Origin of the sequence: Ectopseudomonas oleovorans, assembly GCF_003052605.1 — a bacterium.
Taxonomy (GTDB): Bacteria; Pseudomonadota; Gammaproteobacteria; order Pseudomonadales; family Pseudomonadaceae; genus Aquipseudomonas; species Aquipseudomonas oleovorans_A.
In genome coordinates this window covers 1-57,671 of the sequence record NZ_QASO01000112.1, presented here as the reverse complement: position 1 = coordinate 57,671, position 57,671 = coordinate 1, and the positions used below count along the sequence as shown (strand labels likewise).

General features: G+C 61.9%; 47 protein-coding genes, 1 tRNA gene and 4 pseudogenes (1 of these 52 running past the window's edge). 21 read left to right on the top strand and 31 right to left on the bottom strand.

The annotated features are described in order from the left end of the window. From fliT to DBO86_RS18605, 19 genes are all read right to left on the bottom strand, one after another. Positions 1–2, bottom strand: a 2-nt sliver of a protein-coding gene (fliT, locus tag DBO86_RS18690; protein ID WP_108234498.1) for a flagellar protein FliT. 295 nt of this gene lie to the left of the window's left edge; a 2-nt sliver of its 297-nt coding sequence is all that appears in the window; its start codon straddles the left edge of the window (only 2 of its three bases are visible, at positions 1–2); its stop codon lies beyond the left edge, outside the window. A gap of 19 nt (positions 3–21) precedes the next feature. Continuing rightward, positions 22–399: a flagellar export chaperone FliS gene (gene fliS / locus DBO86_RS18685; RefSeq protein WP_108234497.1), complete on the bottom strand. Its 378-nt coding sequence runs from the start codon at positions 397–399 to the stop codon at positions 22–24. Between the two features lie 253 nt (positions 400–652). Then, the gene (gene fliD, locus DBO86_RS18680) at positions 653–2,035 is read right to left on the bottom strand and encodes a flagellar filament capping protein FliD (protein ID WP_108234496.1); all 1,383 of its coding nucleotides are present in this window, start codon (positions 2,033–2,035) and stop codon (positions 653–655) included. 70 nt (positions 2,036–2,105) lie between these two features. Then, positions 2,106–2,453 carry a flagellar protein FlaG gene (locus DBO86_RS18675; protein WP_108234495.1) on the bottom strand — a complete coding sequence of 116 codons (348 nt, stop codon included), beginning with the start codon at positions 2,451–2,453 and terminating at the stop codon, positions 2,106–2,108. A 71-nt stretch (positions 2,454–2,524) separates the two neighbouring features. Then, positions 2,525–5,158, bottom strand: coding sequence for a flagellin N-terminal helical domain-containing protein (locus tag DBO86_RS18670; RefSeq protein ID WP_108234494.1), 2,634 nt, complete (start codon positions 5,156–5,158; stop codon positions 2,525–2,527). Positions 5,159–5,430: 272 nt separating this feature from the next. Continuing rightward, entirely contained in the window at positions 5,431–5,559 is a 129-nt protein-coding gene (locus DBO86_RS27075; RefSeq protein WP_279630301.1) for a hypothetical protein, read from the bottom strand. Positions 5,560–5,616: 57 nt separating this feature from the next. Beyond that, positions 5,617–7,524, bottom strand: a complete 1,908-nt coding sequence (flgL, locus tag DBO86_RS18665; RefSeq protein WP_108234493.1) for a flagellar hook-associated protein FlgL — start codon at positions 7,522–7,524, stop codon at positions 5,617–5,619. Positions 7,525–7,545: 21 nt separating this feature from the next. Then, the gene (gene flgK / locus DBO86_RS18660; protein WP_108234492.1) at positions 7,546–9,498 is read right to left on the bottom strand and encodes a flagellar hook-associated protein FlgK; all 1,953 of its coding nucleotides are present in this window, start codon (positions 9,496–9,498) and stop codon (positions 7,546–7,548) included. Continuing rightward, positions 9,491–10,675: a flagellar assembly peptidoglycan hydrolase FlgJ gene (gene flgJ, locus DBO86_RS18655; RefSeq protein ID WP_108234491.1), complete on the bottom strand. Its 1,185-nt coding sequence runs from the start codon at positions 10,673–10,675 to the stop codon at positions 9,491–9,493. Before flgJ ends, flgK begins: the two co-directional genes overlap by 8 nt. Before the next feature lie 14 nt (positions 10,676–10,689). Continuing rightward, positions 10,690–11,769: a flagellar basal body P-ring protein FlgI gene (locus tag DBO86_RS18650; protein ID WP_108234525.1), complete on the bottom strand. Its 1,080-nt coding sequence runs from the start codon at positions 11,767–11,769 to the stop codon at positions 10,690–10,692. Between the two features lie 212 nt (positions 11,770–11,981). Continuing rightward, positions 11,982–12,704 (bottom strand): flagellar basal body L-ring protein FlgH, encoded by a 723-nt coding sequence (gene flgH / locus DBO86_RS18645; protein WP_108234490.1) that lies wholly within the window; start codon positions 12,702–12,704, stop codon positions 11,982–11,984. Positions 12,705–12,741: 37 nt separating this feature from the next. After that, on the bottom strand, positions 12,742–13,527 hold the full coding sequence (gene flgG, locus DBO86_RS18640) for a flagellar basal-body rod protein FlgG (protein WP_099523159.1): 786 nt from the start codon (positions 13,525–13,527) through the stop codon (positions 12,742–12,744). A gap of 46 nt (positions 13,528–13,573) precedes the next feature. Beyond that, positions 13,574–14,314 (bottom strand): flagellar basal body rod protein FlgF, encoded by a 741-nt coding sequence (locus DBO86_RS18635; RefSeq protein WP_108234489.1) that lies wholly within the window; start codon positions 14,312–14,314, stop codon positions 13,574–13,576. Positions 14,315–14,584: 270 nt separating this feature from the next. Beyond that, the gene (gene flgE / locus DBO86_RS18630; RefSeq protein WP_108234488.1) at positions 14,585–15,883 is read right to left on the bottom strand and encodes a flagellar hook protein FlgE; all 1,299 of its coding nucleotides are present in this window, start codon (positions 15,881–15,883) and stop codon (positions 14,585–14,587) included. A gap of 29 nt (positions 15,884–15,912) precedes the next feature. Further along, a complete protein-coding gene (locus DBO86_RS18625) occupies positions 15,913–16,596 on the bottom strand; it encodes a flagellar hook assembly protein FlgD (protein WP_108234487.1) in 684 nt (227 codons plus the stop codon). 11 nt (positions 16,597–16,607) lie between these two features. Further along, on the bottom strand, positions 16,608–17,051 hold the full coding sequence (flgC, locus tag DBO86_RS18620) for a flagellar basal body rod protein FlgC (RefSeq protein WP_013714948.1): 444 nt from the start codon (positions 17,049–17,051) through the stop codon (positions 16,608–16,610). 11 nt (positions 17,052–17,062) lie between these two features. Beyond that, positions 17,063–17,470, bottom strand: coding sequence for a flagellar basal body rod protein FlgB (gene flgB, locus DBO86_RS18615; protein ID WP_108234486.1), 408 nt, complete (start codon positions 17,468–17,470; stop codon positions 17,063–17,065). A 521-nt stretch (positions 17,471–17,991) separates the two neighbouring features. Next, positions 17,992–18,819, bottom strand: a complete 828-nt coding sequence (gene cheR / locus DBO86_RS18610) for a protein-glutamate O-methyltransferase CheR (protein WP_039964674.1) — start codon at positions 18,817–18,819, stop codon at positions 17,992–17,994. Positions 18,820–18,862: 43 nt separating this feature from the next. Continuing rightward, on the bottom strand, positions 18,863–19,795 hold the full coding sequence (locus DBO86_RS18605) for a chemotaxis protein CheV (RefSeq protein ID WP_108234485.1): 933 nt from the start codon (positions 19,793–19,795) through the stop codon (positions 18,863–18,865). 77 nt (positions 19,796–19,872) lie between these two features. Here DBO86_RS18605 and flgA point away from each other — a divergent pair, with 77 nt between their 5' ends. The 4 genes from flgA (at position 19,873) to DBO86_RS18585 (ending at position 22,460) form a co-directional block, all read left to right on the top strand. Beyond that, on the top strand, positions 19,873–20,631 hold the full coding sequence (gene flgA / locus DBO86_RS18600) for a flagellar basal body P-ring formation chaperone FlgA (protein WP_108234484.1): 759 nt from the start codon (positions 19,873–19,875) through the stop codon (positions 20,629–20,631). Between the two features lie 135 nt (positions 20,632–20,766). Beyond that, positions 20,767–21,102, top strand: coding sequence for a flagellar biosynthesis anti-sigma factor FlgM (flgM, locus tag DBO86_RS18595; protein WP_017679132.1), 336 nt, complete (start codon positions 20,767–20,769; stop codon positions 21,100–21,102). 50 nt (positions 21,103–21,152) lie between these two features. Continuing rightward, entirely contained in the window at positions 21,153–21,620 is a 468-nt protein-coding gene (locus DBO86_RS18590; RefSeq protein ID WP_108234483.1) for a flagella synthesis protein FlgN, read from the top strand. Positions 21,621–21,710: 90 nt separating this feature from the next. Next, positions 21,711–22,460, top strand: coding sequence for a flagellar brake protein (locus DBO86_RS18585; RefSeq protein WP_108234482.1), 750 nt, complete (start codon positions 21,711–21,713; stop codon positions 22,458–22,460). Positions 22,461–22,560: 100 nt separating this feature from the next. On the opposite strand, the gene DBO86_RS18580 is transcribed toward DBO86_RS18585, so the two are convergent. Next, positions 22,561–23,868 carry an MFS transporter gene (locus DBO86_RS18580; protein ID WP_108234481.1) on the bottom strand — a complete coding sequence of 436 codons (1,308 nt, stop codon included), beginning with the start codon at positions 23,866–23,868 and terminating at the stop codon, positions 22,561–22,563. Positions 23,869–24,332: 464 nt separating this feature from the next. Between DBO86_RS18580 and sstT the strand changes: the two genes are divergently transcribed. Further along, positions 24,333–25,556 carry a serine/threonine transporter SstT gene (gene sstT, locus DBO86_RS18575; protein WP_003460683.1) on the top strand — a complete coding sequence of 408 codons (1,224 nt, stop codon included), beginning with the start codon at positions 24,333–24,335 and terminating at the stop codon, positions 25,554–25,556. Positions 25,557–25,643: 87 nt separating this feature from the next. On the opposite strand, the pseudogene DBO86_RS18570 reads toward sstT, so the two are convergent. From DBO86_RS18570 to DBO86_RS18550, 5 genes and pseudogenes are all read right to left on the bottom strand, one after another. Further along, positions 25,644–25,920, bottom strand: a pseudogene (locus DBO86_RS18570) (IS4 family transposase); the annotation flags it as partial. Between the two features lie 200 nt (positions 25,921–26,120). Further along, positions 26,121–26,888 (bottom strand): annotated as a pseudogene (locus DBO86_RS18565) (tyrosine-type recombinase/integrase); the annotation flags it as partial. A gap of 225 nt (positions 26,889–27,113) precedes the next feature. After that, a tRNA-Arg gene (locus DBO86_RS18560) sits at positions 27,114–27,188 on the bottom strand. A gap of 93 nt (positions 27,189–27,281) precedes the next feature. Further along, a pseudogene (locus DBO86_RS18555) lies at positions 27,282–27,374 on the bottom strand (IS5/IS1182 family transposase); the annotation flags it as partial. A gap of 114 nt (positions 27,375–27,488) precedes the next feature. Further along, positions 27,489–30,956 (bottom strand): indolepyruvate ferredoxin oxidoreductase family protein, encoded by a 3,468-nt coding sequence (locus DBO86_RS18550; RefSeq protein WP_108234480.1) that lies wholly within the window; start codon positions 30,954–30,956, stop codon positions 27,489–27,491. A 199-nt stretch (positions 30,957–31,155) separates the two neighbouring features. On the opposite strand from DBO86_RS18550, the gene DBO86_RS18545 reads away from it, so the two are divergent. Continuing rightward, on the top strand, positions 31,156–31,623 hold the full coding sequence (locus tag DBO86_RS18545; RefSeq protein WP_099523185.1) for an Lrp/AsnC family transcriptional regulator: 468 nt from the start codon (positions 31,156–31,158) through the stop codon (positions 31,621–31,623). Here DBO86_RS18545 and DBO86_RS18540 read toward each other — a convergent pair. Beyond that, positions 31,620–32,570: a DMT family transporter gene (locus DBO86_RS18540; protein ID WP_108234479.1), complete on the bottom strand. Its 951-nt coding sequence runs from the start codon at positions 32,568–32,570 to the stop codon at positions 31,620–31,622. The genes DBO86_RS18545 and DBO86_RS18540 overlap by 4 nt on opposite strands. A 278-nt stretch (positions 32,571–32,848) precedes the next feature. On the opposite strand from DBO86_RS18540, the gene DBO86_RS18535 reads away from it, so the two are divergent. Further along, positions 32,849–33,109 carry a DUF6316 family protein gene (locus DBO86_RS18535; protein ID WP_108234478.1) on the top strand — a complete coding sequence of 87 codons (261 nt, stop codon included), beginning with the start codon at positions 32,849–32,851 and terminating at the stop codon, positions 33,107–33,109. Positions 33,110–33,119: 10 nt separating this feature from the next. Here the strand turns inward: DBO86_RS18535 and DBO86_RS18530 are convergent, their stop codons facing one another. Further along, positions 33,120–34,109: an alpha/beta fold hydrolase gene (locus tag DBO86_RS18530; RefSeq protein WP_108234477.1), complete on the bottom strand. Its 990-nt coding sequence runs from the start codon at positions 34,107–34,109 to the stop codon at positions 33,120–33,122. Between the two features lie 198 nt (positions 34,110–34,307). After that, positions 34,308–36,611 (bottom strand): 5-methyltetrahydropteroyltriglutamate--homocysteine S-methyltransferase, encoded by a 2,304-nt coding sequence (metE, locus tag DBO86_RS18525; protein ID WP_108234476.1) that lies wholly within the window; start codon positions 36,609–36,611, stop codon positions 34,308–34,310. Positions 36,612–36,779: 168 nt separating this feature from the next. Here metE and metR (DBO86_RS18520) point away from each other — a divergent pair, with 168 nt between their 5' ends. The 8 genes from metR (DBO86_RS18520) to DBO86_RS18485 all read left to right on the top strand — a co-directional run bounded on the left by metR (DBO86_RS18520) (position 36,780) and on the right by DBO86_RS18485 (position 43,730). Then, positions 36,780–37,697 (top strand): transcriptional regulator MetR, encoded by a 918-nt coding sequence (metR, locus tag DBO86_RS18520; protein WP_055986523.1) that lies wholly within the window; start codon positions 36,780–36,782, stop codon positions 37,695–37,697. Positions 37,698–37,838: 141 nt separating this feature from the next. Further along, on the top strand, positions 37,839–38,225 hold the full coding sequence (locus DBO86_RS18515) for a hypothetical protein (protein WP_055986526.1): 387 nt from the start codon (positions 37,839–37,841) through the stop codon (positions 38,223–38,225). Positions 38,226–38,317: 92 nt separating this feature from the next. After that, the gene (locus DBO86_RS18510; protein ID WP_055986529.1) at positions 38,318–38,542 is read left to right on the top strand and encodes a DUF2933 domain-containing protein; all 225 of its coding nucleotides are present in this window, start codon (positions 38,318–38,320) and stop codon (positions 38,540–38,542) included. A 17-nt stretch (positions 38,543–38,559) separates the two neighbouring features. Then, entirely contained in the window at positions 38,560–39,222 is a 663-nt protein-coding gene (locus tag DBO86_RS18505) for a methyltransferase family protein (protein ID WP_055986532.1), read from the top strand. Beyond that, on the top strand, positions 39,219–41,501 hold the full coding sequence (locus DBO86_RS18500) for a heavy metal translocating P-type ATPase (RefSeq protein WP_074856793.1): 2,283 nt from the start codon (positions 39,219–39,221) through the stop codon (positions 41,499–41,501). Before DBO86_RS18505 ends, DBO86_RS18500 begins: the two co-directional genes overlap by 4 nt. 20 nt (positions 41,502–41,521) lie before the next feature. Next, on the top strand, positions 41,522–41,941 hold the full coding sequence (locus tag DBO86_RS18495) for a hypothetical protein (protein WP_108234475.1): 420 nt from the start codon (positions 41,522–41,524) through the stop codon (positions 41,939–41,941). Positions 41,942–42,155: 214 nt separating this feature from the next. Beyond that, positions 42,156–43,283 (top strand): YVTN family beta-propeller repeat protein, encoded by a 1,128-nt coding sequence (locus DBO86_RS18490; RefSeq protein ID WP_082469403.1) that lies wholly within the window; start codon positions 42,156–42,158, stop codon positions 43,281–43,283. 81 nt (positions 43,284–43,364) lie between these two features. Continuing rightward, the gene (locus tag DBO86_RS18485) at positions 43,365–43,730 is read left to right on the top strand and encodes a hypothetical protein (protein ID WP_055986542.1); all 366 of its coding nucleotides are present in this window, start codon (positions 43,365–43,367) and stop codon (positions 43,728–43,730) included. 419 nt (positions 43,731–44,149) lie between these two features. Here the strand turns inward: DBO86_RS18485 and DBO86_RS18480 are convergent, their stop codons facing one another. Genes DBO86_RS18480 through DBO86_RS18470 form a run of 3 tightly spaced genes read right to left on the bottom strand, consistent with a single transcriptional unit; the run spans position 44,150 to position 50,018 of the window. Next, positions 44,150–47,314: an efflux RND transporter permease subunit gene (locus tag DBO86_RS18480; RefSeq protein WP_108234474.1), complete on the bottom strand. Its 3,165-nt coding sequence runs from the start codon at positions 47,312–47,314 to the stop codon at positions 44,150–44,152. Further along, entirely contained in the window at positions 47,311–48,828 is a 1,518-nt protein-coding gene (locus DBO86_RS18475) for an efflux RND transporter periplasmic adaptor subunit (RefSeq protein WP_055986548.1), read from the bottom strand. Before DBO86_RS18475 ends, DBO86_RS18480 begins: the two co-directional genes overlap by 4 nt. Next, positions 48,825–50,018 (bottom strand): TolC family protein, encoded by a 1,194-nt coding sequence (locus DBO86_RS18470; RefSeq protein ID WP_055986551.1) that lies wholly within the window; start codon positions 50,016–50,018, stop codon positions 48,825–48,827. Before DBO86_RS18470 ends, DBO86_RS18475 begins: the two co-directional genes overlap by 4 nt. Positions 50,019–50,047: 29 nt before the next feature. On the opposite strand from DBO86_RS18470, the pseudogene metR (DBO86_RS18465) reads away from it, so the two are divergent. The 6 genes and pseudogenes from metR (DBO86_RS18465) to DBO86_RS18445 form a co-directional block, all read left to right on the top strand. Further along, positions 50,048–50,737, top strand: a pseudogene (gene metR / locus DBO86_RS18465) (transcriptional regulator MetR); the annotation flags it as partial. 420 nt (positions 50,738–51,157) lie between these two features. Then, on the top strand, positions 51,158–51,814 hold the full coding sequence (locus DBO86_RS18460) for a TetR/AcrR family transcriptional regulator (protein WP_017679104.1): 657 nt from the start codon (positions 51,158–51,160) through the stop codon (positions 51,812–51,814). 6 nt (positions 51,815–51,820) lie between these two features. Further along, complete coding sequence (locus tag DBO86_RS26840) at positions 51,821–52,414, top strand: efflux RND transporter periplasmic adaptor subunit (RefSeq protein WP_244185577.1); 594 nt, start codon at positions 51,821–51,823, stop codon at positions 52,412–52,414. Further along, positions 52,312–52,902, top strand: coding sequence for an efflux RND transporter periplasmic adaptor subunit (locus DBO86_RS26835; RefSeq protein WP_340139823.1), 591 nt, complete (start codon positions 52,312–52,314; stop codon positions 52,900–52,902). The genes DBO86_RS26840 and DBO86_RS26835 overlap by 103 nt, the downstream gene beginning before the upstream one ends. 1 nt (position 52,903) lies before the next feature. Then, the gene (locus DBO86_RS18450; protein ID WP_108234473.1) at positions 52,904–56,059 is read left to right on the top strand and encodes an efflux RND transporter permease subunit; all 3,156 of its coding nucleotides are present in this window, start codon (positions 52,904–52,906) and stop codon (positions 56,057–56,059) included. A gap of 87 nt (positions 56,060–56,146) precedes the next feature. Then, on the top strand, positions 56,147–57,502 hold the full coding sequence (locus DBO86_RS18445) for an IS1182 family transposase (protein ID WP_042858280.1): 1,356 nt from the start codon (positions 56,147–56,149) through the stop codon (positions 57,500–57,502). The last annotated feature ends 169 nt before the right edge of the window (positions 57,503–57,671 follow it).

Here is a 57,671-nt window from a genome sequence, read left to right as displayed (position 1 = left end):
ATGGGTAATCCCCCACCGGTTTCAGGCAATGCCATCCCAACCGGATTTGACTTGACGCAGCAGGCCGGCAACTTCATCCAAGCGCTGTGGGTCGTTGTGAATGTTGGCCTCAGTCAAGCGACGCATCATGTAGTCGTACAAGGCGTCCAGGTTAGCGGCTAGCTCACCACCGGCCTTCAGATCCAGCGCTTCGCGCAGGCCGCCGATGATAGCAACGGCCTTGCCGATCAACTCACCCTTCAGGGCAATCTGCTTACGCTCCAGCGCGCCACGCGCCTGGGCGATGCGATCCAACCCGCCCTCAAGGAGCATCTGAATCAGACGATGAGGACTGGCTTCTACAACCTGAGCGTTACGATTGACGTTCTGGTACTGACGAAGGGCGGCCATGGCGTTCATCTGGTTTTCCTTGCACAACGATAGCTGGGAGATGTCCTTTATATCGACGTGGTCCGGCATAACTTTAGGTGCCTCCAGCACACTTTTTTGCAGTGCGGGCGGTATCAGCAAAACCTGAAAACCTGGCAGCCCCCTGATCTACCAACAGCCCCGGCTAAGGCGTCAGAGCCCGGAGCAACTGGCAAATAAAGCAAAAAGGGCGCTGCGATACCTCTCGCCCGCGCGCCCTCACCTTAATAGCCGTAGATACGGCTTAATTGTCTTTCTGCGCAGCCATGGCATCGAATATCGAGGTCAGGCTGTTGCGCGTATTTTCCAGTTCGCCCAGCAAGGCATCCATCTTGTTGTAGCGGGAGTAGAGCGTCGTCTCCAGCGCTTCCATACGCCGGTTGAGATCGGTTTGCTGGTTATCCAGATCGCGCAGTGTCGAGTTCAGATTCGACTCCCGCGCCTCCAGAATACCGCCTCTCTTGGTGTAGCCCTCAACCAGCGAGCCCATACGCTCCAGCAAACCATCACTGCCAGTGAAAAACGAACGTATCACCTCAGGATCGGAGCTGGCTGCAGCTTCCAGGCGAGTGTCATCAATGGCCAGAGTACCGTCGGTCTGCGTCAGCACACCGAACTGCGACAAGGTACTGCCAGCACTCGACGGCTGCGACAAGGCATTGCGCACCGAGTTAAGCAGCGTGCGTACCGAGGCATCGCCAACCAGTGCCCCCGCATCGGTGACAGCACCATCCTGAGTGCTGACCTTGGTCAGCGCATTGGTCATGGTCAGCAGCGTGTTGTAGGCCGTTACGAAGGTCTGTATCGAGGACTGCAATTTATCGCTGTTGGAGCCGACCGTAATGGTGGTGGACGCATCATCCTCGCTCAGCAGCTTGAAGCTCAGACCACTGATCGCGCTACTCACCGTATTGGTCGCGCTGGTCATGGACAGACCATCCAGCGTGAACTTGGCATCCTGCGCCTTGGTGATATAACCGGCTCCGGTACCGGCCTGCTGCACGGTGCCGTCGACATCCAGACGCGCCAGACTGTCATTGCTGCCTGAAACACTGAGATCCGTGCCCTCGCCCATGGTTTCCGAGCTGAGCACCAGGCGCGAACCACTGGAGTCCGTGACGATGTTGGCGCTGATGCCTGCCGAGTTGGACAGCTGGGAATTGATACTGCTACGGATGTCACTGAGGCTGGCGCCCTCAGCAACACTTACGGTGTAGCTGGCTGACCCGAGGGAAATAGTCAGGCTACCTGAGGAAAAAGTGGTCGAAGCACCGTCTTCCATCACCTGAGAGGCGACCTTGGAGCCCTTCGCCAATTGCTCGACCTGCAGCTCATAGCTACCAGCCACTGCACCACTGCCGACAGTAACCGTTGCTACTTCACTCTTGGAAGAACTGCCAGACAGAGCGGCGAAACTGGAGGAAACACTGGTCAGGCTGGTGACCGAAGCCTGAAAAGTCTCCAGAGCGCTCTTGAGCGTACCCACTGCGGAAAGGGTGGTATTGGTCGTCGCAGCCAGACGCTCGATCTGACTCTGCTTGGGCGCTTTCTCGGCATCCACCAGCGAGGTAACCAGGCTGGAAATATCGAGACCGGAGCCCAGTCCGGTAATAGTGGAGCCCGCCATGGGACCTCCTTCGCTTGAATTCTGACGCGTTAGCTTGCTGCGCAATGCTTACGCAGGAATCAGGCCAGGATCAGGCTCGCGCTTCAAACAACAGGGTGCGAGCATCGTCGAGCTGTTCGGCGAGTCGCAAAGCTTCTTCGCTAGGAATTTGCCGGATCAGCTCTCCGGAATCCCTGGCGTAAACCTGTACGACCACCATGCCGCTACTGTCGTCAATCTCAAACTGCAGACTGCGATTGACGTTCTGCACATAGTCCTGAAGGTGGGCAACTGCCTCCTCCAGTTCAGCCGGATCCACCGGTGCGCCGGACTCACTGGGAGCGGCGACGACGGCAGACTGTTTTGGCGACTCTTCGGCAGTAGCCGGATTAGCGGCGGCCTGCTTCAGGTTACTACTGCCAAGCGCGTTAATGTCCATGGCTATTCACCCATACAAAGACGAGAGAGGCACTTGCGTACCCCTCCCGTGGTTTACCACCTCGCCCTTTGTTACTGCAGGAGGCTCAGTACCGAAGACGGCAACTGGTTGGCCTGGGCCAGGATCGCCGTAGAGGCCTGCTGCAGGGTCTGCTGCTTGGCCAGTTCGGCGGTTTCCGAAGCGAAGTCCACATCCCGTACACGGCTACGGGCAGAGGAAGCATTCTCGGCGATATTCTGCAGGTTGGAAACCGTGCTGTCGAAACGGTTCTGCACCGCACCCAGCTTGGCCCGCTCGCTGTCGATCTGCTGCATGGCACCGTCCAGTACCTGCACCGCAATCTGCGAACCTTCAACGCTGGAGATATCCAGGTTGCTGACGGTAGCGTCCTGGGTCACCGCAGTGTTGCTGCCAGCAGTCAGACCGAGCGACTCAAGGCCAGTACCGGATGCGCCATCTGCAACGGTGAAGTCCTTGTCAGAAGACAGGGTCAGGGTCCCCTCGTCATTAACACTTGCAGTCACACCCGTACTGGCAGTGTTGATCGAAGTGACGATGCTTTCCAGAGTAGCACCAGCAGAGAAGCGAACCTCAGTGCCATTGAAGCTTACCGAAGTCCCCTCAGTAAGAGTTGCATCAGTGGTTCCAGCAGTCAGACCCAAGCGCGACAGCGAACCGGCAGAGTTGTCGGACAGCTCAATTGCCTTGCCATCTGCAGAGGTCAGCTGCAGACGACCATTGGTAACAGAGGCGGTAACACCAGTGCTGTCAGTGCTTTGATTCAAAGTATTGGCAATAGCTTCCGCGTCGGAACCACTCCGCAAATCGATGGTTTCACCATTGAGGTTGATCGATGCGCTACTGGACAGTTTGCCATCTGCATCACTAACTGGCGCACCAACTACACGAACAAGGCCGCCATTATTTGCGCTAGTCAGCGGGGTACCATCAGCAACAGTATCAAGCCCCAGAGCAGCAAAGCCACCATTATCACCTTCACCGATAGTAAAACTATCACTCGAAGTCAGCTTGATACCCAGATCAGTAGTCCCGCCGTTGGTAGAAACCTTCTCAGCAGTAACACCCGCACCTGCAGCATTAATTTTATCAATTACACTATCAATTCCCTCACCAAGACTCAGATCAATGGTCTTACCATTGATAACCAACTGATCATTACCATCCGTTGGCGCAGTGTATGCATACACCGCCTCGGCATCTTTTGCAGTCGCAACCTCTGTAGTGCCCTTGGCATTGTTCAGACCGAGGCTAGTCAGGAGAGTAGTATCACCGTCGATGGTGATATCTTGAGTGGAGTCCAAGGTAAGAACAGTTGCGGCGGCAGCACCTGACGTAGCAGCATTGACGTCGATCCCAGCATCTTGAATACGCTGAGCAATGCTTGCCATTGTGTCGCTAGTCAGAACACTGATTTCTACATCATTAATTTTAAAGCTAGTATTAGACGCAACAGGCCAACCAGCAGCAGTGGTATCAACGGCACTACCAGTGACTTTAGCCTGCCCAACGGTCGAAGGCTGGAAAGTAATTGCAGTTGTGTTAGCGCCAAGCCCCAATGCCAGAGTACCGGTACTAGCATCACCAATAGTAATAGCACCCTTAGCGTCCAGCTTAAGCTCACCATCATCAATACTGGCTGTTACGCCTGTATCAGCAGTCTTGTCATTGATACGCTGAACGACTGCCTCCAGATCATCTCCAGCCTGGAAGGTGATGGCTGCTGTATTATTATAACCACTGGAGTTAAGAACCAACGTCTTGCCAGCAACACCGCTCTCATTAAAGTTCTTACCGGTCACTTCAGTGCGACCGCTAGCAGCCACTGCATAACTATCAGTATCAGCAGTAAAGCCAAGAGTCTTAGCACCAGAAATCTCAATGCTATTATTCGAAGTCAATACCAGCTTGCCATTATCCTGACTTGCCGTAACGCCGGTGTAATCCGTCTGCTTATTGATGTCATCAATGGTATTAGCGATAGCACCACCAGTCATGGTGATATTTACGCCATTCAAATTAATTACAGAACTTGCAACCACAGTACCGTAAGCTCCGCCTTCCAGAGTAACTGGTTCAGTGCTGGACGTATTGGCAGCGCCAATTGATGTTCCGGTAACCGAAGCACTCATACCCAGCTGTGCAGTGCCCACGCTGCTGGCGTTGCTATAGCTACCTTTAAGGTCTTTTGCAGCAACGCTGCTGAGGCTGAAGGAAACGGTTTGGTTGGCGTTAGCGCCAATCTGGAAGCTGGTGCTGCTGAACGAGCCATCCAGTACGTTACGACCACCGAAGGAGGTGGTGCTGGCGATACGGGTCAGTTCGCCGGACAGCGCAGTGAATTCCTGCTGCAGGGAGGCGCGGTCTTCATCGCTGTTCGAGCCGTTGGCCGATTGCAGGGCCAGTTCACGCATACGTTGCAGCAGGTTGGTGGATTCCTGCATGGCGCCTTCAGCGGTCTGGGCGATGGAGATGCCGTCGTTGGCGTTCTTCACGGCAACGTTGAGGCCGCTGACCTGGTTGGTCAGGCGGTTGGCGATCTGCAGGCCGGCGGCATCGTCCTTGGCGCTGTTGATCTTCAGGCCGCTGGACAGGCGCTGCATGCTTTCGCTCTGCTTGGCCGAGGCGGCGTTCAGATTTTTCTGTACGTTCAGGGAAGTGATGTTGCTGTTTACAGTCAGTGCCATGATGGCGTCCTCCGAGGACTAGCGTGTTTGCCTGAGCTTGCGACCTTGGGTGGGCTTGGCCCAGGCACCCAGTAAGTTCGCATTCGAGATTTTTATCGGCGCTTGAGCAGGAAGCTTTAGGCTTTTTTTCACCTCCGAATCGATATTTTTTTCTTATTTCGCATCAAGTACTTAGGGTTAAAAACCGGCCTCACGACGTAAATCTGGCGCCATTTGCAAACCTCTGCAGGGCATTGCCCGGCATCCGCCACGCGCAGCGGGAACGCTGCTGGTCAGCGCCAGGGGCGGCGATCGTGCGCGCCGTGCAGCAGGAACAGGCCGACTCGGCCCATGTGGCGACGGGCCTGGAATTTACTGCGCTGAACGAGTAGGAGCGCCTGGCCTTGATTGGTGTGGTGCATCAGAACCTTCCCTAATCTGCCCGATGATCGGCGGCGCACCGCCCTGCCCACGCGCAATCAGAGCTTGTTGAACAAGCTCAGCTTGCTGATCTTGCTGAAGGCCAGTTGCGCCGCCTCAAGGATGGTGGCCTGCTGGTTCAGTTCGATGATTGCCTCGGTCGGATCGGCATCGCGAATGGCCGACTGCAGGGTCTCGTTGCTCAGGCGCATGGTTTCGTTCTCGGTGGTCAACGAGGTGGCCACATTGAGCCGGGAACCTACCGACGACTGCGTGCTGAAGACCCGGCTCATGCCGTTGTCCAGATTGCTGATTGCCGCCGCCAGCGACTCGCGCAGATTGATCGCCGCTTCTTCGTCACCATCCACAGGCCGCAGCAGGGTCTGGCGCAACTGCGAGATGGTGTCGAGGATGCTCTGCGACTCCCGGCTCTTGGGCTGCACGCTGAACTGATCATAGGTCTGCGGCGCACTGGCCAGCGAGACATCGACCCCCAGCACATTGAAGGTGGCCGGATAGCTCGCCACCGTGCCAGTAGCAAGCGGCGTACTGTTGGCCGTCAGCGGCGCGGCATGAATCTCGTAGTCGGTGCCGCTGGTGAATTGCACCAGTACGCCATTACCGGGGAAACGCGCGTCATAGGTCGCGCTATCGGTGACCGAGCCGCCGGTCATCTGCACGGTGGAGGCATTGCCCGCCAGCCGCCCGAGAGAGAAGCCCTGCTCGACCGTACCAAAGCTGAAGGTATAGCCGCCGAACAGTTCATCGAGATTCTCACCATCGAGACTGCCCAGCGAATCGAGGTGCATCTCCACGCCACGCAGGGTAAACGCGAAGCCGCCTTCCTGAGCAGCATCGTAGTTGCCCAGCCCCGAAACCTCCGCGGTGATATCGTCACCGCTGCTGTCATAGACGGCGAACTGACTACCGTCAATAACCTTCAGGCTGTAGGGAGAACCGTCACGAAAATCCTCGCCGTAGGCGAGGCTATCGGTGATAAGCCCCTGTGACAGGGTCAGACGCGGCGAATCCTGCTCGCCGAAAGTAAAGCTCTGTCCATTGAGCAAAGCCCCCAGTTCGGTTGAAGTCAGTGCCGAGTCGCCCTGCTGAAAGGCCAGGTCCAGCTCCATCTCCACCCCGTTGACGGTCACCGTGGTGCTGCCCTCGGCCAGAGCGAAGCTGCCCGTGGCCACGGCAGTGCCACCGCCATCGTTGACGCTGTAGTTGCCCGCATCATCGACCGTCAGTGTGTAAGGCACGCCGGCCTCGAAACTGGCGTCGTAGGTAGCCTGATCGACAATCTGCGGGCGACTCAAGGTCAGACGGGAAACCTGCCCCGCCGGCGGCGTGCCGACTGGCTCGGCCAGTGCTGCAGCAGTCAGGCTCGATTCGGTGCGCGTGGAACTGGGGATGTCATAGAACGCACTCCAGCCGTTGTCGCCCGTGGCCAGGGTCAGCGATGTGGAGACCTGCAGGCTGAGCTGGTTCTGATCGCCCTGGTAGGTGTAGCTGCCATCGGCATTGCGCAGAAAAGGCTGCGTGGAGCTGTCCGAGCCGGCAAACAGATAGCGGCCGGCGGCGTCCTTGCTGTTCATCAGCCCGTAGAGTTGCAGCTCGACCTGCTCCAGTTCATCGGCAACGGCCTGGCGATCCTCGTCGCTGTAGGCCCCGTTACCGGCACTGAGCGCCAGCTCACGGGCGCGCTGCAGCACATTGGTGACGGTGCTGAGGATCGCGTCTTCCTGCATCAGGCTGTCGCTGGCACTGCCCAGGTTGGTGTTGTACTGCTCAAGCAAGGTGTCTTGCTGCTGCAACTGCAGCAGGCGCGCCGCGCCGACCGGGTCATCACCGGCCGTCTGGATGCGCTGGCCACTGGAAACCTGCTCGTAAGCCTTGTTGACGTTGGAGTACAGGCGCTGCTGGCTGGTGATGCCGCCGTTGAAGACCTGGGATGTGGAAATTCGCATGGCGACCTCGACTGCGCTCCGTTAGAAGGAGTTGATCAGGGTATTGAAGATGGTCTGCGCGGTCTTAATGATCTGCGCAGAGGCGTTGTAATACTGCTCGAACTTGATCAGGTTGGCTGCCTCTTCATCCAGGTTGACCCCCGACAACGACTCGCGCGCGGTGTTGGCCTGGGTCAGCACCGCATCGGTAGCCGTTGCATCCAGCCGAGCCTGCGAGGTCTTCGCGCCAACACCGCTGACCAGCTGGCTGTAGCTGTCGTTGAAGCTGACCGTGCCGCCGATGGTCTTGGCCGTTTGCAGGTCGAGCATTTCCAGAGCATTACGGTTATCGCTGCTGTTAGCTGCCGTCAGGTTCAGGCTGAAGCTGTCACCGGCCACCGGCGCTCCAGAAAAAGGCACCTCGACCGTAAAGGTATTCGGCGCGCCGGCATCGAACTTGAGGGTATTACTCTGCCCGGGAATGATCGTGTCACTGGCCAGTGCGTTGCCGTCACGGTCATACAGGGTGTAGTTGGAGGCGTCGGTAAAGACCAGCTTGATCGGCGCTGCCGCCTGCAAGGCCGCCTGGCTGTTGCTGTCGAGGGTGCTGACAACACTGGGATCACCGATCTGCCCGGTACCGACATTGCCACTGGTAGCCGCCGCATTGAGCGGCGCCGCCAAGCCCAGCGCGCTGCTGTCGGTCAGGGTGACCGCCATGGCGCTGGCGGCTCCCGTGGTCGGATTGAGGGTGAAGCTGTCGCCGGCGGCAAAGGTATAGGACGCATCGGCGCCGATGAACATGCCGTCGATACTCAAGCCAGCCGGCAGCTGCCCAGTGACCTCGGTGCCATCGGGTAGCTGGCGCACGGTGAAATCGGTCGCCGAAGTGAAGCGCACCTCATAGTCACTGGTGGTCAGCGCGCTGGTGCTGTCGATACGCACGGACAGGTTGCCCGAGGTCGGATCGTTGGTGGTCGACGCGACGCTGCGCTGACTCATCAGGTTGCTGCTGTTGATATCGCTGAACAGCGCCGAGCCGAAGTTGCCGTTGAGGTCAATGCCCTGCGCCAGCTGGGTGTTGAACTGGTCGGAAATGGCCAGCGCCATGCGGCCAAGCTCGGCCTTGGTCGGTTCCAGCACATCGCTGCGATAACGCAGCAGGCCACCGATCTCACCGCCGGAGGTGACATCGGTCACGTCGATGGTCGTGCCGCCGCCGACCGTCAGCTGCAGCCGGTAGTCGTCGTCGGTAGAACCTGGCACGGCCTCCAGAGTCGAGGAACGATTGCCGACTACCAGCGGCTGGCCGGAGCCCATGTAAACGCTATAGCCGCCGTCCTGCTGCGAGACACTGACCGAGACCAGCTCGGCCAGTTGGCGCACCGCCTCATCGCGCGCATCGAGCAGGTCATTGGGCGTGGTGCCGTTGGCGCTGAGCTGCATGATCGACTGGTTGTAGCCGGCAATCGAAGACGACAGGGTATTGACCCGATCGGCAAGGGTTACCAGCTGGTCATTGACGTAGGTGGTCTGATCATTGAGCTGCGCCGCCATGGTATTGAAGCGGTTGGTCAGCCCCTGTGCGGAGCTGAGCAGCAGATCGCGCGAGGAAACATCGGCTGGGCTGTTGGACAGCGTCTGCAGGTTGCTGAACAGCCCCGAAAGCTGAGTCGTCAGCCCGGTGGAGCTGTCTGACAGCAGGGAATCGATCTGACTGATCTGAGTCAGGTAGGTCTGCGACTCGCTATTGAGCGACGTGGTGGTACGTACCTGTGTATTGAGGTAGTCGTTGTAGACCCGACGCACCTGATCCAGGGTCGTGCCGCTGCCGATATAGTTAAGGCCGTTGAGGGTCGCCGGCGCCGTGACCTGGATGGTCTGCTGGCGGGTGTAGCCGGCCGTATCGGCGTTGGCGATGTTATGCCCTGTCGTGCTCAACGCCGCCTGGCTGGCGTTGAGACCACTGAGGCCGATGGAAATCAAACTAGCCATTGCTACGCACCTCTCCTACGCTGGCGATGGCCTCGTAGGTCTGCATCTTGCGGGCGATCTGGCTGATCTTGCGCGCGTAGTTGGGGTCGGTGGCGTAGCCGGCCTGCTGCAGTTCCTTGACGAAACGCTCGGGATTTTCGGTGCTATTCAGGGCCTTTTCGTAGCGACCATTGTTCTGCAGAAAGCTGATGTAATCCTCGAAGCTATGGGCGTAGGACTCATAGGCACGGAAGCTGGCCGCCTCCTTGACCGCCTTGCCACCTTTGTATTCCGTGGTCAGCACGCGGGCCGACTCACCCTCCCAGCTACCGTGGGACTTGATGCCGAACAGGTTGTGGCTGCTCTCGCCATCGCGGGTGCGGATGATCGACTTGCCCCAACCGGTTTCCAGCGCGGCCTGGGCCACCAGGTAACGCGGATCGACACCGATCTTCTCGGCAGCGGCTTCCGCCATCGGCAGCATGGTGGCGACGAATTCCTGCGGTGAGCTGAATGCGGCTTTGCCCGGCGCCAGCGGCGGTTGAGCAATACGACGGCCCGTCAATGCATCACTGTTGCCAAGGCTCAGGCCGCGATCCTTGGGCGCGGCGCTGGCCTGCGCCGGAATCCAGTCATTGCCGGCCAGGGTCTTGCCCTCGCCCTCTGCAGCCGATGGCACGATACCGGCCAACAGGCGATCTGCCAGTTTGCCCGGCACGGACAGGCGACGGCGATTGAGCAGCGCCACGTCATCACGGAAGCCTTCGCTGCTGGCGACCTTATCGGCTTTGGCTTCGCTCGACGTAGCAACCGGTTGCTCGATTTGCGCGAAGGGATTGGGCCGGCTCGACGGTTGCTTGATCTTCGACATCTGCCGCACCAGCACATCAGCCAGACCGATACCGCGCCCTTCCTTGGAGAGCGTCACCGCCAGTTGCTGGTCGTGCATGTCCTGATAGGTCTTGCTCTCGTTGCTGTTCATGAAGTTGCCCTCGCCGAACGCGGCGTTGGCCGAACGCATGGCCTTGAGCATTTCATTCATGAACAGCGATTCGAACTCCTGCGCGACCTTGCGGATGTTCTGCTCGGTATCGCCGCCTACCTTGAACTGGTTGAGGCGATTCAGATCGGTGAACGCACCGCTGTCGACCGGGCTTTTGCCGTTGCCGAGCAAACCGGCTGAGAGTCGAGAATCCATAGCGGCAATCCTCCTCAGATCACGATCAGGTCAGCCTGCAGAGCGCCGGCTTGCTTGAGCGCCTCCAGGATGGCCATCAGATCGGAAGGTGCCGCGCCCACCTGATTCACCGCACGCACGATCTCGTCCAGGCTGGTACCGGGGCCGAACTTGAACATCGGCTTGGCCTCTTCCTCGGCGCCCACGCGAGAGCGCGGCACCACAGCCGTCTGCCCGCCGGAGAATGCCTCGGGCTGGCTGACGATGGGGTCTTCGGTGATGGTCACGGTCAGGCTGCCGTGCGTCACTGCAGCCGGCTGTACCTTGACGTCCTGGCCGATAACGATGGTGCCGGTGCGCGAGTTGATGATGACCTTGGCCACCGCTTTACCTGGCTCGACCTGCAGGTTCTCCAGAATCGACAGATAGTCGACGCGCTGATTCGGGTCGAGCGGCGCGCTGACGCGAATCGAGCCGCCATCGATGGCCTGGGCCACGCCAGGGCCAAGCAGGTCGTTGATTTGATCGACGATATTCTTCGCCGTGGTGAAGTCGGGGCGGTTGAGGTTCAAAGTCAGGTAATTGCCCTGATCGAAACCACTCGGCACTGGACGCTCGACGGTAGCCCCGCCAGGGATGCGCCCGGCGGATGGCACGTTGACGGTGATGCGCGAACCATCGGCGCCGCTGGCATCGAAGCCACCCACTACCAGATTGCCCTGAGCAATGGCGTAGACGTTGCCGTCGATGCCCTTGAGCGGCGTCATCAGCAGGCTGCCGCCACGCAGGCTTTTGGCGTTACCGATGGAGGAAATGGTGATGTCGATGGTCTGCCCCGGCTTGGCGAACGGTGGCAGCTCGGCATGCACCGACACCGCAGCGACGTTCTTCAACTGCACGTTGCCACCTGGCGGCACCTTGATGCCGAACTGCGCCAGCATGTTGTTGAAGGTCTGTACGGTGAACGGAGTCTGGGTGGTCTGGTCGCCAGTGCCGTTGAGGCCAACCACCAGGCCGTAGCCGATCAACTGGTTACTGCGCACGCCCTGGATGGAGGCCAGATCCTTGAGGCGCTCGGCCTGGGTCGGCAGGCTCAGCAGCAGGCAACCGAGCATGGTTGCCAGCAACAGCCAGTCGTTGGCGCCACGACGACGATAGCCGCGATGGACGGCGGCGAATTGCCGGCGGCAGGAGCTTGCCTGCACCGGCAACGTTTTACCTGCGGGCCACAATATCCGCAGGAGCGAGCCAGGCTCACGAACCGCGCTCGACTTGAAAGCTTCGCGAGCAGAGCTCGCTCCTACATGATTCATCTCCATTCCCCTGATCAGAACGGCCACATCGGGCTGAGGAAGAAGCGGCTCAACCAACCCGGCTGACTGGCGTCGGCGAAGGCGCCAGTCCCGGAATAGGTGATGCGCGCATCGGCAACCCGAGTGGACGACACGGTGTTGTCAGTGGAGATGTCGTCGGCACGCACCAGCCCGGAGATACGCATCAGCTCATCGCCAGTATTGAGCGTCATCCACTTCTCGCCACGCACGGCCAGAATGCCGTTGGGCAGCACTTCAGCGACGGTCACGGTGACCGAGCCAGACAGGCTGTTGCTCTGCCCTGCCTGACCAGAACCGGAGGCATCACGCTGGGAGTTCCAGCTCGAATCCAGGCTCAGATTGTTGTTGGTCATGCCCAGCGCGCTGAGGCTGCGCAGCGGGTTGTCCGGTGCAACGGCCATGCCGAACAGGTTGGGCACACCCATTGTGCCGCTGCTGTCCTTCTGGATATTGCTGTTGGCGTTCTTGCTGGCCTGAGTGCGCTCATTGAGCGTGATGGTGATGATGTCACCCACGCGAAATGCCTTGCGGTCGTCATACAGGCCATTCTCGAAACCCGCCTGATAGATCGAACCGTTGTTCTGTGCAGCCGGCAACGGCGTGCGCGGCAATACCGGCGCGTAATAGGGATCGTCCGGCTTGACTGTCGGCGCCACGCAACCGCTGCTGAGCAGCACGCCAGCCAACAAGGGGAAACAGAGAATTTGCCGGTTCATAACCACTACCTCGCGGCGTTCACAACAGTGTCAAAAATCAGAGGTTCTGCGTCACGAAGGACAGCATCTGATCGGCGGTGGAAATCACCTTGGAGTTCATTTCGTAAGCGCGCTGGGTGGTGATCATGTTCACCAACTCCTCCACCACGCTGACGTTGGAGTTTTCCAGAGTGTTCTGCAGCGTGGTACCAAGGCCATTGAGGCCCGGGTTGCCCACCTGCGGCGCGCCGCTGGAACCGGTCTCCAGGAACAGGTTGTTACCGATGGCTTCCAGGCCTGCCGGGTTGACGAAATCAGCCAACTGCAGATTGCCGATGATCTGCGGCTGCGGGTTGCCAGCCGTGGTCACCGAGACAGTGCCGTCTTCGCCGACAGTGAAGGTGCGCACTTCGTTGGGCAGCACGATTGCAGGCTCCAGGGCAAAGCCCTGAGAGGTGACGATCTGCCCATCGGAGTTGAGGTGAAAGCTGCCATCACGGGTGTAGGAAACGGTGCCGTCGGGCTGCAGGATCTGGAAGAAACCACGGCCATTGACCGCCAAGTCCAGCGGCTGCTCGGTTGTTTGCAGGCTACCGGCGGTGAAGATCTTCTGCGTGCCGACCACGCGCACACCGGTACCCAGTTGCAGGCCGGAGGGCAGTTCGCTGTCCTGACTGGACTGGCCGCCTGGCTGACGACGGATCTGATAGAGCAGATCCTCGAATTCCGCGCGATCACGCTTGAAGCCGGTGGTCGCCACGTTGGCCAGGTTGTTGGAAATGGTGGTCAGGTTCATGTCCTGAGCGGACAAACCGGTCTTGCTGACCCACAGTGCCGGAAGCATATCGTTTCTCCTCGGGCGCCGGTTTTACGGCGCCGCGTGCTGGTAGTTAGCTAATTTGCAAAACCCGCGCCATGGCCGACGAGTTGTCCTCGGCGGTACGCATCATCTTCACCGACAGCTCGAACTGGCGGGACAGGGAGAGGATGGCGGTCATCTCTTCAACGGCGTTGACGTTGCTCGCCTCGAGGAAACCCGACGTCACCTGAACGGTTGCATCGGCCTCTACCTCGGGCTGCCCCTTCACGCGGATCAGGCCATCGGTGCCCTTCTCCATGCTTTTCGGATCAGGGTTGACCAGCTTGATGCGATCGACTTCAGCCAATACGTTGGGGTTTTCGCCAAGGGCACGAATGCTGATGGTGCCGTCCTGGCCGATCTCCACCTTCTGCTCCGGCGGCACGGCAATCGGCCCGGCGTTGCCCATCACCGGCAAACCATTGCCGGTGCGCAGCATGCCCAGCGCGTCGATGTTCAGACTGGCGGTGCGAACGTAAGCCTCGCTGCCATCGGGCGCCTGTACGGCGATCCAGCCTTTGCCGCCGATGGCCACGTCCATGTCGCGCCCCGTCTCCTGCAGCGTCCCCGGACGGAAGTCCGTGGCCGGCCGCTCGGTCATGGCGAACACGCGCGCGGGATAGCTTTCACCGAACAGCGGCATGGAGCGCGCCTGCTCGAAATCCCGGCGGAACCCCGAGGTGGAAACGTTCGCCAGGTTGTTGGCATGGGCGCGCAGGCTCAGCGTGTTGTTCTGCGCTCCGGTCATGGAGACGTACAGCATCTTGTCCATGGTCATTCTCCGGTTTGGGCGACAGCCCCGTGACTCGTTAGCACCTACCAAGCAATCGTCATGCCACCTCTAACAATAAAGTCAAGCGATTGATTTATAAGAACTTTACAAATAACCAAGCAACAAAAAACCGTCACCCGGCAACGAGTTGCCGTCAACCAACACAAGGGAGATGAGAAATTTTGGCGGTGAGCCGCAAGAGAGGAATGCCCAACAGGCAAAACAAGATGACGACCACAGGCAGCGACATGCCTGTGGTCGTCAGGAGACTTAACGCATGTTGATGATGGTTTGCGAGATCGCGCTCTCGGTTTCAATGGTCTTGGCGTTGGCCTGGTAATTACGCTGAGCCACGATCAAGTTGACCAGTTGTGCGGTCAGATCGACGTTGGAGTCCTCAAGCGCACCGGAGCGAATACCACCGAGCAGTCCCGCCCCTGGAACCCCGGCAGCCGGCTCACCGGAAGCAAAGGTTTCTTTCCACTTGGTACCACTGATCGACTCCAATCCCTGCTCATTGGCAAAGGATGCCAGCACTACCTGACCGATCACCTTGGATTGGCCGTTAGTGTAGGTGGCGAACAGCTTGCCGCTGTCATCCACAGACAGCCCTGACAGCTGGCCAGCCGCATAACCGTCCTGACTGATACCACTGCTGTTGACACCAAAGGTGCTGTTGGTCTGACGCGTGCCAGCAATATTCAGACTCAAGGTTCCCGGAACCCCTGCAGACGCCCCACTACCCTCGGCACCGTTGGCCTGCCAAACCCCATTCACTTCGACAGCAGGCACCCAGTCACCGATGTCGACAGTCGCCGGACTCGGATCGATCAGCGCCCCCGTGCTATTGAACTCCAGCGGCGTGTCCTCCGGGGTAGTCAGCGTCGGATCCGCCGGATTACGCCCATTGATCAGGGTGTATATGGTCCACTGGTTATTGTCGTCCTTGACGAAGTACTGCATCAGGCTGTGGGTATTGCCCAGCGAATCGTAGATATCAGAGCTGGTCGACCAGTTGTAGCTGGCCGAATCCGCCGGATCGAAAGGATGCGCCGCACCATCGATTACCGCTGCCGACGAGTTCAATGTATAGGCGCCCGTCACGGTTCCGGTTGCCTGCGCCGGCTGCCCTTCGGAGTCCACCTGCAGATTGCGCAGCTGACCAGGAATGATGTTGCCGCTGGCATCGGTTTCCGAATAACCCTGCAGCACATCGCCCGCCGAGTTGACGACCAAGCCATCCTTGTCGGTGTAGAACCCCCCCGCACGGGTGTAATAGGTATCGCCACCGTTATTGACGATGAAATAGCCGCCACCATCGATCGCCAGGTCCAAGCCACGGCTGGTGGAGGTGATGTTACCGCCAGTCATCTGCTGCGAGACGCTAGAGGTCACGCCGCTGCCAGCCGTACGCTGCCCTGCCCCCAGCATGGAGTTCAGGTAGACATCGGCGAACTCGGCGCGCGAAGACTTGAAGCCGGTGGTGGCAACGTTGGCAATGTTGTTGCCGGTTACGTTGAGATCGGTGCTGGCAGCATTGAGGCCGCTGAGCGCAACATTGAAAGACATATGATTACTCCCTGCCGGTCAACCGGCGATCAATCGGCAATGGCCTGGACTTTGGAAAGCGCAAGGCTGCCGAGGCCGGCAAGATTGAGCATCAGCTCACCGCCCGACGAATTGATGGTCACACTGCTGACCGTCGCCGGCAGATAGGTTGTCAGCGCCGTGTTTTCACCACCGATACCGGCCGTAGCCTTGAAGGTGTAAGTACCGGAGGACTGCAATTCGCCTGACTCGTTGGTGCCATCCCAGTCGAACGAGTAGGTGCCCGCCGAGAGACTGCCCAAAGAAATGGATTTCACCAGCGAGCCGTTTGCGTCATAGACGCCGACCGTGACGTTACTGCCGGCATTCGGCAACACCAGCGAGCCGCTCAGGCCGCTACTGGTATCGACTTGGGTACTGCCTGCCTCGACGATGACCGAGCGCCCCACCAGAGAGGAAGCCTGCAGCGCCTGCACGGACTGATAACTGCTGTAGATCGCATCGGTCGTATCCGAGAGGTTCTGCATACTCTCCAGGCTACTGAACTGCGCCAACTGCGACACGAACTCGGTATTGTCCTGCGGATCCAGAGGATTCTGATTTTTCATCTGCGTGACCAGCAACTGCAGAAAGGCATCGCGCCCCAGCGCCGAACTCTCAGAGCTGGATGTACTGCTGGTGTCTTTGTAGCTGTAGGCCGACAGTACACTGGAAGATGTATTGACAGTGCTCATTCAGTCTCTCCTTACTGACCCAGCGTCAGCACGCGCTGCAGCATCTGTTTGGCGGTATTCATCATTTCAACGTTGGTCTGGAAGGCGCGACTGGCAGAGATCATGTCGGCCATTTCCTCGACCACGTTGACGTTCGGGTAGTAGACGTAGCCGTCGGCATTGGCCATCGGATGATCCGGCTCGTAGCGCGGCATCAGGCTGCTCTGATCCTCGATCACGCCGAGCACCTGCACGCCACGGCCGGCTTCGTCCTGCTCGGCGAACAGCGAGCCACGGTCGCCGCCCTGTGCCTGCTGGAACACGGTGGCGAACACCGGATGGCGCGCGCGGTAGGTCTGATCCAGACTCGAGGACACGGTCTCGGCGTTGGCGATGTTGCTGGAAATGGTATTGAGGCGAGTGCTCTGGGCGCTCATGCCGGTTCCGGCGATATTGAAAACACTGGCAAGGGACATGATCGCGCTCCTTATTCGCCGCGCAGGGCTGCAGTCAGCCCTTTGAATTTGCTGTTGAGGAAGGTGAAGCTGGCCTGAAACTGCACGGCGTTCTCGGCGTAGTTGGACTGCTCGATCTGCAGGTCAACGGTGTTCTGGTCCAGCGAGGCGTGGAACGGCGTGCGGTAAGGCAGCTCAGCTTCACCACTGCTGACGCCTTCGGCCGGAATGTGGCGGCTATCGGTGCGGTTCAGGGAAACGCCACCGCGCTGCATGCGATTGCTTTGCTCGGCCAGGACGCTGGCGAAGTCCAGATCGCGAGCCTTGTAGTTCGGCGTATCGGCGTTGGCGATATTGTTGGCCAGCACCTCGGCGCGCTGGGCGCGAAAGCCGAGGGCCTGTTCGTGAATACCGAGTGCTCTGCCGAAGTTGATGCTCATGTTCCGAACCTTTGCCGCTTGGGCCATGTGGTCACTGTTGTGAGCTATTCAGCAAAGGCTGTGCCAATTTATTTAATTCAATAAAATCAATACGTTAATAGCAATCAAGCGGAAAAATAACGGCAAAGCGGCAAGGCTTTACCGCCTACGGGCAAGCAAGCGGCAAAGCCAACCGGACGGATTGCCGCCCCGCCGAACCCTGGGGCGCGCGATGCGCATCGGTTCTTCTGCACCAGGCCAAACCGCTGGTGCCTACGGCGAAACCTATCCGATCGGGCCCATGGTTTTCAGAGTCCAGAAACGCAAACGGGAGGCCAAAGGCTAATGCTGATCAGATAAGTTCGTCACCACCCCCTCCTACTTGCAGTAGAGGGGCGTTTTTCGTAGGAGCCAGCTTGCTGGCGATGCTTTTTATGGCGGATCGCCGGCAAGCCGGCTCCTACAAAGATCGAGTGCAACGGCTTAACTGACTGGCATTAGGCCAAAGGCCTCCCGCTGCTGATACCAAACATGCCTTGCGCCTATTTGGCCTTGTAGATGATCCCCGGGCTGCACTGCACCATCTGGTACTTGTCCGGCAGGCCATTGAGCGCTTCGGAGGCGCCAAGGAACAGATAGCCACCCGGCTTGAGGGTGGCATGGATGCGCGTCAGGATGTCCTTCTTCACTTCTGCCGAGAAGTAGATCAGCACGTTGCGGCAGAAGACGATGTCGAACTTGCCCAATGCCGCGTAGCTATCCAGCAAGTTCAGTGGGCGAAACTCGACACGGCTCTTGATAGGCGCCTTGACCTGCCAACGCCCTGGCCCCTTGGGGTCGAAGTAGCGCTGCAGTCGCTCCTGCGAAAGCCCGCGCCCCATGGCCAGGCTGTCGTATTCACCGGACTTGCAGTTGGCCAGCATCGAAGGCGAAAGATCGGTGGCGACGATCTGCACACCTGCCTTGAGCTGACCGAGGTTGGTACGCTCGAACTCATCGATGGCCATCGACAGCGAGTATGGCTCCTGCCCGGACGAGCAGGCGGCCGACCAGATACGCAGGCGCTGCCCCGGGTAGGCCTTGATCAACTCCGGCAGTACACGGCTCTTGAGCACCTCGAAGGGATAGGTGTCGCGAAACCACAGGGTCTCATTGGTGGTCATGGCATCCACCACCTGCTCGCGCAACCCGCCTCGCGGCTGGCTCTGCATGCGCTGCACCAGCTCGCCCAGGGTCTTGATGCCGTTCTGTTCCATCAACTTGTTCAGACGGCTGGAGACCAGGTACTGCTTGTTGCTGCCAAGCAGAATACCGCAGGCCTTTTCCAGGAAGGTCCGGAACTGCTCGAAATCCAAATTACCTGAAGACACTAGTGCCGCCTCTGCAACCATAACGTTCGCCGAAGGTTACCCTTCAGCACCCATCCGATACACGAATGCGATCGACCACCCGCGCCGCCAGATCATCTGGCTTGAACTTGGCGAGGAAGTCGTCAGCGCCGACCTTCTTCACCATCGCCTGGTTGAACACACCGGAAAGCGAAGTATGCAGGAGGATATGCAGCTTCTGCATGCGCGGATCGCTACGAATCTCCGTGGTCAGCGTATATCCGTCCATCTCGGGCATCTCGATGTCGGAAATCAGCATCAGCAGTTCCTTGTCGGGATTATGCCCCTCGTCCGCCATTTTCTTGAGGTAATTGAGCGCCTCACGACCATCGTTCAACGCGGTAACCTCAACGCCGACTGTCTGCAGGCAGCGCGAAACCTGTTTGCGCGCCACCGAAGAGTCATCGACGATCAACACATGCTTGGTCACCGCCTGACTCTGCACCTCATCATCGATGACGCCAGCGGATATCACTTCCGAGGTCGGCGCAACTTCGGCAAGAATCTTCTCAACATCGATGATCTCGACCAACTGCTGGTCGAGCCGCGTGACTGCTGTCAGGTAGTGATCGCGTCCAGTGCCCTTGGGTGGCGGATGGATCTCCTCCCAGTTCATGTTGACGATACGTTCGACCGAGCGCACCAGAAAACCCTGAACCTTGGTGTTGTACTCGGTGATGATCACGAAGCTGGTCTTCAGATCTTCCAGTGCGGCACGGCCGGTAGCGATGGAAAGATCGAGAATCGGAATGGTGCCCCCGCGAATGTTGGCCACACCCCGTACCACCGGACTGGATTTGGGCATGATGGTGAGTTTCGGGCATTGCAGCACCTCTTTCACCTTGAATACGTTGATACCGTAAAGCTGTGGGCCTTCCAGGCGGAACAGCAACAACTCCAAGCGGTTCTGTCCCACCAGCTGAGTGCGCTGATTAACCGAATCCATCAACCCGGCCATGCCCGGACTCCTTCTTATCCAGTAACGCCTACCCCGTTGAGCCTAGCAGGCGGCACGGGGCTTGCTTTGCATTGCTTATGAAGCAGAGAACGTCATCATTCCGTCAGCTACTGGCAAAGTGCCTTGCCCCTTTGCCCGTTTTACTCGCTTTGCCGACACTCGGCTACAGCGCTACGGCGGCTGCCACCTTCACCAGCACTGAACAACTTATCGGCGCCACCGAGGCCTTTCTTGAGCAGGCGACCACTGAATATCTACATCGTAGCGAAATTCAGGGCCGCCATGAGATTCGCGTCAACCGTCTCGACCCACGGTTACGCCTGCCTCTGTGCGATCAGCCGCTGACCACCACGCTGGAAAGCCCGGCGCAGCCGCTGGGCCGTGTCACTACGCGCGTGCGCTGTGACGGCAGCGCTCCGTGGACAGTATTCGTACCCGCTGAAGTGCGCTTGTATCGCCCCATTGTCGTACTGACTCGCCCGCTCAAGCGCATGAGCGTAGTCAAAGCTACGGATTTGAGCCTGGTTGAACGCGATGTCGGTCAATTGGGTCAGAACTTTCTGACCGACCTGAATCAGGCGATCGGCAAGAAATTGACGCGCCAGCTCGGCAGTGACCAGATTCTTTTGTCTACCCACCTGCAAGTAGCCGAAGTCATTCGTCGAGGCGATCAGGTGGTGATCAGCGCTCGCGGCGCTAGCGTGAGTGTCCGTATGCCCGGCGAAGCCCTGACCGACGGGGCCCCGGGCGAGCAGATCAACGTGCGTAACCTACGCTCGCAGCGAGTGGTTCGCGCTCGTGTAGTCGGGCCAGGGCAAGTAGAAGTATCAATGTAGGCATGTTTCTTGTAGCGCAAAGGTCTGGCGATTCCCTACACTACTTAACGACGCGATGAAATTAATCCTAAAGTTTTCCTGGCAGCAGCCGAGAAGCATGGCAAGCGTCCACCATATCGTCCGAGGTTCTGCATCATGGTCATCGACTTTAACCGGCTGAACAATGCCAATACGCCCGCCAATGCGGGACGTACCGGCGCGACTCAGGCTGGCAATCGCAATGAGTCGGCACAGCCGAACCAGGCGCCTGTCACCGGTAACGATGAACAAACCAACGCCAAGAGCGGCGAATCGGTGCAACTGAGCCGTGAGGCACAACAGTTGCAAGCAATCGGCGAGAAGCTGCGTGATCAGCCCATCGTCAACAAGGAGCGTGTGGCCCAGCTGAAACAGGCCATCGCTGATGGTAGCTATCAGGTCGACAGCAAACGCGTCGCCCAGAAACTGCTCGACTTCGAATCCCAGCGCTAGTCTCAGGGCTGCGCTGGGGGTGTTGGACGCCCGACCCCCAAGAGCCCGCCATGAATGACACAGCCTTGCTTGACCTCTTCACCAACGATATCGGCACTGCCGAGCAATTGCTTGAGCTGATCGATAACGAATTCCAGGCCCTCACCGAACGCGACCTGCCGCGCCTCGATAGCCTTCTCAGCGAAAAACAACCTCTGCTTGCCCTGCTTCAGCAGCATGGCAACGATCGCAGCCGCCTGCTGCAAAATGCCGGTCTGAGTGCGGATCGCGAAGGACTCAACGCGCTGGCGAGCAAGTCCTCCGTGGGCGATCAACTGCTGGCGCGTAGTGAAGAGTTATCCGCTCTGCTGCAGCGCTGCCAGGAGGCCAATCTGCGCAATGGGCGCTTGATTCGCGCCAACCAGGCCTCGGTCGGCAGCGTCCTCGGCATTCTGCGCGGCGCAGAGACACCCGGCCTCTATGACAGCCGCGGCGGTGCCGCTAGAATCGCGCAGCAAAGACCGCTCAGCCAGGCCTGAGCCATCCCCCAACAAAAAGCACAGGGACATGCAGGCACTCTGCCAGTATGCTAGTGCCGTTATAGCTCATGAACCGGAGAGTTCCGTCCTGTGTCCAGCGCGTTCAACGACGAGAGCGGTCCTCAGCCGCCCAAGGTGCTCAAGACATCCGTCGAGATCATTGCCATCCTGCGTCAACTGCAACAGAACCATGACCCCCTGATCATTCAGTTCAAGGGGCGCGACCTGCGCTTCCAAAGCTACCTGGTTGAAATCGATAAAGACCGTGCGCGCTTAGCGCTGGACGAGATCATCCCTAACGATGGCGAACGTTTTCTCAAGCAAGGCGAAACCTTCAACGTCGAGGCGTTCCGCGACGGGGTGCGAGTAGCCTGGACCTGTGATCACGACGTGCGGCTTGGCGAGCTCGAGGGAGCCCCCTGCTACTGGGCGCCGCTACCCAGTGAGGTAATCTATCACCAGCGCCGCAGTGCCTTCCGTGCAACTCTGAAGCAGAGCGATCTGATCAAAGTCGTACTCAGCGGCGACAAGCTGCGCGAGCCGCTGGCAGGTCATCTGCTGGACATCTCGGCCACCGGCTGCAAACTGCGTTTCGCCAGCAACCTCAGCCAGCAATTGAGTAATGGCCAGGTACACGAACGACTCACCGCCTATCTGCCCTTCGGCAACATGACCTGCGCCGTGGAGTTACGCCACGTGCAATACGAGGACAAGGTCGACATGACGTTCGTCGGCACTCGTTTTCATCGCTTGAACGGCCTTGAGCAACGTCAGGTCGAGCGCTTCGTCTATCAGCTGCAACGCGAGGCGCGTCGCACCGAGAGCGACGGCCCCTTCTGAGCCCACCCCCTCCATTCGCGCAAAGCCCGATGGGTGGGCTTCAGTCCACCAAGGGAGGCCGCCGTGGGCTAAAGTCCACCCTACAAAGTCTGGCGGCGGACTACCCCCGCTTCACGTCCGGCTCAACCTCCTCCTCGCCCGCCGCAGCTGGCTCCTGCATCTGCTCCTGTACCGTCTGCTCATCGACCCGCGGGTCGAGAGCGGCGACCAGTGGCGAGCTGGTTACGTTGCCGGGCATGGCCATATGCTGCAGCGGCGCATCATCGACCTGATGCAGGTGGGTCACCACTTCAGGACGAATGCGCCAGACCAGAATCAACGCGCAAACGCTGACGAACACATAGAGCATGTTGGCGCCGTAGAAACGCATCAGCACACCGGCCAGCAGCGGGCCGATGCAGGCGCCCACGCCGAAGGTGACCAGCAGCATGGCCGTCAGTGACACGCGGCGTTCCGGCTCCACATGGTCATTGGCCAAGGCCACCGCCAGTGGATAGAGACTGAACTGCATCAGACTGACCAGAAAGCCGACACCGAACAGCAAGCCGATGAATACCTCCGGCAGTGCCGCCAGCGGCAAGGCCGCCAGCAGCAGCAAGACCGAGCAGCCGCGAATCAGCCGCACCCGGTCATGCCGATCGGAAAGCCAGCCTAGCGGCCACTGCACCAGCAGGCCGGCGAGAATGCAGCTGCCCATGAACAGGCCGACCTGCTCGGTCGACAGGCCCATCCGCGTGGCGTACAGCGGCGCCAGACCATAGAACGAGCCGATCAGCAGACCGGCCACCGAGATGGTGGTCAGCGACAGTGGCACACGACTGAGGAAGAAACGCAGCTCCAGCGGCGCCGGGTGCAAGGGGGCCGGGTGCAGGCGCCGGGTCAGTGCCACCGGCACCAGGCACAGCGCGAAGCACAGCGCCACCAGCATCAGCAGCTCCAGCCCTAGCGTCGGGTGTACGACCAGAGCCAACTGGCCAAGGATCAGTCCCAGATAGGAGGCCGCCATGTAGCCACTGAACACCAGGCCCCGCTGCTTGGCTTCAGCCTGCTCGTTGAGCCAGCTCTCGATGACCATGTACTGGCACATCATGCCCAGGCCCACCAGCATGCGCAGGAACAGCCAGAATGGCAGCCACTCGATCAGCCCATGGCCCAGCACAGCAGCCGTGACTACGCCGGCACAGGCCACGTAAGCACGGATATGCCCCACCCGACCGATCAGTCGATGCCCCAGCTTGCCGCCGAGCACAAGGCCAAAGTAATTGGCCGCCATCAGCGCACCGACCCAGAGACCATCCACGGTGTCAGCCAGACGCAGGGCCAGGTAGGTACTGAGCAGGCCAGAGCCGAGCAACATCAGCAAGGTGGCGAAATAGAGCGAGCGGAATGACTTCCAGATCAAGCGCATTGACGGGTAAAGCTCCTTGTGCACGGAAACCGGGAATGGCGGCGGGCCTGCGCGGCTAGGACGGCGCCCTTGGGGCGTGCGGGCGATGCAACTTTCGATGCCCTGGAAAACGAACAGTTCGATTGCCAACTCATCACGATTCAGACGCTCGCTTGCGCCGCACAGGGTACAGCGTAGCCTCAATTCTTCCTGTTCTTCGAGCGACCACGGGTCACACCCTGCCAGCCGCAGGTTTGCTGATCCGCCCCGGCAACTACCTGGCAGAGCCGGCAGACAAGCCTTGTAGAGATGCGACATGGGCTTGCGCCCTGTCGTCCAGATGCCCGTCCAGCGCACGAACCCCGATCCGGCTGTGCTAGAGTCGCGCGCTATTTTTTCGGCCTGCTCTCCATGGCACTACCGAAAAACCTCTCGAACCAGGCCCGACGCCACTTGCAACGCGCCCAGCAACCAGAGAACTCGCGATGTCCCAAGCCCTTCACCCTGCCCTGCAGCTACTCAACCGCACCAGCCTGGTGACGCAGATCATCATCGGCCTGCTGGCAGGTATCGCTCTGGCCGTAATCGCCCCGCAGGCAGCACTGTCCGTCGGCTTCATCGGTAACGTGTTCGTCTCGGCGCTCAAGGCCGTCGCCCCGGTACTGGTGTTCATCCTGGTGATGTCGTCCATCGCCAACCACCAGCAAGGCCAACAGACGCATATCCGCCCGATCCTGCTGATGTACCTGATCGGTACCTTCAGCGCCGCCCTGGTCGCGGTGGTGGCCAGCTTCGCCTTCCCGTCGTCGCTGGTACTGAGCAGCCAGGCTGCTGAACTGACGCCCCCCGGCGGCATCGGCGAGGTGCTCAAGACGCTGCTGATGAACGTGGTCGACAACCCGGTCAATGCCCTGCTGAATGGTAACTTCATCGGTATCCTGGCCTGGGCTATCGGCCTCGGCTTCGCCTTCCGCCATGCCAGCGCCGGTAGCAAACAACTGCTGGGCGAACTGTCCAACGGTGTGACTGCCATCGTCAAGCTGGTGATCCGCCTGGCGCCGCTGGGGATCTTCGGCCTGGTCGCCGCCACCCTCGCCGAATCCGGCTTCGACGCCCTGCTCGGTTATCTGCACCTGCTGGTGGTGCTGGTCGGCTGCATGCTGCTGGTGGCCCTGGTGGTCAACCCGGCGCTGGTGTACTGGAAGATCCGTCGCAACCCCTACCCGCTGGTGTTCACCTGCCTGCGCGAAAGCGGCATCACCGCTTTCTTCACCCGTAGCTCGGCCGCCAACATTCCGGTCAACCTGCAACTGAGCCAGCGCCTGGGCCTGCACGAAGAAACCTACTCGGTCTCCATTCCGCTGGGCGCCACCATCAACATGGCCGGTGCCGCCATCACCATCACCGTGCTGACCATGGCTGCAGTGCACACCCTGGGCATCCCCGTCGATCTACCCACCGCCCTGCTGCTGAGCGTGCTGGCCTCGATCAGTGCCTGCGGCGCATCCGGTGTCGCCGGCGGCTCGCTGCTGCTGATCCCGCTGGCCTGCAGCCTGTTCGGCATCCCCAATGACGTGGCCATGCAGATCGTCGCCATCGGCTTCATCATCGGCATCGTTCAGGACTCGGCAGAAACCGCGCTGAACTCTTCCACCGACGTGCTGTTCACCGCCGCTGCCTGCATGGCACAAGAGCGTAAGGACAGCTGAGACCCATCGCGTTGATAGCAAGGCCCACCTCGCGTGTAATGCTGTTGACTTAAGCGGAGTAGCCTTGCGATCCACCGGGTAGCGGGTCTATGAAATCTTCACCGTCCTTGCTCTTGATGGCCTTGGGCGGTGATCCAGAAACAGCCCACCGACTCCTGCCCTCAACGCTGATAAGCGTTGTCCTGTTGCTGAAATCGGGTTGGCCGCTGCCATCACGATCAATTGCACGGCGATGTAGTGGGCCACCGGCTTGAAGCGGATGTCGCTTGGGGAGCGGCCAAAGGCGACGGCTGCCTGACTGGCTTCACGACGAATGATGTTGCAGGCCAGCAACAATCCCCCAAACCTCTTGGTAGATCAGCTCCTTTACAGGCAAGAGCAGGCCGAATCGGCCTTTTTGAGGCAGGACGCCGGAACACAACAGGTGTTCATTGCCGCCCGTGTTCCTGTCTATTCGCTCTTGTGTTCCATCGCTGAAAGCCCCGTGGTTACTGGCTCCAAGCATTCTAGGAACACCAATCACACCAAGAACAAGGAATTTTTCAGGGGGATGGGTTTGCATGCTCAAACCGACTTGCCGAAGTTGACCGGCACCACGTTGCCGACCCATTCCCAACGGTGGGCGAAATCGTATGGGGTGACGTGCTGCTGCCGGTTGGCATCGAGGTAGTCGGCCCACCACTGGCACATCAGCCGGCGTTCCTGCAGGTGCTCTGCCTTGTGGATGTAGGCGCCACGCACCGTGTCGCGCTCTTGGTGGCTCATCTGCCTTTCAACGGCATCCTTCGACCATAGCCCCGACTCCACCAAGGCGGAACAGGCCATAGTGCGGAAGCCGTGGCCGCACAGATCAACCTTGGTGTCATAACCCATACGGCGCAGGGCCTTGTTGATGGTGTTCTCGCTCATGGGCTTGTGGTGGTAATGGTCGCCGGGGAACACCAGATCGAAACGGCCGGTAAGCTGGCGTACCTGTTCCAGCAGCTCCAGTGTCTGGCGGCTCAGCGGTACCAGGTGCGGAGTCCCCATCTTGGCGCCGCGGTGGGAGAACTTGACGCCCTCGATGGCCTCGCGCTGGCCGGGTATCTCCCACATGGCCCGGACGGTGTCGATCTCACTCCAACGGGCAAAACGCAGCTCGCTGGAGCGGATAAACACCAGCAGGGTGAGCGATACCGCATGCCGGGTCAGCGCCCGGCCGGAATCGGCCTTGATACGCTGCAGCAGCTCGGGTAGGCGATCCAGTGGCAAGGCGGGCCGGTGGGCACTCTTGCGGGTGGCCGTGGCGCCCACCAGGTCGTTGGCCGGGTTACTGTCGATCAGCCCATGCTGCCTTCTCGCGCGGCTTGGCAGCCTCACACTTGGAATCTGTCAGAGGGGTGACTGGGCGTGCCATAGGAATACGTACCCTTATCGAACCGGCGTATCCCTAAACGTCTTCCTAAAACGTGGATATGTACAGAGACAATAGTAGACAGCCGGATACAACAAAGCCGGCTCAAGTGGCCGGCTTTACTGGGATTCGTAGACTTCTATAGACAGATAGAGTCAATCATTTGGCGTCCCCTGCTGGAATCGAACCAGCATCTAGCCCTTAGGAGGGGCTTATTCTATCCGTTGAACTAAGGGGACACGGCCGTATTGGCAACGGCCGGGCCGCATCTTAGCGGCGACACGCGCATTTGTCATGTCGCCACCATCCACTTCCTAGGGCCTGTTGCCGTTTTACATGGGCAACCATAGGAAGGCGCAGGCCATGGCCACCACGCTCTCGTAATTTCTCTTGAGCTTGTCGAATCGTGAGACCACCTGTTCGTGCTGATCGAAGTCGACGTGATTGAAGACGGACATCGGGTTACCTCGGTTATCTGGTCGTAAAAAGCCGCCCCTCTCCCGTACGGGAGAGAGTGGCAAAAGGGATGGTTTTGCAGCTCAGGCAGCCGGTTCGAACAGCTGCACAGCGGCGATCTCGCTGACGGTCAGGCGTGCCTTGAGCTGCGTCGCCTGCTGACGCGCCTTGGCCAGTGCCGCTTCCTTGACGTGACCGTAGCCGCGGATCTGCTCGGGAATCTCGGCCAGCGCCACCGCCGTGCGGTAGTTACCAGTGTTGAGCTCGGCGAGCAGGTAGGCCACGTTGGCTTCGTACTCCTCGATCAGCTCGCGCTCCAAGCGACGCTCTGCACTGTGGCCGAACGGATCGAGCACGCTGCCACGCAGGAACTTGAAGCGCGCCAGCACGCCGAATGCCTTGAGCATCCAGGGGCCGAAGCTGCGCTTGCGTGGCTGGCCGGTAACCGCATCGGGCTTGCTCAGCCAGCTCGGCGCCAGGTGGAGCTGCAGCCGGTAGTCACCTTCGAACTGGGCTTCGAGCTGCTTGCGGAAGGTGGCATCGCTGTACAGCCGCGCCACTTCGTACTCGTCCTTGTAGGCCAGCAGCTTGAAGTAATAGCGTGCTACGGCCTTGCTCAGGCGCTGCTGCGCATCGGTGTCGACCTTGCGCACACGCTCGACCAGCTCACGGTAGCGCTCGGCATAAGCGGCATTCTGGTAGTCGTTCAGACGCTGCATGCGGTCGGCGACGATTTCCTCCAGCGTGCTGCAATGCGGCGCTTCGACGACCTTGGGCGCGGCGAGTTTTTCCACCGCAGCCAGATCATGTGCGGCGCGACGGCCCCAGAGGAAGGCCTGCTGGTTGAGTTGAACGGACACGCCGTTGAGCTCGATGGCCTTGTTCAGCGCTTCGGCCGATACCGGCACCAGGCCCAACTGATAGGCATAGCCGAGCATGAACAGGTTGGTGGCGATGCTATCGCCGAGCAGGCGAGTGGCCAGGCGAGTAGCGTCGACAAAGCGAGTCTTGCCCTCGCCCACCGCCTCGCTGATCGCCTCGCGCATGGCTGCGCCGGGCACCTGGGCGTCCGGGTTGCGGGTGAACTCGGCAGTGGCCGCCTCATGACTGTTGATCACCGCATGGGCGATCTTGTCGTTGAGCTTGGCCAGCGCCTCTTCGCTGGACGACACCACCAGGTCGCAACCCAGCAGCAGGTCGGTTTCCCCGGCGGCGATGCGCACCGCGTAGATGTCGCTCTGCCGCGTGGCAATACGGATGTGGGTGATCACCGGGCCGAATTTCTGTGCCAGGCCAGCCTGGTCGAGCACGGTGCAGCCCTTGCCTTCGATGTGCGCGGCCATGCCCAGCAGCGCACCAACGGTGGTCACGCCACTGCCGCCGACGCCGGGCAGGAGGATGTTCCAGGGCCGGCTCAGAGCCGGTTGCTTGGGCTCCGGCAGGGCGATGAACAGCGCACCGAGGCCAACGGCCTCGGGCTTGCGCAGGCTGCCGCCGTGCACGGTGACGAAACTCGGGCAGAAGCCCTCCAGGCAGCTGAAGTCCTTGTTGCAGGCGCTCTGGTCGATCTCGCGCTTGCGCCCCAGTTCGGTTTCCAGCGGCAGCACCGACAGGCAGTTGGATTTCACGCTGCAGTCGCCACAGCCTTCGCACACGGCCGGGTTGATGAAGGCGCGCTTGGCCGGGTCGACCATCTTGCCGCGCTTGCGCCGACGGCGTTTCTCGGTGGCGCAGGTCTGGTCGTAGAGGATCACCGACACGCCCTTGAACTCGCGCAACTCGCGCTGCACGGCGTCCAGCTCGCGGCGGTGATGGAAGGTCACACCGGGTGCGAAGGTGGCGCGGGTCGGGTACTTGTCCGGCTCGTCGCTGACCAGGGCAATGCGCTTGACGCCCTCGGCATGCACCTGCTGACTCAGTTGGTCGATGCGCAGTTCACCGTCGATGGGCTGGCCGCCGGTCATGGCCACCGCGTCGTTGTAGAGAATCTTGTAGGTGATGTTGACCCCGGCAGCCACGGCCGCACGCAGGGCCAAATGGCCGGAGTGGAAGTAGGTGCCGTCACCGAGGTTCTGGAACACGTGCGGGGTGTCGGTGAACGGCGCCTGGCCAATCCAGGTGGCGCCCTCGCCGCCCATCTGGGTGAAGGTGTCGGTGCTGCGATCCATCCACTGAGTCATGTAGTGGCAGCCGATACCGCCGAGGGCACGACTACCTTCCGGCACCTTGGTCGAGCTGTTGTGCGGGCAGCCGGAGCAGAAATGCGGGGTGCGCACGGTCTTGTGCTTGGGCGCGGCCAGCGCCTTTTCCTTGGCATCGAGAAAGGCCAGGCGCTCCTCGATGGTCGGGCTGCTATATATCGGCGCCAGGCGCTTGGCGATCACCCGGGCGATCATTGCCGGAGTCAGCTCGCCCAGGTTGGGCAGCAGCGAATTGCCCTGCTCATCGAACTCGCCGACCACACGCGGACGCTTGCCCACCGGCCAGTTGTAGAGCTGACCGGTGAGCTGGTCTTCGATGATGCTGCGCTTTTCTTCCACCACCAGGATTTCGTCCAGGCCTTCGGCGAACTGGTGCACCGAGACTGGTTCCAGCGGCCAGCTCATGCCGACCTTGAGCACGCGCAGGCCGACCTTGGCGCACAGCGCCTCGTCCAGGCCGAGGTCATCCAGCGCCTGGCGCACATCGAGGTAAGACTTGCCGGTGGTGATGATGCCCAGACGCGGGTTGGGCGAATCGAGCTTGACCTGGTTGAGGTTGTTGGCCAGGGCAAAGGCGCGTGCAGCGTAGATCTTGTAGACGTTGAGGCGTTTTTCCTGAGCCAGGGGGGGATCGGGCCAGCGGATGTGCACGCCGTCTTCGGGCAGTTGGAAATCCTCGGGGATCCTGATCTGGATGCGCAGCGGGTCGACGTCCACCACGGCCGAAGAGTCGACGTTCTCGGCAATGGTCTTCAGCGCCACCCAGCAACCACTGTAACGCGACAGCTCCCAGCCGATGATGCCGTAGTCCAGCACCTCCTGGACGTTGGCCGGGTTGAGCACCGGGATCGACGCGGCGATGAAGGCGTGTTCGCTCTGGTGGGCGATGGTCGAGGATTTGCAGCCATGATCGTCACCGGCCAGCAGCAATACGCCGCCGTGCTTGGAAACGCCGGCCGAGTTGCCGTGCTTGAACACGTCGCCACTGCGGTCGACGCCCGGCCCCTTGCCGTACCACATGGCGAACACGCCGTCATAGCGGGCGCCGGGGAACAGGTTGGCCTGCTGGCTGCCCCACACTGCGGTGGCGCCCAGCTCTTCGTTGACGCCGGGCTGGAAGTGGATGTGGTTTTCCTTCAGGTACTCGCGCGCATCCCACAGACTCTTGTCCAGACCGCCCAGAGGCGAGCCGCGATAGCCGGAGATGAAGCAGGCGGTATTGAGTCCGAAGGCGGCGTCACGCTGCTTCTGCAGCATGGGCAGGCGAGTGAGCGCCTGAGTGCCGGTCAGGTAGAGGTGACCAGTAGCGAGGCGATATTTGTCATCCAGGCGGATTTCGGCCAGTGACATGGAGCGCTCCTTTTATTTTTATGGCGAGCACAAAGGAGCGCGATGGTAGACACGCTCCATTGGTTTCCACAGCAGGATCACTGCGACGGATTTGCCTAAAGCATGACCGGAGGGTTCCGCTTTTTTCTTTCTATTTTCCAGTAGCAAAGGCAATACTCCGCATGATCCTTCCAACAATCACAATAAATTGGAAACAATCATGCAGGACAAGCTCAGCCCCATCGACCGGCGGATTCTCCGCCTGCTGCAGCACAATGCCGACCTCTCCGCCGCCGAGGTGGCCGAGAAAGTCGAGCTGTCGCAGTCGCCCTGCTGGCGACGGATCAACCGCATGCAGGAAGAGGGATTGATCGAACGCAAGGTCGCCCTGCTCAATCACAAGCGCCTGGGCTTCGGCATCACGGTGTTCGTCGACATCAAGCTGTCGGCCCACGGGCGCGGCAATCTGGATGAGTTCGAGCGGGCCGTGGTCGGCTACCCGCAAGTGCTGGAGTGCTACAGCATGGCCGGCGGCTCGGACTACCTGCTCAAGGTGGTGGCCAAGGACATCGCCGATTACGAGCGTTTCCTGCGCGACCACCTGCTGCAGCGCCCGCATGTGCACGAGGCGCACTCACATATCGCCATGAGCGAGGTCAAGCGCACCACCGAGTTGCCGCTGGATTAACGCCCTGGCCTGCGCGTCCGCCAAGCGGCCAGCAGCGATGGGCCGAGCGCGGTGAGTGCCGAGCCAAGCACCACCACCACGGCGCCAGCGTAGGCGATCCAGTTGACCTGCTCAGGTAGCACGTGGTCCGGCCACCAGGTCGAGGCCAGGGCCACGGAGACGAAGGTCACCAACGGGGTCAGCGCCAGGGTCGCACTGACCCGTGAAGCCTCCCAATGCGCCAGTGCCTCGGCGAAGGCGCCATAGGCCACCAGGGTATTCAGGCAGCAAGCCAGCAGCAGCCAGCCTTGCAGCGGGCTCAGTTGCAGCGCTTGTAGCGGCTGCGCCCAGGGCGTCAGCAACAGCGCACAGGCCAGGTAGATAACCATCATCACCTGCACCGAATTCCACGAGGTCAGCAGTTGCTTCTGCGCCAGGCCGTAGAAGGTCCAGACGAAAGCAGCCGCCAGCACGGTCAGCACCCCGGTGGTATAGGTGGTCAGCGAGGTCAGCAGCTCACCCAGGCGCTGATTGAAGAACAGGCCGAAGCCCAGCAGCATGACCATCAGGCCAAGCGCCTGGCCCAGACTGAAACGCTCGCGAAAGACGAACAGGCTGCTGATCAGCAACAGGATCGGCGCCACCTGGATCACCAGTTGCGTGGTACCGGGGCTGAGCAGGTTGAGCCCGACCAGGTACAGCACGTAGTTGGCCGTCAGCCCGCCAATGGCCAGCGCCAGCAGCCAGCCGCCCTTGCGTCCCAGCGGCCGGAAACGCGGTAACCGACGGCTCGCAGCCAGGTAGGCAAACAGCAGCGAACCGGCCACGGCCAGGCGATACCAGGTGACCGTTACCGGGTCCATGACCTGGAGAACTTCTTTGAGTTTGATTGGCAGGATGCCCCAAAGCACCGAAGTGATCAGGGCCAGCAGCAGGCCGTACATCCAACGGCCGGAAGAAATGTGCATGACAACCTCTGGCAGGCAGCCGACAGAGCATGTCGGCCACAGCAGAGCATTCTAGGAGAGGCCAGCACACCGACACAGCAACAGTTCAGCACAGTTGCCGAGCGAAACTGTACTGATCGGCAACCCCGAAACGCCAGCCGACCGGCGCCAATAATCCATAAAATCTGCTAAAAGCCTCTAACAGGCAGCCAAAATCTACCATCTGTCGTTTTGCCAAGCACCTCGCATTGGCCACAGTAGACTCAGATTATCCAGAACCTGCAGATGGAGCTCTCACCATGTTCGGCCAACGCGATATCGACCCCCAACCGGGCACGCATTACCGCAGTTCACGCCTGAGCGCCGTCAACGGCCAATACTTCTTCGCCACTCGCGAAGGCACGCTGGAAGGCCCCTACCTCTCCCGTCACGACGCCGAACAGAGCATCGTGCGCTATATCGAGCGCATGGTCATGGCCGACAAGCTGATGCGTCATAGCAGCGAGCACATCGACAACCTGCAACGCCGCGAAGCGATCAAGCACAATCAGGAGCTTTGAGCGCTCCCACCTACAGACGCGCCAAGCCCAAATCCCCCCGATGCGCCGCGAGATGCGGCAGCACTGCGGCCAGCAAAGGCTCCTTGAAGGCATCCTGAAAGCGATGCGCCAGGCCCGGAATCAACTTGAGTTCGGAGCCCTTGATATGCGCAGCCACGTGTACCCCATGCATTACCGGCAATAGCGGGTCGGCCGTGCCGTGCACCACCAGCGTCGGCACGTTCAGGCGATTGAGCAACTCGACCCGACTCGACTCGGCAAGAATCGCCAGCAGCTGACGCTGCACGCCTTCGGGATTGAAGGCGCGGTCATAGGCCTGTTCAGCCTGATGCAAGAGCAAGGCACGATCATCATGCACCGACGGGCTACCGAGGGCCGCCAGCAAGTCTGCCTGCTGCTGCAGAGCGGCCTCGCGACTCCCCGCCTCGCGCCTTGCCAGCAGCGCCACCAGCGCATCGCTGGGTGCAGGCAGTCCTTGAGCACCCGAGCTGGTCATCACCAGCGTCAGACTGAGAACGCGCTGCGGCGCCAGATCGGCCAGGTGCTGGGCGATCATGCCGCCCATGCTCGCACCCAGTACATGGAAGTTGTCGACGCCCAGACGATCCATCAACCCCAGGGCATCGCCCGCCATGTCGCGCAGGTGATAAGGCGCGCCGAGCGAAAGGCCCAGGCGATAGCGCAGTACCTCGTAAGGCAGGTTGATGCTCGGCGCCGGCCGCCGCCACGTGCTCAGCCCGACATCGCGATTGTCGAAGCGCACGACGCGAAAGCCCTGCTGACACAGGCGTTCGACCACCTCGTCAGGCCAGTGGATCAACTGTCCGCCCAGCCCCATCACCAGCAGCAGCGCCGGGTCGCGCTCACTGCCGATGCTTTGATAAGCCAGACGCACCTCACCGACATCCGCATAGCGGGTCGGCTCGGACAGGTCGCAACGATTGGCCGCAAAAGACGGCAAGCCGCAAAGCAACGCGGCCAGGAAAATTAATGCACGCATGGAAACACCAGAAACGCAGAACCCCACTGAAACGCGAGTCTGATGAAAGTCGTTCGACGGCGCTGCCACACAAGCGTGACAGTTTGATGAAGGGGGACGAACGGTTGTCCGGATGGTGACCAGAGGTACGATCCAGAGCGTCGCGAACGCCCCTCCTACCGACCTGTGGGAGGGGCTTTAGCCGCGACAAGGTGGAAATCAGGCCAGCTCGGAACGCAACTGCCTGGCGGCGGCCACCATGTTCACCAACGCCGCCTCGGTTTCCGGCCAGGCGCGGGTTTTCAGGCCGCAATCGGGGTTGACCCACAGGCGTTCGAGCGGGATACGCCGCGCCGCCTTGCGCAACAACCCGACCATCTCGGCGCTGTCCGGCACCCGTGGCGAGTGGATGTCATACACGCCGGGGCCGATGTCGTTCGGGTAAGCGAACTTCTCGAACGCTGCCAACAGCTCCATGTCCGAACGCGAGGTCTCGATGGTGATCACGTCGGCATCCATCGCCGCGATGGACTCGATCACATCGTTGAACTCGCTGTAGCACATGTGGGTGTGGATCTGCGTCTCGTCGCGCACACCGCTGGCGGTGAGGCGGAAGGCCTCGGTGGCCCAGTCCAGGTAGTGCTGCCAGGCGGCCTGACGTAACGGCAACCCTTCGCGAAACGCCGCCTCGTCGATCTGGATGATCTTGATACCGGCTGCCTCCAGATCCACCACTTCGTCACGAATCGCCAGCGCCAGTTGCTGCGCCTGCACTTCACGTGACACGTCCTCGCGCGGGAACGACCACATCAGCATGGTCACCGGGCCGGTCAGCATGCCCTTCATCACCTTGTCGGTCAGACCCTGGGCGTACTTGATCCATTCCACCGTCATGGCCTTGGGTCGGCTCAGGTCGCCAACGATCACCGCCGGTTTGACGCAGCGTGAGCCATAGCTCTGCACCCAGCCGAAGCGGGTGAAGGCATAGCCATCGAGTTGCTCGGCGAAGTATTCGACCATGTCGTTGCGCTCGGCCTCGCCATGCACCAGCACGTCCAGCCCCAGGCGTTCCTGAACCTGCACCGCATGGCGAATTTCGCTGTGCATGGCCTCGGTGTACTCGGCCGCACTGAGCTTGCCCTGCTTGAACGACTGTCGCGCCAGGCGAATCGCCGAGGTCTGCGGGAAGGAGCCGATGGTGGTGGTCGGCAACAATGGCAGTTGCAGGCACTCACGCTGTTGCTCGATGCGCTCGGCGAACGCCGACTGGCGCTGGGCATGACGCGGACGAATCGCCGCCAGACGGGCCTGCACCTCGGGTTTGTGAATACGCCCTGAAGCCGCACGAGCAGCCTGCACGGCCCGGCTCGCCGCCAATGCGGCCTGCACGGCAACATCATCCGGGGCCTCCAGGGCTCTGCCAAGCAATGCGACCTCCTGACATTTCTGCACGGCAAAGGCCAGCCAGTCTTTCAGCTCGACATCGAGCTGGTCTTCGCGCGTCAAGTCCACCGGGCTGTGCAGCAGCGAGCAGGACGGCGCCACCCACAGCCGTTCACCCAGGCGTTCGTGAGCGTGACGCAGCACCTCAAGGGCTTTCTCCAGATCGCAGCGCCAGACGTTGCGTCCGTTGACCACACCCAGCGACAAGACTTTATAAGCCGGCAGACGGTCGAGAATGGTCGGGTACTGCTCCGGCGCACGCATCAGGTCGATATGCAGACCATCTACAGGCAGGTTGGCGGCCAGACCAAGATTGTCTTCCAGACCGCCAAAGTAGGTGGCGATCAGCTTCTTGCACGGCTCGCGCTGGATCAGGTTGTAGGCGCGCTCGAAAGCGTTCTTCCAGTCCTGCGGCAAATCCAGCACCAGGATCGGCTCGTCGATCTGCACCCATTCCACGCCCTGCGCGGCCAGACGCTGGAAGATCTCGCCATAGACCGGCAGCAGGCTTTCGAGCAGCTCCAGCTTGTCGAAGTCGCATCCCTTGACCTTGCCCAGCCACAAGTAAGTCAGGGGTCCGATCAGCACCGGTTTGACCTTGTGCCCGAGAGCATGCGCCTCAGCCACTTCCTCGAACAGTTGCTCCCAGCTCAGGGCGAACTGCTGACCCGCGCTGAATTCCGGCACCAGGTAGTGGTAGTTGGTATCGAACCACTTGGTCATCTCTTGGGCATGAGCACCGCCGCAGCAAGTACCGTTGCTCTTGTTTGCAACGGTCCCACGGGCCATGGCGAACAGGGTATCCAGCGTCGGCTTGCCGGCGGTCGGGCGAAAGCGCTCGGGAATCACACCGAAGGCCAGCGAATGAGCGAGCACCTGGTCGTACCAGGCGAAGTCGCCCACCGGCAGCAGGTCGATACCGGCATCCTCCTGCAGTTGCCAGTGCTCGGCGCGCAGACGCTGGCCGACGGCGCGCAGGCCGGCTTCATCCAGCTCACCTTTCCAGTGGGCTTCGAGGGCTTTTTTCAGTTCGCGGTCGCGGCCAATGCGCGGAAAACCGAGGGAATGAGACAGGGCCATGTCGTGAAACTCCAGAATCAATCGAGATGGTGCCATTCTCGGCATCGATACCGAGTGAGACAAACTCAAGATTTTCGTCTTGATCTAAAGATTTACTCATGTAGGCTGTATGAACCATTTTCATCCATTTCTGGCATTGGATGAGTGAAACCTTTGCAGAGACCCGCCATGCTCGAGCTACGCCACCTAAAAACCCTGCACGCCCTGCGCGAAACCGACAGCCTGGTGGAAGCCGCCGAACGCCTGCACCTGACCCAGTCGGCCCTTTCACACCAGTTCAAGGAGCTGGAAGAGCGCCTCGGCCTGCAGCTGTTCGTGCGCAAGACCAAGCCCGTGCGCTTCACCAGCGCCGGCCTGCGCCTGCTACAGCTCGCCGACGCCACCCTGCCCCTGCTCCGCGGCGCCGAGCGCGACCTGGCGCGTCTGGCCGGCGGGACCGCCGGGCGTCTGCATATGGCCATCGAATGCCACAGCTGCTTCCAGTGGCTGATGCCGACCATCGATCAGTTCCGCGACGCCTGGCCGGAGGTGGAACTGGACCTGGCCTCGGGCTTCTCCTTCGCCCCGCTGCCGGCCCTGGCCCGGGGAGATCTGGACCTGGTGGTGACCTCGGACCCACTGGAACTGCCCGGCATCACCTATGTACCGCTGTTCACCTACGAAGCCATGCTGGCGGTGGCCAACCAGCACCCACTGGCCAGCAAGGCCTGCATCAGGCCAGAAGACCTGGCCACGGAGACGCTGATCACCTACCCGGTAGAGCGCGACCGCCTGGATATCTTTACCCGCTTCCTTGAGCCTGCGGATGTGGAACCCGCCCAGGTACGCACCTCCGAGCTGACGGTGATGATGATGCAGCTGGTGGCCAGCGGCCGCGGCGTCTGCGGCCTGCCCAACTGGGCGCTGCACGAATACAGCTCACGCGGTTATGTGACGGCCAAGCGCCTGGGCGACAAGGGCCTGTTCGCCACCCTGTACGCCGGCATCCGCACCGATATGCTCGATGCACCCTTTATGCGCGACTTCCTGCTCACCGCCAAGGACACCTCCTTCGCCAATCTGGAAGGAGTCAGCGTGGCGCGCTGAGCGGCTGGCCCCACTTCACAGAGTGGCGTTGCACGCCCGCAATAGCGATTTGCTAAAACCGTGATCTGAATCAATTGCGCATGGCTGCAACTAAGCCTTAATCAAAGCGTCAGTATTCAATAGGCACGGAAACCAAATCCCATGATCCAGGCGATGCGCAGCCGCTATAGAGCATTCAGCAGAAATCTGCTGGCGCTCTGGTGTGTGCTGCTTATCGCCTGCTCCTTCGCCCATATTCAAGTCGCTAGCGCCCACACCCACGACGCCGCCGAGGTCGTCTCCTACAGCGGCCACGAGCATGCCAGCCATGATCACAGCACTGCGGATAGCTGCAGCGCCGTGCAGAACGCGCCGCTCAACCAGCAACTGCTCACGCTCTTGGCCTTGACCGCCCTGTTCGCCCTGGCTGGCAGCCTTGGCCTGTTCAGCGATCTGCAGCGGCGCAGCGGCCGCTTGCTGCGCATACCCTTATTCAGCCCCGGCCTACCCGCGCCCATTCGCAAGCAGCTGCATCGCTATAACGAATAGCGCCACTCTCCCCCGCTAAAACCCGCAGCCGCGCTGCGCCGGCCCACGCCGTGCATAGCGCTGCGCCCCTCGGTTTTTTGGAGAGTGCCAACATGCCCCATGACCCGCATAGCGCCCCAGCAGCCAACAACCCCTGGCGCTTCTGGCCTGCACTGGTGGTTTTCGCCGCCATCGCCCTGTTCCTCCTCTGGGAAGAGCATGAGGCCCATCTGCTTGGTGCCCTGCCCTATCTGATCCTGCTGCTGTGCCCGCTGATGCATGTGTTTATGCACCGCGGTCATGGTCGGGATAAAGATGGCCCGCACGACCACCACTGATCAGGAGGCAACATCATATGGAACATACAACCTCGGCCTACGGCCTCTGGGGCCTGGTGATCATCAATTCACTGGTGTTTATCATTTTCGCTTTCAGCTTTTTCAAGCCGAACAGCCCACGGGACTGGCGCACCTTCGGCACCTTCGCCGCCTTTATCGTCGCGCTGTTCGTCGAGATGTACGGCATTCCGCTGACGCTCTACCTGCTGGCCGGCTGGTTGCAAAGCAGCTACCCGCAACTGGATCCGCTGTCGCACAACGCCGGCCATCTGTGGAACAGCCTGCTGGGCATCGAAGGCGATCCGCATTTCGGTGCGCTGCATATCCTCAGCAACCTGCTGATCTTCGCCGGTTTCTGGCTGCTGGCCACGGCCTGGCGCGTGCTCTATCACGCCCAGCAGACGGGCGAGCTGGCCGAAAGTGGCCCCTACGCGCGCATCCGTCATCCGCAGTACGTCGCCTTCGTGTTGATCATGCTGGGCTTTCTGCTGCAGTGGCCGACCCTGTTGACTTTGCTGATGTTCCCAGTGCTGTTGCTGATGTACGCACACCTGGCGCGCCAGGAAGAACGCTGGGCCGAAGCCACCTTCGGTGCCCGCTGGCACGCCTACCGAGCACGGGTGCCGGCCTTTATCCCGCATTTGAGCAATTCCACCGCAAGCAAGGAGCAACAGCCATGAACGCAGCCGAACCCAGCCCCAAGCGGCAAAGCGCGATACTGATAGTGCCCGGTATGGGCAGCGACCACTGCGCCGGGCTGGTTAGCCAGTCGCTCAAGCGCCTGCCCGGCATCGCCGAACTAAGCACCAGCATCGCCAGCCACAAGGTACGCATCGAATTCGATGCCGAGCAGACCAGCCTGGCGGCCCTCCAGCAGGCCGTGGAACAGGCCGGCTACCAGGTGGCCAAGGCGGTGCTGGCCAGCACTGCAGGCGAACCCACAGGGGCCGAAGAGGAAGAGCAGTACCTGCGCGACGCCTGGCGGCGCATGTGGATAGCCGGCGTACCGGCAACCCTGATCATGCTACTGATGGCCCTGCCCATGGCCGGCGTAGCGGTGCCCGGCTACCTGGCCATCGTGGTGGTGCTCGCCGCCATCCCAGTGTTTATCGCCGGGGCCAGCACCCATGTGTCGGCCTGGAAGGCGCTGCGCAACCGCACCGCCAATATGGATGTGCTGATCAGCCTGGGCAGCCTGCCGCCCTACTTTATCGGCCTGGTGGGGTTCTTCTACCCCATGACCTCCTTCGTCGAGATGGCCGCCACCATCACCACCTTCCACCTGATCGGCCGCTATCTGGAGGCCCGCGCCAAGGGCCGCGCTTCCCAGGCCATCCGCAAAATGCTGGAACTGGGGGCCAAGAGTGCGGTTCTGCTGCGCGACGGCAAGGAAGTGCAGGTGCCAATCGAAGCCGTGGTGGTCGGCGACCTGATGCTGGTCCGCCCCGGCGAGAAGGTGCCCAGCGACGGCGAGGTGGTCGAGGGTAACAGCCATATCGACGAGTCCCTGGCCACCGGCGAATCGCTGCCGAAGGAGAAAGGCCCAGGCGATGCGGTGATAGGCGCGACCCTGAACAAGGAAGGCCTGCTGACCGTGCGCGCCACCAAGGTCGGCCAGGACACCTTCCTCGCCCAGGTGATCGATCTGGTCGAGCATGCGCAAAGCTCCAAGGTGCCGATCCAGGAATTCGCCGACCGCGTGACCGGGCGCTTCGTGCCCCTGGTGCTACTGATCAGCCTGGCCAGTCTGGTGGTCTGGCTGGTCTGGGGCGAGTCGCTGCGCGGCGTGCTGGTATGGGGCGCGACCTGGCTGCCCTGGGTCAACCCCGAGCTTTCGCCGGGGCTGGTGGGGCTGCTGTCGGCAGTCGCGGTGCTGGTAATCGCCTGCCCCTGCGCCCTCGGCCTGGCCACTCCAACCGCGTTGATGGTCGGTGCTGGCCGCGGCGCCGAGCGCGGCATTCTCTACCGTTCCGGCACGGCCATTCAGATGTTCAAGGACATCAAGGTGATGGTGCTGGACAAGACCGGCACCCTGACACTGGGCAAGCCGGTGGTTACCGACTGCCTGCCCAGCGCCAGTGTTGACGAGCAGGCGCTGCTGCGCCTGGCGGCCAGCGTGGAATACGGCTCCGAACACCCGATTGCCCAGGCCATGGTCGAGCGCATCAAGGAACTCGGCCTGGAACTGGGAGCGCTCAGCGATTTCCAGGCGCTCAACGGCCTGGGCGTGCAGGGCCAGGTGGACGGCCAGTTGATCCGCGTCGGCAATGCGCGCTGGATGCAGGAATGCCAGGTGGACACCGCCGCCCTGGCCAGCCAGCTTGAAACCCTGGAAAACCAGGGCAAGACCGCCCTCTATGTGTCCCGCGAGCAGCAATTGATCGGCGTAGTAGCGGTGGCAGACAGCCTCAAGGAGGATGCCCAGGCCGCCATCGCCGAACTGCGTGCCCTGGGCATCCAGACCGTGATGCTGACCGGCGACAACCCGCGCGCCGCCGCCCATATCGCCGCCCAAGTGGGCATCGACAAGGTGCATGCGGGCGTGCTGCCCAGCGGCAAAGTTGAGGTGATTCGCCAGCTGCAGGCCGAATACGGCCAGTGGGTGGCGATGGTCGGCGACGGCATCAACGACGCCCCGGCGCTGAAACAGGCCAACATTGGCATCGCCATTGGCAGTGGCGCCGACGTGGCCATGGAGGCCGCCGACGTAATCCTTATCGGCGGCCGCCTGATGGGTCTGGTGGAAGCAGCGCAGCTGTCGCGCCTGACCTTCCGCAAGATCGTCGAAAACCTGATCTGGGCTTCCGCGTACAACGTCGCCGCCATTCCCATCGCCGCGGCCGGCCTGCTCCATCCAATGATCGGCGTGATCGCCATGACCGCCAGCTCGCTGTCGGTGATCGTCAATTCCCTACAGCTCAAGCGAGCCTCCTTGAGCGCTATTCACAAAACCCAATAAAACCCAGCAGGAGAAACACCATGAGCACATTCACCTACAAGACCCTGACCGCCCTCGCCCTGACCGGCGCACTACTGGCCGCCCCGGCCTTTGCCGAAGAGGCCCATCACTCTCAAGGTGCCGCCACCCCACCCGCCACCGCAGGCCAAGGCATGGGCATGATGGGCGGCATGGACATGGGCAAGATGCACGAGATGATGCAGCAGATGCACGCCGCCAAAACCCCGGAGGAAAAGCAGAAAATCCGCGCCGAACACCACAAGGCCATGCAGGAAAAAATGGGCACCATGCGCCAAGGCATGCAGAACAGTCATTGCCCCATGGCCAAGGACGATGGCGCCCAACAGCAGTGCATGAAGGAAATGCACGAAAACATGCAGGGCATGATGCAGATGATGGAGCAAATGATAGAAGGCCAGAGCATGCAGCACGGGCAGTGAAGCCAGGCTGCCTGGTCTACGAAGGGCATCCACCCGCTATTGGTGGATGCCAAAGTCGTAATCGCGCGAAAGCTGGTTTCTCGCCTATGGGCTGCCTCCTAGGGTCTGTTGCCCCCTGATCGGCTGCGGTTCTTTGGGGGCATCAAGCCTGTAGGAGCCCTTGTGCTGTGGTTCGGCATTACGACGCGCCTTCAACTTATTCAGGAGTTTTACCATGCACCGTTTTTCACTCATCCGCGCCATTGCTGATCGGCTCACTTGCTGGTCGAGCAACAGCGCACAGGTCTGCCAGGGGCCGCCACAAGCAAAGAAAGCCTCTACCATCTGGACGCGCGCTTTGCGCCCGCAATGGCTGCTGGCTACGGTTTGCACTCTTACCCTCGCCTCAGTCCAGGCCAATCCAGACGGCCAGGTTTTCAGCGCCGACGAACACGGGGCTTCGCTGACCCGCATCCTGCTTGAGGATGGTCAGCGTCTGTCGCTGGATCTGAGTATTTCTCCCCACAATGTCCAGGTCAGCGCCGATGGTCGCTATCTGATGGCAGTGGGTGAGCGCAGCGGCGCTGATCACGGGCACGGCAAGAAAGCCACGCCAGGTTTCCTGCAGCTGTTCCAGATCGATGACTTTCAGCAGGGGCTGCTGGCAGAAATTGCCGTCGGGGCTCATCCGGCTCATGTGGTCAGCGACCTGAGCGGTCGCCATGCATTCGTCACCAACGCCGGCGCCAACACCGTCTCGGTAATCGACCTGCAAACACGCAAGAACATCGCCAGCATCGCCACCGGAAAATCCCCCCACGGCTTGCGTCTTAGCCCCGATGGCAAGGAACTCTACGTCGCCAACGTACAGGACGGTAGCGTATCGGTGCTGGATGTGAGCACACGCCAGGAGGTCACCCGCATTGCGGTTGGCAAGGCGCCGGTGCAGGTGGGCTTTACCCCCGATGGCAAGCGCGTATTCGTATCGCTACGCGACGAGAACAGTGTCGCGGTAATCGACAGCCAAAGCCGCAAGGTGCTGGCGAAAGTGGCGGTCGGTCGGTCGCCGATTCAGGTGCATGCCACGCCAGACGGACGCCTGGTGCTGGTGGCCAATGAAGGCAGCAAGGCCGCACCGGACAATCGCGTATCGGTGATCGATACCGATCGTCTTGAAGTCGTCGCCACCTACCAGGTGGGCCAGGGCGCCCATGGCGTCACGGTGGACGCCAGCGGCCGCTTTGCATTCATCACCAATATTTATGACGACAGCCTGTCGGTGATCGACCTGCAAGCAGGCAAGGTCATTACGACTTACGCCACCGGGCGCGGGCCCAACGGCGTGACCTGGGTCGCCAACTGAGCAGCACCCTGTAATCAAGCGATGGGCCAGTCGACTGCTTCCCCATTGTTTTCCCATTGTGCCAACAGAAGGAAAGCCGCCATGAAAGAAGCAAACCGGCTGGGCGTCTCCAGTGCCAATCTGGTAACCCGTCACTTGAAGCTCGAACCCACGGAGCGGGAAAAACTGGATGCGGCAATTGCCGAGATCGACAAGCTGTATGGCCTCGCCAGCGTCGCCTTCGATGACAGCAAGGGACGCCTCGACATGGCCTATGACGCGACCCGAATCTGCCTGGACTGCATTGAGGAAGTCCTGACAAAGTACGCCATCGAGGTCAGTCATGACTGGTGGACGCACTTCAAGGAAGGTCACTACCGTTTTGTCGATCAGAACCTGAAAGACAATGCCTCTCGTGAACCATGGAGCTGCCATAAGTCGCCACCAGGCTCCGGGCACAATCGATAATTCATAGCCCTTGCCATGCCCTGCGCGGAAATTCCGCGCCGAACTCGTTGAGCTTCGCAGGCTCAGCACCAACCTACGGTGCTGTGCGCTGATCTGGGCGTAATCGCTCATCGCGGCCAAGGCCGCTCCTACAAACAACGCGGTTTCGTGGACCTTATGTTCCTGCGCAATATCTACGACGTCGTAGGGAGGACATGCCGAAGGCTTGTCCGCCATTGGGCAGCCAGCGGTGGACAAGGCTTCGCCATGTTCACCCTACACAAGCGCACACCGTAGCCCGGATAAGCCCCAGCGCAATCCGGGGCCGCCCTCCTGGCTTGCAGCGCTTTCGCGTTTTCCAACCTCTTAGGGCGGGGGCAACCCGCCAAGCCTTTAGCTGCGCCTGTGCCCTGGCGGGTTTCACCCGCCCTACTGTTCTGTTATAGCACCTCTGATCGAGCCGCTTCGCCTTCACCCTTTGTCTGGCGCCGCAACTCGCGCAGGCGCAGCAACTGATAGGCCGCCGGCAGCACCAGCAGCGACAACAGGGGCGCGCTGAGCATGCCGCCGACCATGGGCGCAGCGATGCGGCTCATGATCTCGCTGCCACTGCCACTGCCCAGCAGGATCGGCAACAGACCGGCGATAATGGTCGCCACCGTCATCGCCTTGGGCCGTACCCGTTGCACCGCGCCTTCGCGAATCGCCTCCAGCAGGGCCGCCGGGCTGCTCTGCCCCGCCGCCTGGCGCTCGGCCCAGGCGTTGCGCAGGTACAAGAGCATGATCACGCCGAACTCCGCCGCCACCCCGGCCAGGGCGATAAAGCCCACCCCGGTGGCCACCGACAGGTTGTAGTCCAGCCAGTAGAGGAACCAGATGCCACCCGTCAGGGCGAACGGCAGCGTGGCCATGATCAGCAGCGCCTCGTCGAAGCGCGAGAAGCACAGGTAGAGCAGCACGAAGATGATCAGCAGGGTCGCCGGCACCACCAGTTTGAGCCGCGCATTGGCCCGTTCAAGAAACTCGAACTGGCCGGAGAAGCTCAGGCTCATGCCCGGCTGCAGAGGCACCTGTTCGGCGATGGCCTGGCGCAAGTCATGTACCACCGAAGCCATGTCCCGTCCGCGGGTGTCGATATAGACCCAGCCGGAGGGCCGCGCATTCTCGCTCCTGAGCATGGGTGGGCCGTCGCTGATGCCGATCTGCGCCACCGTACCGAGGGTGATCTGGCTGCCCACCGGGGTGTAGATCGGCAGCTCGCGCAGACGGCTCAGGGAGTCGCGCCATTCGCGCGGGTAACGCAGGTTGATGGGGAAGCGCGCCAGGCCTTCCACGGTTTCGCCGACATTCATCCCGCCAATGGCCCCGGCCACCAGATCCTGCACTTCGGCGATATTCAAGCCATAACGGGCGGCCGCCACCCGGTCGATGTCGATATAGCGGCCACCGGTCAGGCGTTCGGCCAACGCCGAACCGACCCCGGGCACTGTGCGCGCGACCCGCTCCACCGCCTGGGTCACGGCGTCGATCTGGGCCAGGTCGCTGCCGGCGACCTTGACCCCGATCGGGCTCTTGATGCCGGTGGCGAGCATGTCGATACGGTTGCGGATTGGCGGAATCCACAGGTTGGCCAGGCCCGGCACCTGCACCGCGCGGTCCAGCTCCTCCACCAGTTTTTCCGCGGTCATGCCGGCGCGCCACTGCTCGCGCGGCTTGAACTGGATGGTGGTTTCGAACATCTCCAGCGGCGCCGGGTCGGTGGCGCTGTCGGCGCGCCCGGCCTTGCCGAACACCCGCGCCACCTCGGGCACCGTCTTGATCATGCGGTTGCTCTGCTGCAGCAACTGCGCAGCCTTCTGCGCCGACAGTCCCGGCAGTGCCGTGGGCATATACAGCAGGTCGCCCTCGTCCAGTGGCGGCAGAAACTCGCCGCCCAACTGGCTGGCCGGCCAGAGCGCGCTGAGAAACACCAGCACGGCCAGCACCAGGGTCGCTCTGGGATAACGCAGCACCTGCTCCAGGGCCGGTTGGTAAAGGCGGATCAGTCCACGATTGAGCGGGTTGCGCTGCTCGTCCGGGATGCGCCCGCGAATCCAGTAGCCCATCAGCACCGGTATCAGGGTCACCGACAGCCCGGCGGCGGCGGCCATGGCGTAGGTCTTGGTGAAAGCCAGCGGGCCGAACAGGCGACCTTCCTGGGCCTGCAGGGTAAACACCGGGATAAACGACAGGGTGATGATCATCAGGCTGAAGAACAGCGCCGGGCCCACCTCCACCGCCGCCGCACCTATCACCTGCCAGTGCCGCTCGCCCTTGAGTTCCTGTCCTGGATGAGCGGAGTGCCAGTGTTCGATCTTCTTGTGGGCGTTTTCGATCATCACCAGGGCCGCGTCGACCATGGCGCCGATTGCGATGGCGATGCCACCGAGGGACATGATGTTGGCGTTGATGCCCTGCTGCTGCATGACGATAAAGGCGATCAGCACCCCCAGCGGCAGCGAGACGATGGCCACCAGGGAGGAGCGCAGGTGCCAGAGAAAGGCCAGGCACACCAGGGCCACGACGATGAATTCCTCCACCAGCTTCTCGCCCAGGTTGCGCACCGCGCGGTCGATCAGCTGGCTGCGGTCGTAGGTGGTGACGATCTCCACACCCTCGGGCAGGCTGGCCTGCAGCTCGTCGAGCTTGCGCTTGACCGCGTCGATGGTGCTGCGCGCGTTCGCCCCGCTGCGCAGGATCACCACACCGCCGACCACCTCGCCCTCGCCGTCCAGCTCGGCGATGCCGCGGCGCATTTCCGGGCCGAGCTGGATATGCGCCACCTCGCCCAGGGTCACCGGCACCCCGCCGCCATCCAGGCGCAGGGGAATGGCGCGAAAGTCCGCGAGGCTCTGCAGGTAGCCGGAAGCGCGCACCATATATTCGGCCTCGGCCAGTTCCAGCACGCTGCCGCCGCTTTCCTGGTTGGCCGCGCCGATGGCCGCCGCCACCTGCTGCTGGCTGATGCCGCGGCTGGCCAACTTGATCGGGTCGAGCAGCACCTGGTACTGCTTGACCATGCCGCCGATGCTCGCCACCTCGGCGACATTGGCCAGGGCCTTGAGCTCGAAGTTGAGGAACCAGTCCTGCAGGGCGCGCAGCTGCGCCAGGTCGTGCTGGCCGCTGCGATCGACCAGGGCGTACTGGTAGATCCAGCCGACTCCGGTGGCATCCGGCCCCAGGGCCGGTTTGGCCCCGGCCGGCAGGCGCTCTTGGATCTGGCTGAGGTACTCCAGCACCCGCGAGCGCGCCCAGTAGAGGTCGGTGCCGTCTTCGAACAGGACATACACGAAGCTGTCACCGAAGAAGGAAAAGCCGCGCACCGTGCTGGCTCCTGGCACCGAGAGCATGGCGCTGGCCAGCGGATAGGTGACCTGATTCTCGACGATCTGCGGGGCCTGCCCTGCATAAGGCGTGCGGATAATCACCTGGGTATCGGACAGATCCGGCAAGGCATCGATGGCGATGTTCTGCACCGACCAGGCGCCCCAGGCGGTGGCGAACAGGCTGGCCAGCAGCACCAGCAGGCGGTTGGCCAGAGACCAGCGAATCAGCGCGGCGATCATGGCTGTGCCTCCCGATGGCCGTCATGGCGGTGGTTGTCCTCGGGCACGGGTGCCAGGCGCTCGATGCGCTCGATGCGCATACCCTCGTCATCGGCGCGCACCCCGACCCGCACCCGGTCGCCGGCTTGCAAACCTTCCAGCAGCGCCTCATCGGCGACCGGAAACAGCATGCTCATAGCCGGCATACCCAGGGTCTTGAACGGCCCATGGGTGAGCATCACGCCATCGTCTTCGATGCCGTCGATCTGCCCCTCGGCTTCATGCAGTGCTTCCTGCAGCTTGACCTCGGTCGCCGGTGCGCCCAGTTCCTGCACCAGCATGCCGCGCAAGCTGGCCTCGGAATCGAGCAGGAACTGCCCGGAAGCGACCACCTGCTGGCCCTCACTCAGGCCTTCCAGCACCTCGATGCGCTCGCCCTGCTCACGCCCGGTGCGAATTTCCTGGGGCCGGTAGCGCCCTTCGCCCTCGGCCAGCATCACCAGATTGCGCCGACCACTGCGGATCACCGCCTCGCTGGGCAGCAGCAGAGTCTCTGCAGCGGCCGTCTGGCCCAAGCGCACCCGCGCGCTCATACCGGGGCGCAGGCGCCCCTGGGGATTATCCAGCACCACCCGCAGACGCAAGGTGCGGCTGTCCAGATTGGCTTCGGGCAAAATGGCCTCGATGCGTCCGGCCAACACCTCGCCGGGTAGCGCCGGCAACAGGGCCTCGACCGGCTGCCCGGGCTCAATCCCGCTGCCTTGCGCCTCGGGCAGCGCCACTTCCAGCCAGACCCGATCCAGGCCATTGACTCGCGCCAGGCTCTGCCCGGCGCTGAGGGTCATGCCCTCGCGCACCTGCAGCTCCTGCAGCACCCCGGCAATCGGGCTGGTCACCGTCCAGATCCGCTGGACCTGGCCGCTGCGCTCGAGCCGAGCGACCAAGGCCGCCGGCATGCCGACCAGTTGCAAGCGCTGACGCGCCGCTGCCAGTAGCTGCGGCTGGTTAAGACTGCGCAGCGCCAGATACTCTTCCTGGGCCGCCAGCCACTCGGGCACCAGCAGGTCGACCAGGGGCGTGCCGGCTGCCAGCAGATCCTCGGGTGCCCGCTCATATACCCGCTCGACGAAAGCGGCGCTGCGCGCCTGCAGCAGCACCACGGCGCGCTGGTCATAGCCGAGGGTACCGACCGCATCCAACTCGTTGGCCAGCTGCCCACGCAGCACAGTGACCAGGCGCATGCCGAGGTTCTGGGTCAGCCGGGGGTCGACCTGCATGGCCGTACTCGGCTCGCTGTTGGCGCCGCTATCGGCATAACGCGGCACCAGCTGCATATCCATAAAGGGTGACTTGCCCGGCTGGTCGAAACGCTGCTGCGGGTACATGGGGTCGTACCAATAGAGCACCTGGCGTTCACTCTCGGTGCTGGGCTGGCTCGGCATGGCATGGTCCTGACGCCCGACCCAGTAACCCAGGGCCGCACCCGCAACGATCAGGGCAACCAGCCCCATGGACTTGATCACTCGCTGGCTCATTGGCCGCTCTCCAGGTTGGTGGCATAGGCAAAATGCAGGCGCGCACTGACCAGCGCCCGCTGTTCGGCGAAATCCAGATGGCGCAGCTGCGCCTCTACTTGCTCGCGGCGGGCGGCGATCAGCGTGGCCAGCTCACCCCTGCCAGCGCGATAGTCGGCCAGGCTCAGGCGTACCCGCTCCTCGGCCAGGGGCAGCAGGCTGTCGCGGCTGCGCTCAAAGGCGCGCTGCAGGCGTCGATGCTCGGCCAATTCCACCGCCAACTGCGTGGCATGCTCGCGCCACAGTGCCTCGCGCTCGGCCTCAAGGGCCAGCAACTCGGCACGCTGGGCGGCAATCCGCGGGTTCTGCCGGCTACCGGCAAATACCGGCAGATCGATGCTCAGCTGCAGCGAGAGCATGTCGCCGAAGGCACGGTCGCGCTGCTGATAGGCCAGCTCCCAACTCCAGTCGGGACGCTTGTCAGCTTCAGCCAAACGCACCCGTGCCTCGGCCTCACGGGTCTGCGGGGCGAAGGCCTGTAATTCGGGGTGCTGCTGCAAGGCATGCTGGTAACGGCTCACCTCCACTGGCCAATCGGGCAGTTGTCCCACCAAGGCTTCATCGGCCGCCGATCCGACCCAGCGGCGCAAAACGGCGCGCGCCTGGCTGCGCTGCAACTGCAGTTCGTCCTCACGCTCGGCCAGCACCAGGGCTTCCTGGCGCGCGGCCAGGCTGTCGACACTCTGCCCAAGGCCGGCAGCCAGGCGGGCCTGCACCGCACGTTCAAGCAGGCGATTTTCCTCGTAGAAACCCTGGAACAGTTGCAGGCGCTGTTCCAGGGCCTGGGCGGCGATCCAGGCCTGGGCGGTTTGCCGCTGCACCTGCAGGCGCTCGATCTGCACCTGCGCCGCGGCCGAATCGATACCCGCCTGGGCCAGTGCCACTCGGGCGCTGCGCTTGGCCCGGTTAGGCACCTCCTGCATAACGCCGAGCATGCCCATGGTCATGGGCTCGGCATCCAGGCGCCAGCGCGCCTCGCCCTCGATAGGCAAGTTCTGTAAGCCCAGCAGAAGCTTCGGATCGGGCAGCTCGCCCGCAGGCACTGCGGCCTGGCGTGCGGCATCCAGTTCGGCGGCGCGCGCCATCAGGTTTGGGGCTTCACGACCGGCCAGGGCCAGGGCCTGATCAAGGGTCAAAGCCAGGCTCGGCATGCTGAAAAGGCTCGCCAGCGCAGCGCCGGCAAGCAGCGGAGCGTGATTTGGCGCGCCTGGCCGGTGGCACCGCTGGCCGCTTGCACATGGCCATCGAATGCCACAGCTGCTTCCAGTGGCTGATGCCAACCATCGACCAGTTCCGCGATGCCTGGCCGGAAGTGGAACTGGACCTGGCCTCGGGTTTCTCCTTCGCCCCGCTGCCGGCCCTGGCCCGAGGCGATCTGGACCTGGTGGTGACATCCGATCCCATCGAGCTGGCCGGCATCACCTACGTGCCGCTGTTCACCTACGAGGCCATGCTGGCCGTGGCCAACCAGCACCGTCTGGCGCACAAGGCCTTTATCCAGCCACAGGATCTGGCCACGGAAACCCTGATCACCTACCCGGTGGAACGCGACCGCCTGGATATCTTCACGCGCTTTCTCGAACCCAACGATATCGAGCCGGCCCAAGTGCGCACCTCCGAACTGACGGTGATGATGATGCAACTGGTGGCCAGCGGCCGTGGCGTGTGCGGCCTGCCCAACTGGGCGCTGCACGAGTACAGCTCGCGCGGCTACGTCAGCGCCAAACGCCTGGGCGAAAAAGGGCTGTTCGCCACACTCTACGCGGCGATTCGCACCGACATGCTCGACGCGCCGTTCATGCGCGACTTCCTGCTCACCGCCAAGGACACCTCCTTCGCCAGCCTCGAAGGCGTTAGCGTGGCGCGCTAAGACAGAGGCGCAGTGCTCAAAGTGCCAGCCAGTTAAGCAGGTAAAGGTGAGTATGTAGGAGCCAGCTTGCTGGCGATCCTGCCCTCGGCAATCATCAGCCCGCTTGAAGAAAAGCATCGCCGGCAAGCCGGCTCCTACAGTTGCGCAATCGTAGGGCGGGTTAGCCGCGTGCCACCATCCGCAATCACCACAATGTCTGTTGCGGCGTAACCCGCCATCGACGCAACGCATTTCATCGCCTGATAGGTTAGAAGCTTCGCCCCGGGGCGGGGCTCCTACACGTATCCCTGTAGGAACTCCGCCTTGCGGTGAATGAGGCAGTGAACGGCTACCCGCCAATTGCCTTGTTACAACTCCCGTATTGCCGCATCGTGACCAACAGTCATAGCATGACCACCGGTCACGAAACTCGGAACAGTCATGCGCTACCAGGATCAACTCTTCCAGCAGCGGGAAAACGCCCTGCTGCAATCCGCTCGCCAGCTATTTCAGGAACAATCCTGGGATCGCGTCACCATCGCCGAGGTGGCCCGTCACGCCGGCATTGGCAAGGGCACGGTGTACAAGCACTTTTCCAGCAAGGAGGCGCTCTACGCGCGTCTGGTGCTGGACTGCTCGCGCCAGCATCTGAGCGAACTGCGTGAGACCGCAAACCAGGCGCCGCCTCGCGAAGCCATGCGCCATGTGATTCGTCGCGCCTTCGAACAACTGCTGGCCGACCCACTGCAAGCCCAACTCTGCCTGCTGTGCGACCGCCCCGCCTTCCAGGAACGCCTGGACGCGCCCTACCGTGAACAGTTCCTCGAGCTGGAAGGTCAGTACATGGCGCTGTTCAACCAACTGCTGCAAGGCAGCTTCAGCGAACTGCAACTCTCCCCCACTGATTGCCAACGCCTGCTGTGGGGCGTGGAGGCTTGCGTCAACGGCGTGATGGCCCGCATCGCCTCCGGCGGCTTCGCCCATTGGGCCGAACCCATCGAGCTGGACGCCTATTTCCAGCGCGTCACCGATTTCATCATTGCCGGCCTGCAAGGCCAGGCCGCCGCGCTGCACGCAGCGCCTGCACTCAGCGAGTAAACCCACATGTTCGCCCGACTCAGCAAGCGTCCCTGGATCATCGCCATCGTCATCGCCGTCCTGCTGCTGGCCTGGCTGTTCAGCGGCGATCGTTTCGTCGCTCGCGACGATGTCGAGCCCGACCAACCCGCCACCACCAACGATCTGGCGCGCGTCGAAATTCAATGGCTGGAAGCGCAACCCATGCAACGCCAGCATGTGGTGCAGGGGCAGATCGAAGCCTGGCGCCGGGTGGAACTGCGCGCCCAGGTCAGTGGCAGCGTGCAGAACCTGGACCAGGACAAGGGCAGCCGCGTCGCTGCCGATCAGTTGCTGCTGAGCATTTCGCCTGACGACCGCCCGGCCCAGGTCGCGCGCAGCGAGGCCGATGTGCGCCAGCGTCAGAGCGACGTCACCGCCGCCAAGCGCCTGCGCGAGCGCAGCCTGGTGTCGGCCAACGAGCTGATGCGCCTGGAGAGCGAACTGCCAAGGCCCGCGCCGAACTCGACAGCGCCCGTCTGCAGCAGCGCAACACCAAGATCAAGGCGCCGTTTGCCGGCATCTATGACCAGCGCATGGTCGAACTGGGCGATTTCGTCCAGCCCGGCCAGAGCCTGCTGACCCTGGTGGATATCGACCGCCTCAAGGTCAGCGCGCAGATCGCCCAGCAGCAGGTCACCCAGCTCGAGCTGGGCCAACCGGTAAAGGTTGAACTGCTCGATGGCCGTACGCTGCAAGGTGAGCTGCACTTTATCGCCGCGGCTGCCGACCCGGGCTCGCGCAGCTTCCGTATCGAGGTCAAGGTGGACAACCCGGATGGCCTGCGTCTGGCCGGTGCCAGCGCCACCCTGCACATCCAGACTGGCGAGGCCATGGCTCATCGCCTGTCCCCTGCCCTGCTCAGCCTGGATGAAAGCGGCCGCCACGGCGTCAAGTGGGTCAACGATGCGCAGCGCGTCGAGTTCACGCCAGTGCAACTGATCAGCGTCGACAATCAAGGCGCCTGGGTCAGCGGGCTGCCGCCAAAGGTGGCACTGATCACCCTCGGCCAGGGCTTCGTCCAACCCGGCCAGCAGGTACGCACACAACTTGCGGCCGAGGGCAGTTGAGATGCACGCACTGATCGCCGCCGCACTCGACCGTAGTCGCACCACCATCCTGATCCTGCTGTTCCTGCTCTGCGGCGGGCTGGTGGCCTACATCGCCATGCCCAAGGAATCCAACCCGGACGTGGTCATCCCCATCATCTACGTGTCGGTGACCCTCGAAGGCATCAGCCCGGAAGACGGCGAGCGCCTGTTGGTACGCCCGTTGGAGCAGGAGCTGCGCAGCCTCGAGGGCGTCAAGGAAATGCGCTCGGTCTCCAGCGAAGGCCACGCCTCGGTAACGCTGGAGTTCGATGCTGGCTTCAATGCCAAGGTAGCGCTGGCCGACGTGCGCGAGAAGGTCGATACCGCGCGCAGCAAGCTGCCTGAAGAGGCCGACGAGCCGACTGTCACCGAAGTCAATGTGGCGCTGTTCCCGGTGCTGTCGGTGGGCCTGTCCGGGCCCATCGCCGAAACCGAGCTGGTGTATATAGCCCGGCGCCTGAAGGAGAACGTGGAAGGCATCGCCGAGGTGCTCTCGGTGACCATTGGCGGCGACCGTGAAGACCTGCTGGAAATCGTCGTCGACCCGCAAGTGCTCGACAGCTACGGCATCGACTACAACGAACTGTTCAATCTGGTCAGCCGCAACAACCGCCTGGTCGCCGCCGGCAGCCTGGACACCGGCGCCGGCCGCATGAGCATGAAAGTGCCTGGGGTCATCGAAGACCTCGAAGACGTGATGCGCATGCCGATCAAGGTGGTCGGCGACAGCGTGGTCACCTTCGCCGACGTCGCCACCATCCGCCGCACCTTCAAGTACCCGACCGGCTTCGCCCGTATCAACGGCCAGCCGGCTATCGTGCTGGAAGTGGCCAAGCGCAGCGGCGCCAACATCATCGAGACCATCGATCAGGTCAAGGCACTGATGGAGCAAGCCAAGCCCCTGCTGCCGCCAGGTGTGGAAGTCAGCTACATCATGGATCAGTCGCAGGAAGTGCAGAACATGCTCGGCGACCTGCTCAACAACGTGCTTACCGCCATCGTCCTGGTACTGATCCTGGTGGTGGCGAGCATGGGCATGCGGTCGGCGCTGCTGGTCGGCCTGACCATTCCCGGCGCCTTCCTCAGCGGCATCCTGCTGATCTGGATGCTCGGCTTCACCCTCAATATCGTCGTGCTGTTCAGCCTGATTCTGGTGGCAGGCATGCTGGTCGACGGCGCCATCGTCGTCTCCGAACTCGCCGACCGCTACCTGCAACAGGGCCAGACGCCTCGCCAGGCCTGGGCCAATGCCGCGACACGGATGGCCTGGCCGGTGATCGCCTCCACCGCCACCACCCTGGTGGTGTTCCTGCCGCTGCTGTTCTGGCCCGGCGTGGTCGGCCAGTTCATGAAGTACCTGCCGGCCACGGTGATTCTCTGCCTGCTGGCCTCGCTGGCCATGGCCCTGGTGTTTCTGCCGGTGCTCGGCGCCGTCACCGGCGGCCAGGCACGTCCACAAGCCCCCAGCGCCAATCGCGCCGGAAACGCCTACCGCAATCTGCTAGCGACGCTGCTCAAGCGCCCGGGGCTGACCCTGCTCGGCATGCTGGCGCTGATCGCCCTGATCTACGTCGGTTACGGGCGCTTCAACCATGGCGTGGAATTCTTCCCCGACGTCGAGCCGGAAAGCGCGCAGATCTGGCTGCGCGCGCGCGGCGATTTGTCGGTGCAGGAGAAGGACGCCCTGCTCCAGCAGGTGGAAAAGCAGGTCATCGGCATGCGCGAGGTCAAGGCGCTGTATGCGCGCTCGCTGGCCCAGCCGGAAGGCCAGCAAGGCCAGCTCGGCGCCGACGTGATCGGCACCCTGCAATTTCAGTTCGTCGACTGGCACCAGCGCCGGCCGGCCAAGGACATCCTCGCCGAAATGAGCCAGCGCACCGCCGGCATTCCCGGCGTGGTGCTGGAGTTCCGCAAGCAGGAACAGGGCCCCACCGACGGCAAACCGGTGAAACTGCAGATCAGTTCGCTGGACCCGGAACTGGGCGAGCAGTGGGTCGAGCGTATCCGCGGGGAAATGACGCGCCTCGGCGGCTTCGCCGATATCGAGGATGACCGCGCCCTGCCCGGCATCGAATGGCGCATCAAGGTCGACCGCGAGGCCGCCGCACGCTTCGGCGCGGACGTACTCAGCGTCGGCAACGCGGTGCAGATGATCACCAACGGCCTGAAACTGGCGACCTACCGCCCCGAAGATGCCACCGACGAAGTGGACATCCGTGTGCGCCTGCCTGGCAACTGGCGCTCGCTCGACCAACTCGGCCGCCTGACCCTCAATACACCGGCCGGCCAGGTACCGCTGAGCAACTTCGTCGACCTGCAGCCTGCGCCCAAGGTCGGCACTCTGCGCCGTGTCGATGGCGACCGCACCATCACCCTGCAGACCGACCTGGCCGAAAGTGCGCGTCTGGACGAACGCCTCAAGGCGTTGCGCGAAGCGCTCGGCGATGTACCGGCCGAGGTCAAAGTGAAGTTCGCCGGCGAGGATGCCGACCAGCGCGAGGCGGCCACCTTCCTGATGACCGCCTTCGTCGTCGCCATCTTCCTCATGGCGATCATCCTGGTGACTCAGTTCAACAGCCTCTATCAGGCGGCACTGGTGCTGTCAGCCATCGTCCTGTCCACCGCTGGCGTGCTGATGGGTCTGCTGGTCAATGGCCAGTCGTTCGGCATCGTCATGGTCGGCATGGGCCTGATCGCCCTGGCCGGCATCGTGGTGAACAACAACATCATCCTGATCGACACCTACAACCAGTTGCGTCGCCAGGGCCTGGAACCGCGTGAAGCGGCGCTGGAAACCGGTAGCCTGCGCCTGCGACCGGTGCTGCTGACTGCCGTGACCACCATCCTTGGCCTGATGCCGATGGTGCTCAGCATCAACGTCGACCTGATCACCCCAAGCCTCGGCTTCGGCGCACCCTCGACACAGTGGTGGACGCAGCTATCCAGCGCCATCGCTGGCGGCCTGGCCTTCGCCACGGTGCTGACTCTGCTGCTCACACCCTGCATGCTGGTGCTCGGTGCCCGCTTCGAACGGCGCCCACCGCCACTGGAGACCTACGACACCGACCTGCTCGACCTGCCCGAGCACCTGATAGCCGCCAACCCCGACAGGACGCACCTACAGCGCAGTGACTGATACTAGGAGTCTGTCGGACTTTCCAAGTCTTCCGCGCGTTGGGGGTATCCGCGACAATCGGGGCTCTGCTACCGAGAGCCCGTCCCTATGAGCCGTTTTGTCCCAGTTGACCGTGACACCGCGTACCTGCTGCCGCCCTCGGTAGACGAATGGTTGCCGAATGATCACTTGGCGCGATTCGTGGTTGAGGTCATCGAGCAACTCGATCTGCGCGAACTGACCGGCCAATACGCCGGCCGGGGGTCGGCCGCACACCATCCGGCCGTGCTGCTTGGCCTGCTGATCTACGGCTACGCCAACGGCGTGCACTCCAGCCGCAAGATCGAGCGCGCGACCTACGACTCGGTGGCGTTTCGCTATGTGGCGGCCAACACTCACCCCGACCACGACACCCTGGCCACGTTCCGTCGGCGCTTCCTGACGGCGGTCGAATCGCTGTTCGTCCAGGTGCTGCTGCTGGCACGTGAGATGAAGCTGCTCAAGCTTGGCCACATTGCGCTCGACGGCACCAAGATCGATGCCAATGCCAGTAAGCACAAAGCCTTGTCCTGGGGCTATGCCAACAGGATCGAGGTGCAGTTACGCGAGGAAGTCCAGCAGTTGTTGACGCTGGCCGAGAACAGTGACCGTGCCGCCGTGCCCGATGGCATGGATGTACCGGCCGAGATTGCCCGGCGTGAAGATCGGCTCAGCGCCATTGCCCAGGCCAAGGCCAAGATCGAGCAGCGCGCGGCTGAGCGACACGCCGTCGAGCAGCAGGAATTCGAGGTCAAGACGGCCAAGCGTCAGGCCCAACGCAAGGCCGGCAAGAAGCCGCGGGGCAAGGATCCCGAACCACCTGCGGCCGGCCCCAAAGACAGCGATCAAGTCAATCTAACCGATGAAGAATCGCGCATCATGCCCGCCTCAAGCGGCGGCTTCGAGCAGAGCTACAACGCTCAGGCCGGGGTGGATGTCGAGACGATGCTGGTCATCACACAGCATGTCACCCAGGCCAGCAACGACAAGCGCGAAGTGGTCCCTACGCTGCAGCGCATTGCGGCCTTGCCCGCCGCGCTGGGCGAGGTGCAAACGCTGATTGCGGACAACGGCTTCTTCAGCCAAGCCAACGTGAGCGCCTGCCACGCAGCCGAGATCGAACCGCTGCTGGCGCTCAAGCGCGAATCGCATCATTTGCCCGTGCTGGAGCGCTTTGCCGCCGACTCGCCGTCACCGCAGACGAGCGACCCGGTCGAGCAGATGGCCCATTGCCTGAGCACGCAAAGTGGCCGAGCGCTGTACAAACTGCGCAAGCAGACGGTTGAGCCGGTGTTCGGCATCATCAAGCGGGTGATGGGCTGGCGGCAAATGAGCATGCGCGGACTCGCCAAGGCTCAAGGTGAATGGAGCTTGGTGACCATGGCCTGGAACATCAAGCGCCTGCATGTACTGCGTGCCGCGTAAAGGTAGAAAGGTACGCCCTGAGGCCGCTCAAACGGCGGCCCAGGCGTGCAGATACGTCCTTGGGGTCGCGCCAGCGGACTCAGATGTCTGAAAGGAACGGCAACGCGTCAAAAAGCACCTTGATCCCGCTCTATCCTTTCTTGCGGGGTCAAGTCCGACAAGCTGCTAG

Coding starts and splice junctions, on each gene's coding strand:
- fliS (WP_108234497.1), bottom strand. CDS start 399: ATGAACGCCATGGCCGCCCTTCGTCAGTACCAGAACGTCAATCGTAAC.
- fliD (WP_108234496.1), bottom strand. CDS start 2,035: ATGGCGGGCTCCACTATTACCGGACTGGGCTCCGGTCTCGATATTTCC.
- DBO86_RS18675 (WP_108234495.1), bottom strand. CDS start 2,453: ATGGACATTAACGCGCTTGGCAGTAGTAACCTGAAGCAGGCCGCCGCT.
- DBO86_RS18670 (WP_108234494.1), bottom strand. CDS start 5,158: ATGGCACTGACTGTAAACAGCAACATCACTTCCCTGAACGTACAGAAA.
- DBO86_RS27075 (WP_279630301.1), bottom strand. CDS start 5,559: ATGCACCACACCAATCAAGGCCAGGCGCTCCTACTCGTTCAGCGCAGT.
- flgL (WP_108234493.1), bottom strand. CDS start 7,524: ATGCGAATTTCCACATCCCAGGTCTTCAACGGCGGCATCACCAGCCAG.
- flgK (WP_108234492.1), bottom strand. CDS start 9,498: ATGGCTAGTTTGATTTCCATCGGCCTCAGTGGTCTCAACGCCAGCCAG.
- flgJ (WP_108234491.1), bottom strand. CDS start 10,675: ATGGATTCTCGACTCTCAGCCGGTTTGCTCGGCAACGGCAAAAGCCCG.
- DBO86_RS18650 (WP_108234525.1), bottom strand. CDS start 11,769: ATGCTCGGTTGCCTGCTGCTGAGCCTGCCGACCCAGGCCGAGCGCCTC.
- flgH (WP_108234490.1), bottom strand. CDS start 12,704: ATGAACCGGCAAATTCTCTGTTTCCCCTTGTTGGCTGGCGTGCTGCTC.
- flgG (WP_099523159.1), bottom strand. CDS start 13,527: ATGCTTCCGGCACTGTGGGTCAGCAAGACCGGTTTGTCCGCTCAGGAC.
- DBO86_RS18635 (WP_108234489.1), bottom strand. CDS start 14,314: ATGGACAAGATGCTGTACGTCTCCATGACCGGAGCGCAGAACAACACG.
- flgE (WP_108234488.1), bottom strand. CDS start 15,883: ATGTCTTTCAATGTTGCGCTCAGCGGCCTCAATGCTGCCAGCACCGAT.
- DBO86_RS18625 (WP_108234487.1), bottom strand. CDS start 16,596: ATGAGCACTGTCAATACATCTTCCAGTGTACTGTCGGCCTACAGCTAC.
- flgC (WP_013714948.1), bottom strand. CDS start 17,051: ATGTCCCTTGCCAGTGTTTTCAATATCGCCGGAACCGGCATGAGCGCC.
- flgB (WP_108234486.1), bottom strand. CDS start 17,470: ATGAGCATCAACTTCGGCAGAGCACTCGGTATTCACGAACAGGCCCTC.
- DBO86_RS18605 (WP_108234485.1), bottom strand. CDS start 19,795: ATGGCCGGGTTGATGGATTCGGTTAATCAGCGCACTCAGCTGGTGGGA.
- flgA (WP_108234484.1), top strand. CDS start 19,873: ATGAAGCAGAGAACGTCATCATTCCGTCAGCTACTGGCAAAGTGCCTT.
- flgM (WP_017679132.1), top strand. CDS start 20,767: ATGGTCATCGACTTTAACCGGCTGAACAATGCCAATACGCCCGCCAAT.
- DBO86_RS18590 (WP_108234483.1), top strand. CDS start 21,153: ATGAATGACACAGCCTTGCTTGACCTCTTCACCAACGATATCGGCACT.
- DBO86_RS18580 (WP_108234481.1), bottom strand. CDS start 23,868: ATGCGCTTGATCTGGAAGTCATTCCGCTCGCTCTATTTCGCCACCTTG.
- sstT (WP_003460683.1), top strand. CDS start 24,333: ATGTCCCAAGCCCTTCACCCTGCCCTGCAGCTACTCAACCGCACCAGC.
- DBO86_RS18550 (WP_108234480.1), bottom strand. CDS start 30,956: ATGTCACTGGCCGAAATCCGCCTGGATGACAAATATCGCCTCGCTACT.
- DBO86_RS18545 (WP_099523185.1), top strand. CDS start 31,156: ATGCAGGACAAGCTCAGCCCCATCGACCGGCGGATTCTCCGCCTGCTG.
- DBO86_RS18540 (WP_108234479.1), bottom strand. CDS start 32,570: ATGCACATTTCTTCCGGCCGTTGGATGTACGGCCTGCTGCTGGCCCTG.
- DBO86_RS18535 (WP_108234478.1), top strand. CDS start 32,849: ATGTTCGGCCAACGCGATATCGACCCCCAACCGGGCACGCATTACCGC.
- DBO86_RS18530 (WP_108234477.1), bottom strand. CDS start 34,109: ATGCGTGCATTAATTTTCCTGGCCGCGTTGCTTTGCGGCTTGCCGTCT.
- metE (WP_108234476.1), bottom strand. CDS start 36,611: ATGGCCCTGTCTCATTCCCTCGGTTTTCCGCGCATTGGCCGCGACCGC.
- metR (WP_055986523.1), top strand. CDS start 36,780: ATGCTCGAGCTACGCCACCTAAAAACCCTGCACGCCCTGCGCGAAACC.
- DBO86_RS18515 (WP_055986526.1), top strand. CDS start 37,839: ATGATCCAGGCGATGCGCAGCCGCTATAGAGCATTCAGCAGAAATCTG.
- DBO86_RS18510 (WP_055986529.1), top strand. CDS start 38,318: ATGCCCCATGACCCGCATAGCGCCCCAGCAGCCAACAACCCCTGGCGC.
- DBO86_RS18505 (WP_055986532.1), top strand. CDS start 38,560: ATGGAACATACAACCTCGGCCTACGGCCTCTGGGGCCTGGTGATCATC.
- DBO86_RS18500 (WP_074856793.1), top strand. CDS start 39,219: ATGAACGCAGCCGAACCCAGCCCCAAGCGGCAAAGCGCGATACTGATA.
- DBO86_RS18495 (WP_108234475.1), top strand. CDS start 41,522: ATGAGCACATTCACCTACAAGACCCTGACCGCCCTCGCCCTGACCGGC.
- DBO86_RS18490 (WP_082469403.1), top strand. CDS start 42,156: ATGCACCGTTTTTCACTCATCCGCGCCATTGCTGATCGGCTCACTTGC.
- DBO86_RS18485 (WP_055986542.1), top strand. CDS start 43,365: ATGAAAGAAGCAAACCGGCTGGGCGTCTCCAGTGCCAATCTGGTAACC.
- DBO86_RS18480 (WP_108234474.1), bottom strand. CDS start 47,314: ATGATCGCCGCGCTGATTCGCTGGTCTCTGGCCAACCGCCTGCTGGTG.
- DBO86_RS18475 (WP_055986548.1), bottom strand. CDS start 48,828: ATGAGCCAGCGAGTGATCAAGTCCATGGGGCTGGTTGCCCTGATCGTT.
- DBO86_RS18470 (WP_055986551.1), bottom strand. CDS start 50,018: ATGCCGAGCCTGGCTTTGACCCTTGATCAGGCCCTGGCCCTGGCCGGT.
- DBO86_RS18460 (WP_017679104.1), top strand. CDS start 51,158: ATGCGCTACCAGGATCAACTCTTCCAGCAGCGGGAAAACGCCCTGCTG.
- DBO86_RS26840 (WP_244185577.1), top strand. CDS start 51,821: ATGTTCGCCCGACTCAGCAAGCGTCCCTGGATCATCGCCATCGTCATC.
- DBO86_RS18450 (WP_108234473.1), top strand. CDS start 52,904: ATGCACGCACTGATCGCCGCCGCACTCGACCGTAGTCGCACCACCATC.
- DBO86_RS18445 (WP_042858280.1), top strand. CDS start 56,147: ATGAGCCGTTTTGTCCCAGTTGACCGTGACACCGCGTACCTGCTGCCG.